45 protein-coding genes (1 of these 45 running past the window's edge) are annotated in these 57671 nt (G+C 72.8%); 10 read left to right on the forward strand and 35 right to left on the reverse strand.

Annotated features, from left to right (window positions below):
* The 4 genes in view from ACFXGN_RS13345 to ACFXGN_RS13360 are tightly spaced (each overlapping or abutting the next) and all read left to right on the forward strand, a layout consistent with a single transcriptional unit that may run on beyond the window.
* A protein-coding gene (locus tag ACFXGN_RS13345) for a transketolase (RefSeq protein WP_384857571.1) crosses the window boundary here: on the forward strand, positions 1-353 show its 3' portion. The gene continues 583 nt to the left of window position 1, outside the view; only the last 353 of its 936 coding nucleotides appear in the window; its start codon lies beyond the left edge, outside the window; it ends in the stop codon at positions 351-353.
* Positions 350-1318: a transketolase family protein gene (locus ACFXGN_RS13350; RefSeq protein ID WP_384857574.1), complete on the forward strand. Its 969-nt coding sequence runs from the start codon at positions 350-352 to the stop codon at positions 1316-1318. Before ACFXGN_RS13345 ends, ACFXGN_RS13350 begins: the two co-directional genes overlap by 4 nt.
* Positions 1315-2949, forward strand: a complete 1635-nt coding sequence (locus ACFXGN_RS13355) for an AMP-binding protein (protein WP_384857577.1) — start codon at positions 1315-1317, stop codon at positions 2947-2949. Before ACFXGN_RS13350 ends, ACFXGN_RS13355 begins: the two co-directional genes overlap by 4 nt.
* Positions 2946-4091 (forward strand): acyl-CoA dehydrogenase family protein, encoded by a 1146-nt coding sequence (locus ACFXGN_RS13360; RefSeq protein ID WP_384857580.1) that lies wholly within the window; start codon positions 2946-2948, stop codon positions 4089-4091. Before ACFXGN_RS13355 ends, ACFXGN_RS13360 begins: the two co-directional genes overlap by 4 nt.
* Before the next feature lie 74 nt (positions 4092-4165).
* Here ACFXGN_RS13360 and ACFXGN_RS13365 read toward each other — a convergent pair whose 3' ends face one another.
* On the reverse strand, positions 4166-4756 hold the full coding sequence (locus ACFXGN_RS13365; protein ID WP_384857583.1) for a CGNR zinc finger domain-containing protein: 591 nt from the start codon (positions 4754-4756) through the stop codon (positions 4166-4168).
* A gap of 74 nt (positions 4757-4830) precedes the next feature.
* On the opposite strand from ACFXGN_RS13365, the gene ACFXGN_RS13370 reads away from it, so the two are divergent.
* Positions 4831-6282 (forward strand): MFS transporter, encoded by a 1452-nt coding sequence (locus ACFXGN_RS13370; RefSeq protein WP_384857585.1) that lies wholly within the window; start codon positions 4831-4833, stop codon positions 6280-6282.
* Positions 6283-6516: 234 nt separating this feature from the next.
* Positions 6517-7728 carry an FAD-dependent monooxygenase gene (locus ACFXGN_RS13375; protein WP_384857588.1) on the forward strand — a complete coding sequence of 404 codons (1212 nt, stop codon included), beginning with the start codon at positions 6517-6519 and terminating at the stop codon, positions 7726-7728.
* Between the two features lie 158 nt (positions 7729-7886).
* Here the strand turns inward: ACFXGN_RS13375 and ACFXGN_RS13380 are convergent, their stop codons facing one another.
* The gene (locus tag ACFXGN_RS13380; protein ID WP_384857591.1) at positions 7887-8840 is read right to left on the reverse strand and encodes a helix-turn-helix transcriptional regulator; all 954 of its coding nucleotides are present in this window, start codon (positions 8838-8840) and stop codon (positions 7887-7889) included.
* Positions 8841-8933: 93 nt separating this feature from the next.
* On the opposite strand from ACFXGN_RS13380, the gene ACFXGN_RS13385 reads away from it, so the two are divergent.
* Positions 8934-9344 (forward strand): VOC family protein, encoded by a 411-nt coding sequence (locus ACFXGN_RS13385; RefSeq protein WP_384857594.1) that lies wholly within the window; start codon positions 8934-8936, stop codon positions 9342-9344.
* Positions 9345-9410: 66 nt separating this feature from the next.
* On the opposite strand, the gene ACFXGN_RS13390 is transcribed toward ACFXGN_RS13385, so the two are convergent.
* From ACFXGN_RS13390 to ACFXGN_RS13440, 11 genes are all read right to left on the reverse strand, one after another.
* Entirely contained in the window at positions 9411-11765 is a 2355-nt protein-coding gene (locus ACFXGN_RS13390; protein WP_384857596.1) for an amino acid adenylation domain-containing protein, read from the reverse strand.
* A gap of 94 nt (positions 11766-11859) precedes the next feature.
* The gene (locus ACFXGN_RS13395; RefSeq protein WP_384857599.1) at positions 11860-12951 is read right to left on the reverse strand and encodes a 3-deoxy-7-phosphoheptulonate synthase; all 1092 of its coding nucleotides are present in this window, start codon (positions 12949-12951) and stop codon (positions 11860-11862) included.
* A gap of 623 nt (positions 12952-13574) precedes the next feature.
* Positions 13575-14597 carry a ketoacyl-ACP synthase III family protein gene (locus tag ACFXGN_RS13400; RefSeq protein ID WP_384857602.1) on the reverse strand — a complete coding sequence of 341 codons (1023 nt, stop codon included), beginning with the start codon at positions 14595-14597 and terminating at the stop codon, positions 13575-13577.
* Between the two features lie 86 nt (positions 14598-14683).
* Positions 14684-16639 carry an anthranilate synthase family protein gene (locus ACFXGN_RS13405; protein WP_384857605.1) on the reverse strand — a complete coding sequence of 652 codons (1956 nt, stop codon included), beginning with the start codon at positions 16637-16639 and terminating at the stop codon, positions 14684-14686.
* Entirely contained in the window at positions 16636-17298 is a 663-nt protein-coding gene (locus tag ACFXGN_RS13410) for an isochorismatase family protein (RefSeq protein ID WP_351781287.1), read from the reverse strand. The genes ACFXGN_RS13405 and ACFXGN_RS13410 overlap by 4 nt, the downstream gene beginning before the upstream one ends.
* 105 nt (positions 17299-17403) lie before the next feature.
* Positions 17404-18174 (reverse strand): 2,3-dihydro-2,3-dihydroxybenzoate dehydrogenase, encoded by a 771-nt coding sequence (locus ACFXGN_RS13415; RefSeq protein ID WP_384857608.1) that lies wholly within the window; start codon positions 18172-18174, stop codon positions 17404-17406.
* Positions 18171-19715: an amidohydrolase family protein gene (locus tag ACFXGN_RS13420; protein ID WP_384857611.1), complete on the reverse strand. Its 1545-nt coding sequence runs from the start codon at positions 19713-19715 to the stop codon at positions 18171-18173. The genes ACFXGN_RS13415 and ACFXGN_RS13420 overlap by 4 nt, the downstream gene beginning before the upstream one ends.
* Positions 19715-20005, reverse strand: coding sequence for a phosphopantetheine-binding protein (locus tag ACFXGN_RS13425; protein WP_384857614.1), 291 nt, complete (start codon positions 20003-20005; stop codon positions 19715-19717). The genes ACFXGN_RS13420 and ACFXGN_RS13425 overlap by 1 nt, the downstream gene beginning before the upstream one ends.
* Positions 20006-20011: 6 nt before the next feature.
* Positions 20012-22006 (reverse strand): (2,3-dihydroxybenzoyl)adenylate synthase, encoded by a 1995-nt coding sequence (locus tag ACFXGN_RS13430; protein ID WP_384857617.1) that lies wholly within the window; start codon positions 22004-22006, stop codon positions 20012-20014.
* Positions 22006-23076, reverse strand: coding sequence for a ketoacyl-ACP synthase III family protein (locus ACFXGN_RS13435; protein ID WP_384857620.1), 1071 nt, complete (start codon positions 23074-23076; stop codon positions 22006-22008). Before ACFXGN_RS13435 ends, ACFXGN_RS13430 begins: the two co-directional genes overlap by 1 nt.
* Positions 23073-24413 (reverse strand): salicylate synthase, encoded by a 1341-nt coding sequence (locus tag ACFXGN_RS13440; protein WP_384857623.1) that lies wholly within the window; start codon positions 24411-24413, stop codon positions 23073-23075. The genes ACFXGN_RS13435 and ACFXGN_RS13440 overlap by 4 nt, the downstream gene beginning before the upstream one ends.
* 190 nt (positions 24414-24603) lie before the next feature.
* On the opposite strand from ACFXGN_RS13440, the gene ACFXGN_RS13445 reads away from it, so the two are divergent.
* Positions 24604-24780 carry a hypothetical protein gene (locus ACFXGN_RS13445; RefSeq protein WP_384857626.1) on the forward strand — a complete coding sequence of 59 codons (177 nt, stop codon included), beginning with the start codon at positions 24604-24606 and terminating at the stop codon, positions 24778-24780.
* A gap of 173 nt (positions 24781-24953) precedes the next feature.
* On the opposite strand, the gene ACFXGN_RS13450 is transcribed toward ACFXGN_RS13445, so the two are convergent.
* The gene (locus ACFXGN_RS13450) at positions 24954-25910 is read right to left on the reverse strand and encodes an ArsR/SmtB family transcription factor (RefSeq protein WP_384857629.1); all 957 of its coding nucleotides are present in this window, start codon (positions 25908-25910) and stop codon (positions 24954-24956) included.
* An 85-nt stretch (positions 25911-25995) separates the two neighbouring features.
* On the opposite strand from ACFXGN_RS13450, the gene ACFXGN_RS13455 reads away from it, so the two are divergent.
* Positions 25996-27075 (forward strand): alpha/beta hydrolase family protein, encoded by a 1080-nt coding sequence (locus ACFXGN_RS13455; RefSeq protein WP_384857632.1) that lies wholly within the window; start codon positions 25996-25998, stop codon positions 27073-27075.
* Between the two features lie 173 nt (positions 27076-27248).
* On the opposite strand, the gene ACFXGN_RS13460 is transcribed toward ACFXGN_RS13455, so the two are convergent.
* The 20 genes from ACFXGN_RS13460 to ACFXGN_RS13555 form a co-directional block, all read right to left on the reverse strand.
* The gene (locus tag ACFXGN_RS13460) at positions 27249-29993 is read right to left on the reverse strand and encodes an FAD/NAD(P)-binding protein (protein WP_384857634.1); all 2745 of its coding nucleotides are present in this window, start codon (positions 29991-29993) and stop codon (positions 27249-27251) included.
* A gap of 273 nt (positions 29994-30266) precedes the next feature.
* The gene (locus ACFXGN_RS13465; protein WP_384857636.1) at positions 30267-31061 is read right to left on the reverse strand and encodes an ABC transporter permease; all 795 of its coding nucleotides are present in this window, start codon (positions 31059-31061) and stop codon (positions 30267-30269) included.
* Complete coding sequence (locus ACFXGN_RS13470; protein WP_384857639.1) at positions 31058-32053, reverse strand: ATP-binding cassette domain-containing protein; 996 nt, start codon at positions 32051-32053, stop codon at positions 31058-31060. Before ACFXGN_RS13470 ends, ACFXGN_RS13465 begins: the two co-directional genes overlap by 4 nt.
* 17 nt (positions 32054-32070) lie before the next feature.
* Complete coding sequence (locus ACFXGN_RS13475) at positions 32071-32316, reverse strand: acyl carrier protein (RefSeq protein WP_384857642.1); 246 nt, start codon at positions 32314-32316, stop codon at positions 32071-32073.
* A complete protein-coding gene (locus tag ACFXGN_RS13480) occupies positions 32313-33365 on the reverse strand; it encodes a beta-ketoacyl-ACP synthase III (RefSeq protein WP_384857645.1) in 1053 nt (350 codons plus the stop codon). Before ACFXGN_RS13480 ends, ACFXGN_RS13475 begins: the two co-directional genes overlap by 4 nt.
* A gap of 126 nt (positions 33366-33491) precedes the next feature.
* Positions 33492-34199: a GAP family protein gene (locus ACFXGN_RS13485; RefSeq protein WP_384857648.1), complete on the reverse strand. Its 708-nt coding sequence runs from the start codon at positions 34197-34199 to the stop codon at positions 33492-33494.
* On the reverse strand, positions 34199-36796 hold the full coding sequence (gene lanKC / locus ACFXGN_RS13490; protein WP_384857651.1) for a class III lanthionine synthetase LanKC: 2598 nt from the start codon (positions 36794-36796) through the stop codon (positions 34199-34201). Before lanKC ends, ACFXGN_RS13485 begins: the two co-directional genes overlap by 1 nt.
* 11 nt (positions 36797-36807) lie before the next feature.
* Positions 36808-37461 (reverse strand): flavoprotein, encoded by a 654-nt coding sequence (locus ACFXGN_RS13495; protein WP_384857757.1) that lies wholly within the window; start codon positions 37459-37461, stop codon positions 36808-36810.
* A gap of 36 nt (positions 37462-37497) precedes the next feature.
* Positions 37498-37977 carry a hypothetical protein gene (locus tag ACFXGN_RS13500; RefSeq protein ID WP_384857654.1) on the reverse strand — a complete coding sequence of 160 codons (480 nt, stop codon included), beginning with the start codon at positions 37975-37977 and terminating at the stop codon, positions 37498-37500.
* 66 nt (positions 37978-38043) lie between these two features.
* The gene (locus tag ACFXGN_RS13505) at positions 38044-38766 is read right to left on the reverse strand and encodes a thioesterase II family protein (RefSeq protein ID WP_384857657.1); all 723 of its coding nucleotides are present in this window, start codon (positions 38764-38766) and stop codon (positions 38044-38046) included.
* A complete protein-coding gene (locus ACFXGN_RS13510) occupies positions 38763-45965 on the reverse strand; it encodes an amino acid adenylation domain-containing protein (RefSeq protein ID WP_384857660.1) in 7203 nt (2400 codons plus the stop codon). The genes ACFXGN_RS13505 and ACFXGN_RS13510 overlap by 4 nt, the downstream gene beginning before the upstream one ends.
* A 50-nt stretch (positions 45966-46015) precedes the next feature.
* Positions 46016-47161 carry a glycine amidinotransferase gene (locus ACFXGN_RS13515; RefSeq protein ID WP_384857663.1) on the reverse strand — a complete coding sequence of 382 codons (1146 nt, stop codon included), beginning with the start codon at positions 47159-47161 and terminating at the stop codon, positions 46016-46018.
* Positions 47145-48083 (reverse strand): hypothetical protein, encoded by a 939-nt coding sequence (locus tag ACFXGN_RS13520; RefSeq protein ID WP_384857666.1) that lies wholly within the window; start codon positions 48081-48083, stop codon positions 47145-47147. Before ACFXGN_RS13520 ends, ACFXGN_RS13515 begins: the two co-directional genes overlap by 17 nt.
* Entirely contained in the window at positions 48073-48984 is a 912-nt protein-coding gene (locus tag ACFXGN_RS13525) for an ACP S-malonyltransferase (RefSeq protein WP_384857668.1), read from the reverse strand. The genes ACFXGN_RS13520 and ACFXGN_RS13525 overlap by 11 nt, the downstream gene beginning before the upstream one ends.
* Positions 48981-49739 carry an SDR family NAD(P)-dependent oxidoreductase gene (locus ACFXGN_RS13530; RefSeq protein ID WP_384857670.1) on the reverse strand — a complete coding sequence of 253 codons (759 nt, stop codon included), beginning with the start codon at positions 49737-49739 and terminating at the stop codon, positions 48981-48983. The genes ACFXGN_RS13525 and ACFXGN_RS13530 overlap by 4 nt, the downstream gene beginning before the upstream one ends.
* The gene (locus ACFXGN_RS13535; RefSeq protein WP_384857673.1) at positions 49739-50368 is read right to left on the reverse strand and encodes a GNAT family N-acetyltransferase; all 630 of its coding nucleotides are present in this window, start codon (positions 50366-50368) and stop codon (positions 49739-49741) included. The genes ACFXGN_RS13530 and ACFXGN_RS13535 overlap by 1 nt, the downstream gene beginning before the upstream one ends.
* A gap of 9 nt (positions 50369-50377) precedes the next feature.
* A complete protein-coding gene (locus ACFXGN_RS13540) occupies positions 50378-50617 on the reverse strand; it encodes a hypothetical protein (protein ID WP_384857676.1) in 240 nt (79 codons plus the stop codon).
* A complete protein-coding gene (locus ACFXGN_RS13545) occupies positions 50614-51633 on the reverse strand; it encodes a 3-oxoacyl-ACP synthase III family protein (RefSeq protein WP_384857679.1) in 1020 nt (339 codons plus the stop codon). The genes ACFXGN_RS13540 and ACFXGN_RS13545 overlap by 4 nt, the downstream gene beginning before the upstream one ends.
* Positions 51634-51914: 281 nt before the next feature.
* A complete protein-coding gene (locus tag ACFXGN_RS13550) occupies positions 51915-52535 on the reverse strand; it encodes a hypothetical protein (protein WP_384857681.1) in 621 nt (206 codons plus the stop codon).
* Between the two features lie 98 nt (positions 52536-52633).
* Positions 52634-53644: a ParB N-terminal domain-containing protein gene (locus ACFXGN_RS13555; RefSeq protein ID WP_384857684.1), complete on the reverse strand. Its 1011-nt coding sequence runs from the start codon at positions 53642-53644 to the stop codon at positions 52634-52636.
* Positions 53645-53849: 205 nt separating this feature from the next.
* Between ACFXGN_RS13555 and ACFXGN_RS13560 the strand changes: the two genes are divergently transcribed.
* The gene (locus tag ACFXGN_RS13560) at positions 53850-54047 is read left to right on the forward strand and encodes a hypothetical protein (RefSeq protein ID WP_384857687.1); all 198 of its coding nucleotides are present in this window, start codon (positions 53850-53852) and stop codon (positions 54045-54047) included.
* A gap of 41 nt (positions 54048-54088) precedes the next feature.
* Here the strand turns inward: ACFXGN_RS13560 and ACFXGN_RS13565 are convergent, their stop codons facing one another.
* Positions 54089-57124, reverse strand: a complete 3036-nt coding sequence (locus ACFXGN_RS13565) for a BTAD domain-containing putative transcriptional regulator (RefSeq protein ID WP_384857690.1) — start codon at positions 57122-57124, stop codon at positions 54089-54091.
* Positions 57125-57671: the final 547 nt, after the last annotated feature.

A 57671-nucleotide genomic window follows, 5' to 3' on the forward strand; every position in this document is an offset into this window, starting at 1 on the left:
TGGCCTCCGCGCACCGCCTCGCCGGACTCACCGCGATCGTGGACCGCAACGGCCTCCAGATCACCGGCGGGACCGAGACCGTCAACTCCCTGGAACCGCTGGCCGACCGCTGGCGGGCCTTCGGCTGGCGGGTCCTGGAGGCCGACGGCCACGACGCAGAGGCGCTCACCGAGGCCCTGACCCGGCCCGCCGACCCCCGGCGCCCCACCGTGCTCATCGCCCACACCGTCAAGGGCAAGGGAGTGCCCTTCATCGAGGGCCAGGCCCGCAGCCACTACGCCCGGCTGAGCGGACGCCAGCACCTGCGGGCGCTCAACGCGGTCCGCGCCTCGGCGGGCGGTGACCCCCGATGAGCACGGCCCTGGCCCCCGCCCCCGACCGGTCCGCCCGCGAGGTGTACCGCGACACCGTGGCCGGACTGCTGCCCGGCGAGCCCCGGCTCGTCGTCCTGGACAGCGACACCGGACTCTTCGGCGGGGTGGACTTCGGTTCCGCCGCCGACCGCTACCTCAACCTGGGCATCGCCGAGCACACCCTGATGGGCGCGGCGGCCGGACTGGCCCGGGAGGGCCGCATCCCGCTGGTCAACACGATGGGGGCGTTCGCCTCCTCCCGTGCCGTGGAGGCCGTGAAGATCGACATCGCGATGGGCAACCTGCCGGTGCTGATCGCCGCCACCCACTGCGGGGTCTCGGCCGGGCACCTCGGACCGACCCACCACGCCCTGGAGGACATCGCGGTCATGCGGGCCCTGCCCCACATGACCGTGGTCGTCCCGGGCGACGCCGCGGGCACCGAGGAACTCCTGCGCCAGGCGCTCGCCCTGGGCGGCCCCGTGTACTTCCGGCTCGGCCGGGGCGCCACCCCCGACCTGCCCGCCGGTCCGCCGCTGCGGCTCGGCAAGGCCCAGCAGCTCCGGCACGGCTCGGACATCACCCTGGCGGCCTGCGGACCCTATCCGGTCCTCGCCGCCCTGGAGGCGGCCGACCTCCTGAAGTGCGAGGGCATCACGGCGAACGTGCTCCATCTGCACACCGTCAAGCCGCTGGACACCCCGGCCCTGCTGAGCTCGCTCGGCGTCCGGGACACCGTCATCACCGTGGAGGAGCACTGGCGGTCCGGCGGGTTCGGCTCCGCCGTCACCGAGGCGCTCAGCGCCGTACGCCCGGTACGGGTGCACCGGATGGCCCTGCCGGACGAGTTCGTCCCGGTCGCCGGCAGCCAGCGCTATCTGCTCGAACGGGGCGGGGTCAGCGCCCGGCAGATCGCCGAGCGCGCCCGGACAGCCGTCGAGACCGGCCGGGGAGGCCCGAGTTGACCACCGCCGACACCTACCGCGCCGCGGGCTGGTGGCGCGACGGGACCGTGCTGCACGATCTGCGCCGCTGGGCCCGCGAGCAGCCCGACAAGCCCGCCCTGGTCTGCTACCAGGGGGACACCTACGAGACCGTCGGCTACGCCGAACTCGCCCGCCGGGTCGACCGGCTGGCGGTCGGCCTGCTGCGCCTCGGGGTGCGCCGGGGCGACGTCGTGACCCTGCAACTGCCCAACTCCTGGGTGCTCGTGGCGCTCTGCCTGGCCGCCGCCCGGATCGGCGCGGTCGCGGGACCGGTGGTCCCGGTGATGCGCCGCCGCGAGGTGGAGTTCATGACCCGGCTCACCGAGAGCCCGGTCTACATCGCCGCCGCCGAGTTCCGGGGCTTCTCCTACGCGGAGATGAGCGCCGAGGTCGCCTCGGCCGTACCGACCCTGCGCCACCGGGTGCTCCTCGGCGGCGGCGCGGACGAGGACGGCGCGCTGGACTTCGTACGGGACCTCTACGGGCCGGAGCCCGACCCCGGGCTGCTGGCCTCCCTGGACGCGCTGGAGGCGGGACCGGACGACGCCGCCCAGATCATGTTCACCTCCGGCACCACCGGAGAGCCCAAGGGCGTGCTGCACAGCCACAACACCCTGTACTCGATGAACCGGGCCCAGGCCGACGTCCTCGGCGTGACCGGCTCCGACGTCACCGCGATGGGCTCCCCCACGACCCATCAGGCGGGCTTCACCTGGAACTTCGTGATGCCGCTGCTGCTCGGCGCGACCGCCGTACAGGTGGACCGCTGGGAGCCCCGGCAGATGCTGCGCACGCTCCAGGAACAGCGGGTGACCTTCTTCATGGGGGCCCCGACCTTCCTCTCCGACCTGATCGACGGCCAGCGCGAGACCCCCCACGACCTGTCGGCGCTGCGCACCTTCGCCACCGGCAGCGCGCCGATAGCGCCGCTGCTCGTGGAGGACGCCCGCGAGGTGCTCGGCTGCCGGCTGTACGCGCTGTGGGGCATGACGGAGAACGGCTGCGTCACCGTCACCCGCCCCGAACAGCCCGCGCTGCGCGCCGCCGAGAGCGACGGCACCCCGGTGCCGGGCATGGAGGTCCGGATCGTCGGCGAGGACGGCGCGGCGGTGGCACCGGGGGCTCCCGGGCTGCTGCAGGTGCGCGGTTCCGCCCAGTGCCTGGGCTACTTCCGGCGCCAGGAGGTCTACGACGCCTCGGTGACCGCCGACGGCTGGTTCGACACCGGCGACCTGGCCCGTTCCGACGGCCACGGCGGGATACGGATCACCGGGCGCGTCAAGGACGTGATCATGCGGGGCGCCGAGAACATCCCGGTCCTGGAGATCGAGGCGGCGCTGCTGCGGCACCGCGCGGTCAAGGACGTGGCCGTGGTCGGGTACCCGGACCGGCGGCTCGGGGAGCGCGCCTGCGCGTTCCTGGTCACCTCCGGTGACGCGCCCGGTCTGGAGGACGTGCGCACCCATCTGGCGGGGCTCGGCATGGCCCGTACGTACTGGCCCGAGCGGCTGGAACTGGTGCCCGCGCTGCCGAGGACCCCGTCCGGAAAGATCCAGAAATTCGCGCTGCGGGACCGGCTCCGGGCCCGGGAAGGAGAGACGGTCTCATGAACTTCGGCTTCACCGCGGAGCAGGAGGAACTGGGCAAGCGCGTCGCCGCGTTCGCCGAGGAGCGGGTGGCTCCGCACCGGCAGGAGAACGACCGGCGCGGCGCCTACCACCCGGGGCTGATCGAGGACATGGCGGAGGCGGGACTGTTCGCGCTGCGGGTCCCCGAGCAGTACGGCGGGCTCGGTCTGGACGCCGTCAGCTCCGGCGTCGCGCTGGAGAAGCTGGCCGCCGCCGATCTGTCGGTGTGCTTCCCGGTCCTCAACGCGGCGCTCATCGGCGGGGTCCTGGCCTCCAGCGGCACCCCGGAGCAGCTGGAGCGCTGGCTGCCGCCGATCGCGCGGGGCGAGGCGCTGGTGGCGCTGGCGCTGACCGAGCCGGGTCACGGTACGGACGCCGCGGGCATCGGGATGCGTGCCGAGCCCGACGGTGACGGCTGGCTGCTGTCCGGCGAGAAGACCTCGATCATGGTGACCGCGTACGCCACCCACGCGCTGGTGTTCGCCAGGACCGGCGGCGAGGGCGCGCACGGCATCAGCGCCTTCTACGCGCGGATCGACGGCGACGGGGTCCACAAGGAGCGGCTGACCGACCTGGGCTGCCGCTCCGGCGGTCGCGGGCGGCTGCTCTTCGACGGGCTGCGGGTCGGCCCCGAGGACCTGGTCGGGGTGCCCGGCGGCGGGTTCACCGCGGTGATGCGCGGCTTCGGGGTGTCGCGGGCGCTGATCGCGCTCATGGCGATCGGCGTCGGTGACGCCGCCCTCGCGGAGGCGTACGCCCACGCGTCGGGGCGGACCGCCTTCGGGCAGCCCATCAGCCGCTTCCAGTCGGTGGTGTTCCCGCTGGTGGAGCACACCACGCTGCTGCACGCGGCCCGGCTGGTGTGTCACGAGGCGCTGTGGCGGGCGGACCGGGGCGAGGACCCCCGCATCCCGTCGAACATGGCCAAGTGGTGGGCCCCCAAGGCGGCGGTGGAGGCCGTGCACCAGTCCCTGCTGACCATGGGTCACCAGGGGTGGAGCGAGGACGGACCGGTGGCCCAGCGGCTGCGGGACGTCATCGGCCTCCAGCTCGCGGACGGCACCGCGGCGGCCACCAAGCTGACGGTGGCCCGGCTGCTGCTCGGGAAGGAGTTCGCGCCGTGAGCGCCCCGGTCGCCGAGGGCCCGGCGGGTGCCTTACGGTCGCCGGACGCCGTACGGTCCGTGGCCGTCCTGCTGTCAGCGGCCTGCGGTCGCGGTGCGCAGCCCCTGGCGGTAGACCTGCATCTTGGAGCGCGTCCCGCACACGGCCATCGAGCACCAGCGTCCGCTGCGGTTGCGGGCCCGGTCGTAGAAGGCCCATTCGCAGCGGTGTTCGCGGCAGGCCTTGAGACGGTGCCAGGCGCCTTCGACGGTGGACTCGACGACGATCGCCAGGATCTGGGCGATCATGCCGCGGGTACCGGTGCCGCCGGGGCGCAGTCCGGGCGCGCCGGTCCCGTCGAAGGCCAGGACCAGCGGGCAGTGCGCGGCGACGCGTTCGATCAGGGCGCGGGCCGCCGGGTCGGCTCCGGCGCCGTTGTTCTCCCGCATCAGGGCGCGGAGCGCCTCCCGTACCGCGACCGCTTCCAGGCGGTCGGACTCGGAGGGGGCCGCGGTGCCCGCGGGGAAGCCGTTCCCCTCCATCCACCGGACGAGACCCGTCCCGGACGCGAACTCGTCCGGTCCGAACTCGACATTGACGCTGTTCACGAAGGACTGCACCAGTGCGAGCCGGCCGGGGGCCACCTCACGGTCACCCGGCTGACGCACGCGCTTGGGTTCGGTCATCTCCCAGACCCTACCGGCCAAGCGGATTCGCCGGTATCCCCCGCTCCTGTCCCTCTCCCCGTGAAAGGAAAATCATGACCAGCACCAACGCCGCGGCCGGCGCCCGGCCGCCGCTCCTCCTGCTGTGCGCCGCACAGTTCATGCTCGTCCTCGACTTCGCCATCGTGAACGTCGCCCTGGGCGCCATGCAGCGTGACCTCCACTTCTCCGCCAGCGGACTGCAGTGGGTCGTCGGCGCGTACGCCCTCTTCTACGGCGGCTTCCTGCTCCTGGGCGGCCGTGCCGGTGACGTCTTCGGCCGCAAGCGGATGTTCGTGGTCGGTCTGGCCGTCTTCACCCTGGCCTCGCTCGTCGGCGGCATCGCCACCGACTCGTGGGTGCTCGTCCTGGCCCGCGCGGTCCAGGGCCTGTCGGCGGCGGCGGTCTCCCCCGCGGTCCTGGCGATGATCGCCGGTGGCTTCCCGGAGGGTGCGGAGCGCGTGAAGGCCATGGGCGTCTTCGGCGCGGTCTCCTCGGCCGGTTTCACCGGCGGTGTCGTGGCCGGTGGCGTGCTCACCGAGTACCTCACCTGGCGTGCCGTCATGCTCGTCAACGTCCCGGTCGGCATCGTGCTCGTGGCGCTGGCCGCCAAGCGGCTGCTCGCCGACCACCACGCCACCCGCTCCTCCCGCCTCGACCTGCCCGGCGCGATCCTGGTCACCTCGGCGATGTGCGCCCTCACCTACGGGCTGACCGCGGCGTCCGACAAGGGCTGGGACGCCACCCCGGTGCTGGCCTCGCTGGCCGCGGGCGCCGTCCTGCTGATCACCTTCCTCGTCGTGCAGACCAAGGTCTCCCAGCCGCTCGTCCCGCTCTCCATCTTCCGCAACCGCGCGCTGTCGGCGGGCAACGGCATCGCGTTCCTGTCCGGTGGGGTGATGTCGGTCTCGACCTTCTTCATCACCATGTACATGCAGCAGATCCTCGGGTACTCCGCGCTCAGGGCGAGCATGGGCTTCTTCCCGCAGGCGTTCGTGGTCTTCCTGTTCAGCCTGCCGGTCGTCAAGCTGACCCACAAGCTCGGCGCCCGGAACGTGCTGATCGCCGGTGGTGTGCTGTTGACGATCGGTTCGGGGCTGCTGGCGCAGGTGACGGCGGACAGCTCCTACCTGCTCGGGGTGCTGCCCGGCGGTGTGCTGCTCGGCCTCGGTGTGACGGTCATGATGATCGCCACCGCCATCGCGGGCACCAGCGGTGTCTCCGGACCGCAGATGGGTCTGGCCTCCGGTCTGTTCAACTCCAGCCGTCAGCTCGGTGTCGGTCTCTGCCTGGCGCTGGGCGTGGCCCTGGCCGGTGTGGTGCACGGCACCGCCGCGGCCATCCCGGTGGGCGGCTTCCAGACCGCCTTCTGGTTCACCACGGCCATCTCCGCCGCCATCGTCGTCGTGTCGGTCCTCGGTCTGCGGCGCACCGCCGTGGCCTCGGCCGCCGGTGAGCGGAAGGCTCCCGCCGCCGCCGCTCCGACGGCGGTTCCCGCCGCGAAGTAGGCACCGGCTCGGATTCCGGCGGCCGGCCCCGAGCCACGGGGCCGGCCGCCGCAGCGCTTCCCCCCTGACCACCCGCGACCACCCGCGACCGTCCCGCGCGGACCCGCGCGGGACGACGGGACACGGGACGACAGGGCGACGGGACGGCGCAGGACCACCACGACGACGCAGGACGACGCAGGACGACGTACGACCACGCAGGACGACGCAGGACCACGAGACAAGGAGCAGGCGATGACACACGTACTCGTCGCGGGCGGCGGCATCGGCGGACTCGCCACCGCTCTGGCCCAGGCGCGTGCCGGACACCGGGCGACGGTCCTGGAGGGCCGGCCGGAGTTCTCCGAGATAGGCGCGGGAATCCAGCTCGCGCCCAACGCCTTCCGCGCGCTGGACGCGCTCGGCGTGCGCGACCGGGTGGCACTGCGGGCCGACTTCATCGACGAACTCCGCTTCCTGGACGGCACGTCGGGGCGGCGGATCGCCACGATGGAGCTGACCGGCGCCTACCGGACCAGGTTCGGCGGCCCCTACGCCGTGGTCCACCGCGGCGATCTGCACCGGGCGCTCCTGGAGGGCTGCCGCGAGGCGGGCGTGGAGCTGCTCGCGGGAGAGCGGGTGACCGGCTACCGGCAGAGCGAGGACCGGGCGACGGCGCTCACCGCCGGGGGCGGGCGGTTCTCCGCGGACGTCCTCGTCGGCGCGGACGGGCTGCGGTCGGCGGTACGGGCCCAGCTCGTCGGTGACGGCGGTCCGCGCGTCTCGGGCCACACCATCTACCGCTCGGTGATCCCGATGGCGGAGGTGCCGCCGGAGCTGCGGGAGAAGGCCGTCGCCCTGTGGGCGGGTCCCGGCTGGCACTTCGTGCACTACCCGATCGGCGGCGGGGCCTTCCTCAACCTCGCGGCCACCCGCGACGACGGCGCGCGCGAGGAGATCACCGGGGCGGCGGCGAGCCGTTCCCGGGTGCTGGGCGAGTTCCCCGGGCTGTGCGCCGAGGCCCGGCGGCTCCTCGAACTGGGGCGGGACTGGCGGATCTGGGTGCTCTGCGACCGCGACCCGGTCGAGGGCTGGGTGGACGGCCGGGTGGCCCTGCTCGGTGACGCCGCGCACCCGATGCTCCAGTACGCCGCCCAGGGCGCCTGCATGGCGCTGGAGGACGCGGTGGTGCTGGGCGGGCTGCTGACGGGCGAGCCGTGGGACGTCCCGGGCCGTCTGGCGCGGTACAACGCCCTGCGGCGGGACCGGACGGCCCGGACCACGCTGACGGCCCGGGAGATGGGCGAGCGGCTCTACCACGCGGCCGGGCCGGACGTGCCCGCCCGCAACGCGCTGCTCGCCGGGCTCTCCCCCGCCGGGCTGCGGGACGCGGTGGCGTGGCTGCACGGCCGTACGCCGTCCGCCGGGTCCCGGGAGCCCGCGCTCGCGGCGGCCGAGGCCGGGTGACCCGCTGCCCCGCACTCCCGGAGCTTCCGGCGCTCCCACCGCTTCCGGAGCTCCGCGCACAAGACTCACGAGCCGCACGAGACCCACAAGACTCACGAGCCGCACAGGGCTCACGAGGCGGCCCCGTCACCCCCGCGAGGCGGGGGGCGGGGCCGTCCTCATGTCCGCGCGGCGGCGTAGCGCTCGGCGAGTTCGGCCCCGATGCGCCCCAGTTCGGCCTGGACCGAGGCGGGTTCGAGGACCTCGACCAGGCCGCCCCAGCCCGCCAGGTTCCGGGCCAGGTCCAGCGGGGTGGGCGCGGCGACGCGCACCCGGGCCCGGCCGTCGCCCGCCGTGCCCTCGGGGTGGCAGTGCCGTCCGAACCGGTCGCACAGGACGTCCAGGTACCTCGTCTCGACCAGCACCGTCGCCCAGGTCCGCGAACGGCGCCGCTCGACGTCGCCGACGACCTCCCGCCAGGCCTCGGCCAGGGTGAAGCCGTCCGGGCGTCCGGCGCTCTCCCCGCTCTCCTCGGCCTCGCCGATGCGGTCGACGCGGAAGGTCCTGCGGCCCCGCTCGGTCCCGGCGATCAGGTACCAGGCGTCGTCCTTGTCGACCAGGCCCCAGGGGTCCACGAGCCGTTCGGTCCGCTCCCGGGCTCCGTCGGTGTACGTCAGCCGGACCCGGCGGCGGCGGACCACCGCCGCCTGGAGCCGGTCGACCATCTCGGGCCGGTGCCGTTCCCGCTCGCCCCACGGGGTGGGGTCGACCACCGTGGCGCCCGCCGCGGCCTCGGCGTCCGCCCGGAAGGTCTGCGGCAGCGCGCGCAGCAGCTTGCGCAGCGCGGCCTTGGCCTGTCCCGAGACCGCCGCGGCCGGACCGACGAGCAGGAAGAGCGCCTGCGCCTCGGTGGCCGAAAGCCCGCTGAGATCGGTACGGGCTCCGCCGACCAGCGCCCAGCCGCCGCCGCGGCCGGGCCGGGGGTAGACCGGGATGCCCGCGGCGGACATCGCCTCCAGGTCACGCCGGGCGGTGGCCACGGACACCTCCAGCTCCCCGGCCAGTTCGGTGGCGGTCATCCGGCCGCGGGTCTGGAGCAGCATGAGGGCGGCAACGAGTCGGTCAGCACGCATGTTTCCAGTCTTCTCCCGGAAAGTGCTCATGGGGTGAGCGGTTTGAAGCGGAAGATGGATTGTGTTCATGGAACGCACGAGAGGAACCACCCCATGCTGCGAGGACTCGCCACCGTCAACTTCTACGCGGACGATGTGGAAGCGGCTAAGGACTGGTACGCACAACTGCTCGGCGTGGAGCCGTACTTCGAGAGCCCCGGCGAGGGAGGCTCCGCCGCCTACTACGAGTTCCGGGTCGGTGACCACCAGACCGAACTGGGGCTGATCGACCGCCGGTACGCTCCCCCGGGCCTGCCCGCCTCTCCGGGCGGCGCGATCGGCCACTGGCACGTCGACGACGTGCGGGGCACCCTCGACCAGCTGCTCGCGATGGGGGCGGAGCCGTACACGCCGCTGACCGAGTACGGTCCCGGCTTCGTCACCGCCTCGGTGACCGACCCCTTCGGCAACGTCCTGGGCATCATGTACAACGAGCACTATCTGGAGATGCTGGACAACCGCTGACCCTACGGCAGTGGCCCCCACGGGTGTGGGGGCCACTGCCGTGCGCGGTCCGTCGGGACGGGCGGCTCAGCCCGCGGCGACCGTACGGGCGACGAGTTCGGCCATCTTCTGGACGGTGGGCTCGTCGAAGAGGTCGACCAGTTCCAGCTCCACCCCGTGCCGCTCGCGGACCAGTTCGGTGAGCCGGGCGGCCCGCAGCGAGTCGCCGCCCAGGTCGAAGAAGTTGTCGAGCACCCCGACGCCGTCCAGTTCCAGGGTCTTGGTCCACAGGTCGTGCAGCGACTCCTCCAGGGGCCCGGCGGGGGCCTGGTAGGCGGTGTCGACCTCCGGGCGGGACCTGGGCGGCTCGGGCAGCGCGGTGCGGTCGATCTTGCCGTTGGTGGTGGTCGGCAGGCCGCCGACGACATAGGCGGCCGGGACCATGAAGGCCGGGAGCCGTCGGCCGAGACCGCGCCGGATGTCCCGTACCGAGGGCGAGGCACCGGCGTCGGGCTCGATGTAGGCGGTCAGCTGGACGTCGCCCTGCCCGTCCTGGCGGGCCAGGACGGCGGCCTGCTGGACGCCCTTCAGGGTGGTGAGCACGACCTCGATCTCTCCGAGGTGGACCCGGTTGCCGCGCACCTTGACCTGGTTGTCGGTGCGGCCGACGATCTCGATGCTGCCGTCCGGCCAGTACCGGGCGAGGTCGCCCGTGCGGTACATGACCGGGTGCCGGGCCGGGTCGATCGGGTTGGTGATCCACTTCTCGGCGGTGGCCTCCGGGCGGCCCAGGTATCCGGCCGAGAGGCTGACCCCGGCGATGCACAGCTCGCCGACGAGCCCCGGCGGCAGCGGGCGGAAGTCCTCGTCGAGGACGTAGATGGTGACGTTGGTGGTGGGCCGGCCGATCGGCGGCAGCCTGCGCTCCCGTCCCTCCGCGCCGAGCTTCTCGCCCAGCTCTGTGATGTCGCAGGCGGCGACGACGGTCGCCTCGGCGGAGCCGTACAGGTTGATCAGCCGGAACGGCAGTCCGGCGGGCGGCCAGGACTGGATGCGCTCGCCGCAGACCCGGATGTTCTCCAGCGGGGTGTCCTCCGGCCACTCCAGCCGCCACAGCCGCTCGGCCATCGGCTTCATCAGCAGGGTGGTGGTGATGCCCTCGCGCAGGAACCACTCCTGGAGGCGGTACTCGGAGGCGACGACGGAGACGTCCGGGATGTGCACGGTGCCGCCGACGGCGAGCACCGGGAAGCACTCCACCTCGATCATCCCGTAGCCGGGGGCGGCCAGCCAGGTGCCCTGGGAGGTGCTGTCCATGCCGCACAGCTCGCTCATGCTGTGGATCAGGTTGCGGGCCGCGCCGAAGCGGACCATGACGGCCTTGGGCGCGCCGGTGGAGCCGGAGGTGTAGCAGATGTGGATCAGGTCGTCGGGTCCGACGGGCTCGCTGACGGCGGTGACCGGTTCGGTGCGCCAGTCGTCGGTGTCCAGGGCGAGGACCGGGGCCAGGCCCTCGACCTTCGGGACATGGGCCTCCAGGGTCAGGACGATCGCCGCCGAGGCGTCCTCGATCATGAAGCGGACGCGCTCCACCGGGAAGTCGCTGTCGAGCAGGATCGCGGCACACGCCAGCTTGAAGCAGGCGAGCTGGGCGATCAGGCTCTCGGCGCCGCGCGGGAAGCAGACGCCGACCCGGTCCCCGGGGCGCACCTCGCGGGCGGCCAGCCGGTGGGCGAGCTGGTTGGCCCGCTCGTCCAGCTCGCGGTACGTCAGCCGGACGCCGGGGAGGATGACGGCGAGGGCGTCGGGGGTGCGCCGGGCGTGCTCGGCGACCCGCTCGTGGAAGAAGGGCTCCGGGACCGGCCCCTCGGTGTCGTTCCATTCCACCAGGGTGCGGTGGGTCTCCTCGTCGGTGAGCAGGGCGATGTCCCGTACGGTGCCGGCGGGGGCGGCGGCCAGGGCGCCGAGGACCCGCTCCAGGTGCCGGGCGTACTGGACGGCGGCCTGCGCGTCGAACTCCTCGCTGTCCATGAGGAGTTCGTAGGTGCCCTCGCCGGGCGAGAAGGACAGGGTCAGGGCGACCGGGGGCTGGTCGGGGTGGCCCCCGGTGGTCACGGCGGCGTGCGGCGGGCGGCCCGAGACGGCGGAGGGGTGGGCGGGCTCGGCCCGGGCGACCGCTTCCAGGAGCTGCTCGGCGGTGGTGTCCCCGGCGACGCGTATGCCGATCGTCTCGGCCGGGGCGGTGGGCCGGAGCCGTCCGACCAGCAGTTCGGTCTCGCCCGTGTAGCGGTGGACGAGGGCGGCGAGGGCGGCGGTGGCGTACTCCTCGGGGCGGGAGGCGGCCGACGCGGGGACGATGAGGGTGTGCCGGTGCGGCGCGGCGGTCCGCGCGCCGTCGAGGACCCGGGCCAGGGGCAGGGTGGAACTCGTGTTGACTGCCACGGTGTTCATTCCTCTCGGAGGTGCTCTGAGTCGATGGGGGGGTCCGGCCTGGGGGTCCGGAGGCCGGGGCCGGGACGGCGGCGGGGCCGGGGGCCTACGGGCGGGCGCGGCGGGCGTCCACGGCGGCGGCCAGCACCTCGATCATGCGGGCGGTCTCCTGCCAGTCCACGCAGGCGTCGGTGACGCTCTGTCCGTAGGTGAGCAGGTCCGTGCGGCCGATCTTGAGGTCCTGTCGGCCCGCCGTGAGGAAGCTCTCGATCATGACTCCGGCGACGCCTTCCTCACCGGCGGCGATCCGCCGGGCGATGTCGTCGATGACGAGCGACTGACGCTCGTGGTCCTTGTTGCTGTTGCCGTGGCTGGCGTCGACGACGAGCTGGCGCGGGAGTCCGGCGGCGGCCAGCTGCGCGAGGGCCTCGGCGACCGGGCCCGCCTCGTAGTTGGGGCCGCTGCTGCCGCCGCGCAGGACCACGTGGCCGTCGGGGTTGCCCTCGGTGCTGACCACGGCGGCCCGGCCGTCGTCCCCGATGCCGGGGTACACGTGCGGGTGCGAGGCCGAGACGATGGCGTCGACCGCGTCCTCGACGCCGCCGCCGGTGGCGTTCTTGAAGCCGATCGGCATCCCGAGGCCGCTGGTGACCTGCCGGTGCACCTGGCTCTGCACGGTACGGGCGCCGATCGCGCCCCAGGAGACCGCGTCGGCGAGGTAGTGCGGGACCATCGGGTCGAGGAACTCGCAGGCGACGGGCAGTCCGCTGCCCGCGATCTGGGCCATCAGGCCGCGGGCCAGCCGCAGTCCGCTGGGCAGGTCCTGGGAGCCGTCGAGCCGTGGGTCGCTGAGCAGGCCCTTCCAGCCGGTCCGGGTGCGGGGCTTCTCGACGTAGACCCGCATGACCACCAGGAGCCGGTCGCGGTGCTCGGCGGCGAGCGAGGAGAGCCGCTCGGCGTAGGTGAGGGCCGCGTCCGGGTCGTGCACGGAGCAGGGACCGGCGATGACCACCAGACGGTCGTCGAGGCCGTCGAGCACCCGGGAGATCTCGCGGCGGCCCCGCTGGGCGGTCTTGCGGGCGAGCGGCGGGAGCGGGATCTCCTCGCGGAGCTCGGCGGGCGTGGGCAGCCGGGCGGCGGCCCGTGCGCCGGAGAAGGTGGCGAGGGGGGAGCTGACGGGGATGCTGATGAGGCTCATCTGGGATGTCCCTTCATGGACGAGGTGACGGGTGACGCGGAGCGAGTGGAGTGGTGCGGGAGCGAGCGGGCGGCGGTCGGGCGATCAGGTGGTGACGGGTGCGGGAAGCGGGGGGCGGCGGTCGACTTTCGGTTTTCGGCTTTTCGGCGGTGAGGGAGTGGGTCGGCTCGGGTGCCGTCGGGCGTGGGGTGCGCGGCGGACCGGAATCCTTCGGCGGTACGGGAAGCGGTACGGGAAGCGGTACGGGGCCGGGCGCCGTCGGCGGTGCGGGAGCGCGGGCCGGTCGGGCGGGCCGGTCGGGCGGCCTCGGTGGTGGGGAGGTCGAGCGGCCGGGCGGCCGGGCGGCCTCGGCGCCGCGAAGGAGCGGAGGGCGACGCGGGTGCGGGTGCGTGGCGGCACGGGGCCGTCGCGGGTGCGGAGGCCTTCACGGGTGGCGGGAGGCCGTCGCGGGTACGGGTCCGTCGCGGATGGGCGCAGGCTCGGAAGGTCTCGCGGGTGCGCGTGGGCCTCTTGGTGTGTGAGCCTCTTGGTGCGTATGAGCCGCGCTGAGGTAGACGAGCGGCGTCGTCGTGGATGCCGATGGGCGGAGGCCCGGGCGCCGTCCCCCGTACGGGGTTCGGCGGTCAGATGCCGTCGGCGGTGAGGACCGCGGCGGAGAAGGTGAAGCCCATGCCCGTACCGATCACCAGGACGCTGTCTCCGGGGTTCAGCAGGTCGTTCCTGAGCAGGTGGTCGATCCCGTAGAGCTGGTCGCAGGGGCCGAGGTGACCGATCGTCAGGCCCAGTTCGTGCAGGGAGGCCCGGGGGGCGATGTCCAGGTGCCGGACGAAGCTCTCCCGGTGCAGGGTGCGTCCCACGAAGGGGGTCACCAGCCAGTCGATGCCGTCCGGGGCGACCCCGGCCTCTTCGAGGGCGCGACCGACGACGCTGCGGGTGCGCTCGACCGACCTGGTCTGCACCTCGCGCAGGGAGATCTCCCCGGTGGCGAGGAACTCGCGGGTCCTGCGCCGCATGTCCGGGCGCTCGCCGGGCGCGGTGCGGAACGGCTCGTCGCCCCGGGACAGCCCCTCCAGGACGGTGTCGGTCTCGCTCACCAGGGAGCGCAGCCGCAGCCGCCCGGTGTCGCGGGTGACCACGGCGGCGGCGGCGCCGTCGCCGAAGACCATGCCGGGCGAGGTGTACCAGCGGTCGCTGGGCGGGGCGAAACGATCCGCCAGGGTGATCAGGGCGGAGGGCACGTCGGGGCGGGCCATCAGGGTGGAGGCGGCCACGTCGACGGAGGCGAGCGAACCGTTGGACCAGGCGGCGACGGTCATCGGCATACTGTTGAGGGTGGGGCCGAGGAGTTCCCGGGCGATCCAGCAGGCCGCGGGCCACATGTCGATGCCCTGGAAGTGGCCGTGGCTGTGCAGGACCAGGGAGTCGGTGTCGACCCGCGCGCCCTTCTCCGCGGCCTCCTTGACGGCCTGCCGGCCGACGGTGACGGCCATCTCCGGCGGTGCGGCGGCCGAGCGGGAGTAGCTGATCATGCCGGTGCTCGCGGCGGCATCGGCCGAGTAGGAGCCTTCGGCCACCGCCTCGGCCACCGGCACGAGTTCACCGAGGGTGCCTCCGGTGCCGGCGATCCATATGTTGTCGAAGCGCATCGGACAGGTCCTTTCCAGGGTGGGCGCGGTGGGAGGGGCGGGGCGGCCGGTGGTGCGGGTCCGGACTTCCGTTACCGGTTATTAAGCTATGCAGGTATCGGAGTCGCGGCAACGGGCTCCCGATAAAGCTCCGTTACCTCTCCGAGCAGCTCGGAGACGAGGTGGGCGAGGAGTTCGCCGCCGCGCAGGGTCAGCACCGAGGCCGGGTGGAACTGCACCGAGGCGAAGCCGGGGCCGCGCAGCGCGTGCACCTCACCGGTCTCCTCGCGGAACACCCGGACGTACCCCGGCCTGCCCCGGCTGTCGATCAGGTCCCGCTCGGAACGGGCGGCGAAGGTGTTGTAGAAGCCGACCGGTTCCCTGCGGCCGAAGCAGTCGATGTGCCGCTGGAGGCCCTGGGTGGGCAGGGGGTGCCGGAGGATCGGGAGCCCGAGGAGCGTGCTCAGGACCTGGTGGCCGAGGCAGACGGAGAGGAACGGGACGCCGTTCCTGAGCAGTTCGGCGGTCACCTGCCGCATCCGGGCGATCTTGGGGTCGTGCACGTCCCTGGGGTCCCCCGGCCCGGGGCCGACGATCACCAGGTCGTGCGCCTCCGGGCGGAACTCCTCGTCGAACCGCCTCACCTCGATCCGCAGCCCCTGCGCCTCCAGCAGATGGCGGGCCATCGCCGTGAACGTGTCCTCGGCGTCGATCACCAGGACCCGCCGTCCGGCCAGGCCCGGCACCGCGCGGTCCCGGTCCTCGGGCGGCCTGAACCAGAAGTCGGCCAGCGGCTCGTTGCGGGCCGCCAGCGCCTTCAGCACCTCCGGCCGGGACACCAGGGACGCCAGCGGGGCGGGGCCCGCCGGGGAGCCCGCCGGGGAGCGCAGCGCCTCGATCAGACCGGCCGCCTTGGCGCGGGTCTCGGCCGCCTCGCCCGCCGGGTCGGAGTCCCGCACGAGGGTGGCGCCGACCGGGATGCGGACCCGCCCGGCCGGGTCGATCTCGGCCGTGCGGATGAGGATGGCCGAGTCCATCCGGCGGGCGCCGGACTCGTCCCGGCCGATCAGCGCGGCGACCCCGGCGTAGTAGCCCCGGCCCTCCGGTTCATGACGGCTGATCACCTCGCAGGCGCTCTCCAGCGGGCCGCCGGTGACGGTGGGCGCGAACAGGGTCTCCCGGAGGATGTCCCGTACGTCCAGGGAGCTCCGGCCCTCGATGTGGTACTCGGTGTGGGCGAGCCGGGCCATCTGCTTGAGGGCGGGGCCGGTGACCTGGCCGCCCAGGTCGCAGACCCGGCCCATCATCTTGAGCTCCTCGTCGAGCACCATGTACAGCTCGTTGGCCTCCTTGGGGTCGGCGAGGAAGGCGAGCACCCCGTCCAGGTCGGGGCCGTCGGCCGGATAGCGGTACGTGCCGCTGATCGGGTTCATCACGACCTGACCGGCGTCCAGGCTGATGTGCCGCTCCGGGGAGGCCCCGACGAAGGTGCGGTCACCGGTGTGGATGACGAAGGTCCAGTAGCCGCCGGGGTCACGGCCCGCGAGACGGCGGAAGAAGGACAGGGCGGTGGCCGGGGACCAGTCGTCGATCCGTGCGGTGAAGGAGCGTTTGATGACGAAGTTGGCCCCGGCGCCCCGGCCTATCTCCTCGGTGAGCACCCGGCGCACCCGGGCCGCGTACTCCTCGTCGTCGGCGTCGAAGCATCCCTCGTCCATGTGGATCGGCAGGTCGGGCAGGACGGCCAGCACCTCGTCGAGCGGCAGCACGGCCTGGTCCTCGACGGCCATGGTGAGCAGCGGCGCCCCGTCGTCGGGGCAGGCGTACCCGCGTTCGCGGATCTGCCGGTAGGGCAGCAGGGCGAGGACCTCGTGCCGGGCGCCGCCGCCCCCGTCGTGCGGCGGCAGCGGGATGTCGGCGATCAGCTCGCGCGCGGCGGTGGCGCCGACGAGCAGGTCGATCCGGTCGGGCCCGGTGGCCCCGGGCCGGTGCAGCAGGGCGAACGGCGGCGGGTCGGCGCCGAGCACCCGGCCGAGCAGCGGGTGGGGGCTCGTCCCGTTCATCGCGCGCCTCCGTCCAGTGCCGCGAGGACCGCGCGGGTGGAGACGGTGACGGAGCAGCGGGTGGAGACGTACTCCAGGGTCTCGCGGTGCCGTTCGGCGGAGAAGTCGGCGACCGCGTCCCCGACCACGAAGGTCTGGATGTCGTGGGAGAAGCCCTCGTGGGCGGTCATCAGGATGCCGACGTGGGCGTACACCCCGCAGATCACCAGCTGGTCGCGGCCGGTGCGGCGCAGCAGGCCGAGCAGGTCGGTACGGCAGAAGGCGCTGGGCCGCCACTTGGTGAACACCTCGTCGCCGGGGGCCGGGGCGATCCGCTCGGGGATGGCCCGGTGGTCCGGGTCGGCGCTCATCCCGGCTCCCCAGAAGTCCTTGAGCAGGCCCCGCTGTTCGTCCGTCATGCCGCCGGGCTGGGCGGTGTAGACGACCGGTGCGCCCACCTCGGCGAAGGCGGAGCGCAGTGCCTCGGTGTGGTCCATCAGATCGGTCAGCGGCTGACGGCCGGTGTCCGGGCCGCCGTGGCCGAAGGGGCTCAGGAAGTAGTTCTGGAGGTCGTGGACGAGCAGGACCGCCCGGTCGGGGTCGACGGTCCAGGGCGCCGTGTTGCGCGGCAGCTCGTCCTCGGCCGGCATGGGATAGGAATCGATCAGCGGGATCGCCATCGCGGGCTCCAGTGGGCAGGAGGAGGAAAGGGACAGGGATGGGGGTGGGGGGAGGGACGGGTGCCTGTGTGTGTGGGGGGGGTGGTGGTGGACAAGGAGCGCTGTTCAGACGCCGAGCGCGGCGCCGCCGTCCACCGTCAGACCGTGCAGGGTGATGTGCGCGGCCCGGTCGGAGAGCAGGAAGAGGACCGCGTGCGCGATGTCCTCGGGCTGGGCCAGCCGGCCGAGCGGGATGCCCAGCCGGTACGTGCCGGGCGAGCCCTCCACGGACGGCCGGGCCGCGTCGCCGTCCCCGTACATCGAGGTGAGCATCGGCGTCTCGGTGGAGCCGGGCGCGACCACGTTGCAGCGGATGCCGAACCTGGCCAGTTCGAGCCCCAGCGTCTTGGTGAAGCTGGTGGCGGCGGCCTTCGAGGCCGCGTAGGCCGCCATGTTCCAGCGCGGGATGCCCGCCGCGTTCGAGGCGACCGTGACGATCGCCCCGGACCGGCGCGGCACCATCCGGTTGGCGACCGCCCGGCTGACGTGGAAGACCCCGGTGGCGTTGACCGCGAAGGTGAAGTCCCAGTCCTCGTCGCTGAAGCCCGCGACCTCACCGGTGCGCAGCACCCCGGCGGCGTTCACCAGGTGGTCGAGCGGCCCCAGTTCGCGTTCCGTGCGGTCGACCGCCGCGTCCACCTCCCCGCTGGAGCGCACGTCCACGCCCAGGGCGAGGACCACCGCGCCCGCCGTCCGCAATTCCTTCACCAGCGGTTCCAGGGCGATCGGGTCGGCGTCGAGCAGCGCGACCCGGGCGCCCTCGGCCGCCAGGGCCCGTGCGACCGCCGCCCCGATCCCGCCCGCGGCGCCGGTGACCAGGGCCGTTTTCCTACTCATCGCCGTTCCTTCCGGTCGGTGGAGAGGGATGCCGTACGGGCTCGGGCCAGCCTGCGGTCCGCGAGCGTCTCGGTGCGCAGCCGCAGCCGCGCGGCCACCGCGTCGGCGTCCACGCCGAGGCAGCGGACGGTGAAGGAGCCGAGGGCCTCCAGGTACTCGGCCTCCAGGGCCTCTTCGTCCAGCCGGGTGGACCGGCCGTCGTCGATCAGGACCCGGCCCGCGACGACCACGGTGTCCACGTCCATGGAGCCGCCCAGGGAGAGGAAGCCCTCCAGCGGGCGCGGGTTGAGGAGGTAGCGCCAGTCGTCGGCCCTGACCAGCAGCAGATCGCCCTGCTTGCCCGGCTCCAGACTGCCGATCCGGTCGCCCTGGTCGAGCCCTCGGGCCGGGATGCGGGTCGCCATCGCCAGCGCGTCGGTGGGCAGCACCTCGGTCGGGTCGGCGTACATCTCGTTGTAGACCTGCCACACCGAGCGCATCGCCTCGGCCATCCCGCCGATCGGCATGGCGGCGCCGTCGGTGGAGAGCGAGACGTCGAGCCCGGCGCGCCGGAACTCCGGGAAGAGCCGGGTCTCCGTCAGGGACGCCTCTCCCGCCGGGCCGTACTTGGCGGGCGAGTGGCTGATGTGCGCGCCCGCGCCGATCAGCAGGGCCCGCTCGCCCGCGTCGGCGAAGGCGCAGTGCACCGCCATGAACCGCTCGGACAGCAGACCGAGGTCGGCGAACCGGCGGACCGGGGTCGATCCGTGGTAGGCGAGCATCACCTCGGCCTCGTTGCGCAGCGCACCGACGTGCGCGGCGAACGGGACGTCGAAGCGGGCCACCAACTCGGCGAACCCGTAGCCGAGTTCGTCGGTCATGTTGGTTCCGTACACGGCGGTCGGCCAGGCCCGGACCAGGCCCTGGGGGTCGGCCGCGCAGTCGATCAGCAGCTTCTCGATCCGCTGGAGTTCGTCGTCCGCGTCGCGGGTGCGGCGGAAGCGGGTGTCCCCGGGGGCGCACACGGCGTCCGAGGCCCAGGTGCTCACGGTGAGGCGCATCCCGAGGTCGCGGGCGGCGCGGGCGAGGGCCTCCGGTTTGTTGAGGGAGCCGACGTCGCCGAGGGCGGTGACGCCCGAGCGCAGTTGGGTCCACATCGAGTAGCGGGCGATGGCGAGGGCCTCGTCGGGGGTGAGCCGGTCGACCTGGCCGTGGAAGGAGTCGAAGATCACGGAGATCTGCGGGACGTCGCCGCCGAGGGCCATGAACACCGGTTTGTCGTCGCGGTCCGAGGCCTCGCGCAGCGCGCCCTTGAAGGGGAAGCGCATCGCGAACATCTCGTGCCAGTGCGGGTTGACGAAGCCGGGCAGGATCATCCGGCCCCGGGCGTCGATCGTCCGCAGGTCGTCGAGCTGTCCCGGTGCGATGCCGGCCTCGACCTCGCCGGTCGGGCCGATGGCCGTCACCACGCCGTCCTGGATGAGGACGGCGCCGTCGGGGACGACCCGGTCGGTGGCGTCGGCGGGGTAGAGGCAGCCGCCCTTGACCAGCAGGGCGTCCATCAGGCCACCTCCTCGGTACGGGCGTTCCAGGCGGCGGTGAGGTGGCGGTGCCAGTCGTCGAGGGTGGGGGCGGCGGCGAGCTCGGCGAACTCGGCGGGCAGGCCCTGCCGACGCCAGCGGGTGACCAGGCGCATCATCTCCAGCGACCCCAGGCCCAGATGGACGAGATGGGCGTCACCGGGAAGGGCGCCGGGGTCGGCGCCGAGCACGGTGGCAACCTCCTGGCGGAGTTCGGCAGCGGAGAGCGGCGCGGTGCGCGGTGCGGTACGGGCGGCACGTGTGGCGGCCATGATGGTTCACCTCTTCGGTGAGGACGAGACGGAGATGGAAGGGAGGGAAGTGGAAGAGAGGGAGGTGGAAGGAAGGGGGGTGGAAGGGACGGAGGCGGAAGGGACGGGGGCGGACTGCGCGGAGTGGAGGGAGACGGACGGGACGGTGGAGCCGGACAGGAGGGAGGGAGCGGACGGGGCGGAGGGAGCGGACGGGACAAGGGCAGGCTCGCCCGGAGCGGTTGCGGCGGGAGTGGACGGGGTGGCGGCGGGCGCGGCACCGGGCGGCGCGGTCCGCGGTGACCCGGCGGGTGCCCCGGTGGACGGCCCGGCGGACGGCTCGGCGGACTGTTCGGTGGACGACCCGGTGGGCTTCCAGTCGCGCGGCAGCGCGGGGTCCGCGGCGGCCGCCGCGAGGACCTTCTTGTCGATCTTCCCGAGCGGGGTCAGCGGCAGGTCCGGTACGAACTCGGCGCGGTCCGGCAGTTTGTAGTCGGCGAGCCCCCGGGCGTGCAGCGCGGCCTTGAGTTCCGGCAGGGAGGGCCGCTCCGCGCCCGTTCCGGTCTCCTCGCGGTCCGCGCGGGCGACCAGGAAGGCGTAGATCCGCTCGCCGAGGAACTCGTCCGGCACCGGTACCACCGCCGCCGCCGCGATCCCCGGGCAGGTGAGCAGATGGGCCTCCACCTCACCGGCCGCGATCTTGTCGCCGCCCCGGATGACGACGTCCTTGAGCCTCCCCCGGACCACGAGGCGGCCGTCCTCGGTGAGACTGGCCAGGTCGCCGGTGCGGTAGAAGCCGTCCTCGGTGAAGGCCCTGGCGTTGTGCTCGGGGGCCCGGTAGTAGCCGCGCAGGGTGTACGGCCCCCGGGTGAGCAGCTCTCCGGTGGTCCCGGGCGGGACCTCCGCGCCGCGCTCGTCGACGATCTTCAGCTCGTCGGCGGGCGAGACCGGCCACCCCTGGGTGTGCAGGACGCTGTCCGGGTCGTCGTCGGGGCGGGACATCGTGAGGAGTCCCTCGGCCATGCCGAACACCTGCTGGAGGCGGCAGCCCAGTTCGGGTCCGACGCGGGCCGCGAGTTCCGGTTCGAGCCGTGCCCCGCCGATCTGGAGCACCCTCAGGCTGGACAGGTCGGCGTCGGACCACTCCCGTTCGTCGAGCCAGAGCCGTGCCACGGTGGGCACCACCGAGGTCAGGGTGACGCGTTCGCGCTCGATCAGCCGGAAGCAGTCGTCGGCGGTGGGGTCGGGGGCGAGGACGACGGTCCCTCCGGCGGAGAGCGTGCCGACCACTCCGGGGCAGCCCCAGGTGAAGTTGAACTCCACCGGCAGCGCGGCCAGATAGACGTCCTCGGTGGTCAGTCCGGCGAGCGCGGCGACCGTACGGGTCTGGTAGGCGTAGTCGTCGTGGGTGCGCGGGATGAGTTTGGGCAGTGCGGTCGTGCCGCCGGAGAGCAGGAAGAAGGCCACGTCGGAGGGGTCGTTGGCGGGCAGTTCCACCGGTTCCGCGTCGACGGCCTCCAGCGGGACCACGGCGGGTGAGCCGGTCTCGCCCTGGGCGAATATCCTGCGCAGGGCGGGCAGTTCGGCGGCCGTCTCCAGGGCCAGGGCGGTGTGGTCGAAGCCCCGGAAGACTCCGGGGACGACATAGCCGGAGGCGCCCGACAGCGCGCACAGGTGCCGGATCTCGTTCGCCCGGTGCGAGGTCAGCGAGAACACCGGCTTCGCTCCGGCCCGGAAGAGGGCGAAGGCCACCTCCACGAACTCGGGGACGTTGGGCAGCTGGAGGACGAGCCGGTCCCCCGGCAGCACCCCCTGCCGGACGAAACCGGCGGCCCTGCGGTCGACCCTGTCGGCGAACTCGGCGTAGGAGATGCGTTCCTCGCCCGCCACGAGCGCGGTGGAGTCGCCGTACCGCCCGGCCCAGGCGCGCGGCAGCGAGCCCAGGTCGGTGCCGTTCCACAGCCCCTCCCGGCGGTAGCGCTCGGCCGTCCCGGCCGGCCAGGGGGTGCATCCTTCGAGCATCACAGGTCTTCCTCCGGTCGTGCGGTGGCGGGCAGATAGGGCTCGGTGATCTCCACGACGGCGCAGGCGACCTCCATGCCGGGGCCCGCCGCGAGCAGCAGCACGCGGTCCCCGGGTCCGACCTCGCCCCGGGTCCAGAGCCGTTCGAGGCCGATGAACGGGTCGGCGGCCCCGATGTGTCCGATGCTCCGGGTGAACTCCCAGGTCCCGTCGGCCGCGTCGATGTCCAGCGGGTCGAGGTAGATGGTGTGGAGGGCGCCTTCGGAGTAGCCGGTGTGGCAGATCCGGGCCACCTTCTCCAGGCCGGTGTCCGCCTCCGCGAGGACCCGGTCGACGGCGTCGGCGACCACGTCGCCCAGGTGCACCTTCGGCGGCGCCGCGCCCTGCGCCCACCGGCCGCGCCAGTAGTCGCTGCGCTCCTCGAAGTTGAGCGACCGGCCGACGGTGATGCCGGGCGGGAAGAGTTCCTCCCCGCCCCGGTGGAGTTCCTCCATCACGGGGGCGGAGACCGATCCGACGGACAGCAGCCGGGCGAAGCCGCCCCGCCGGGAGACCACGGCGGCGGCGCCGCCGTCGGCGAGGAGGAACAGCCGGGAGGAGTTCCAGCGGTCCACCAGGGAGGGGGAGAAGTTGTCCGCCGCGGTGAGCAGGACGGCGTCCTTGCCGTCGTCGGCGGCGAGCCGGTGGGCGGCCATCTCCAGGGCCGTCAGCATCCCCAGGCAGCCCGGTCCCACCTGGGCCGCCCCGATGGGCCGGTCCAGGGTGCGGTGCAGGACGTAGTGGGGCGCGGACCAGCCGTCGGGCCCCTGGTGGTAGGTGGCGCAGTGCAGCAGCGCCCCGAAGTCGTCGGCGGTGAGCCCGGTGCGGGCGGCCCGTCGCAGCGCGGTCCGGGCGGCCCGTACCGCCATGTCGGGGGCGGGGAGGTCCTCGGCCACCCGGACCGCCAGCATCCCGGAGGCCTTCCGGTCCGCCTCCCCGTACCGGCCGTCGGCGACGGCGTCGGCGGTGGTGACCTCGGCGGGCAGCCAGCTTCCCAGCCCGGCGAGGTGCACCTCGCCGGTGACCCTCATCGGGTGCCGCCCGCGGGCACGAGGAACCGGGCGACGCTGTCGAGCTTCTCGCAGGTCTCCTCGAACTCGCGCTCGGGGGTGGAGTGTCCGACGATTCCGGCCCCGGCCCGCAGCCAGGTGCGGCCGTCCTTGCGGTAGGCGCTGCGCAGGACCAGGGCCGCGTCCATGGAGCCGACGTGGTCGACGGTGAGGACCGCGCCGCTGTAGAGGCCGCGGGACTCGGGCTCGTGGCGGAGTATGGAGTCGTACGCCGCCGACTTCGGCACTCCGGAGGCGGTGACGGCGGGGAAGACCGCTCCGAAGGCGTCCCACGCCTCACGGCCCGGGGCGAGCCGTCCGGCCACCCGGGAGGCGAGGTGCTGCACGCTGCCGCGCTCGCGGATCGCCATGAACTCGGGGACCTCGACCGATCCCTCGACGCAGACGTCGACCAGTTCGTCCGCTCCGACCTTGACGGAGATGGCGTGCTCGTAGACCTCCTTGGGGGAGCCGAACAGGTCGGCGCGCAGGCTCTCGTCGGTGAGCAGGTCGCCGGTGAGGGCGCGGGTGCCGGCCAGCGGCTGGCTGACGACGCGGCCGTCCTCGGAGACCTGGACGACGATCTCCGGGCTGAAGCCGATGGCCTCGGTGCCGCCCAGGTTGAGCATGAAGGAGCGGGCCGGGTTGTTGCCCCGGCGCCCGGCGACGTAGGTGCCGGTCAGATCGACCTCGTCGTCGACCTCGACGACCCGGGACAGGATGACCTTGTGCAGTTCGCCCGCGTTGATCTCGGCGACGGCCTGCCGTACCGCCTCGCGGTACTGGTTGCCGCCGGTGGCGTGCACGTCCAGCGGGCGGGGCTGCCCGGCGGCGGTCGGCGCGGTGCTGGCGACGGTGGTGAGGAGGGCGTCGAGGGTGGCCTGGTCGGCGGCGCGCAGCAGGGCGTGCCCGGCCTCGAAGCGGACCTCGGCGCGCGGCACGATGAGGTGCATGAGGCGGCCGTCGCCGATCCGGTCGAGGTCGCCGCTCTTGGCGTAGGACAGTTCGAAGGTCGCCCAGCCGTAGGCCCGCCAGTACGGCACGGCGACGGTGCCGAGGAGGTCGGAGACCAGGCGCAGGGGCTGCCCGTCCCAGGGGCGGAAGGCGTCCGCGCCGTCCTCCTGGGTCAGCCGGGCACCGGTGCGGTCGAGCGTCAGTTCGGCGCGCACGCCGCCCGCGTAGGACCAGCTGCCGCCGTTCTCGTAGACGACGTAGGACTCGTGCAGCCCGGAGTCCGCGAGACGGGCCGCGACCAGCAGCGGGTCCTCGGTGAGCTGGAGCTGGGTCTCGAAGTAGTGGCGCGGGGCGATGGAGCTCATCTGGGGTTTCCTCCTCCGTAGCGGTTACCTTCAAAAACGATACGGAGGTAACCGCCGTTGCCCCAGGGGCCCTTGATTAGCACTCCTGATCGGAGTGCGAACAAGCCGAAGGAGCGGGCGGGGACGGTCCTTCGGGGGGCGCCGTCCGGCGAGGGGGAGGGAGCCGGGTGGGCCGGGCGACCGCCGTCAGATGAACCGGCGGCCCACCGTGCGGGAGTCCCGCCACGACGCCGCCGTCGCCCGGCTCCGGGCCGAGATCCGCGAGATCCGCGAGGGCCGTGAGGGCCGTGAGGGCCGTGAGGGCCGTGAGGGCCGTGAGGAGGGCATCGCCCGGTTCCCTCTCCCCCGCTCGAACACCGCGACCTGAACCTGCTCGGCCGCTACGGCTTCACCGCACAGGTCCCGGATGCCGACGCCCGCGCCCGCCGCGCGACCCGCCGCACCCGAGCCGGACGACGACGGCGACGGCGACGGCGACGGGATCGGACAGGGCCGAGGGGGTGGCCGACCAGCGTGGCGGACTACGGCGGACTACGGCGGTCAGGCTCCCGCGACCAGGGTGCCGAGGGCCGTGCGCCGGTGGGTGACCGAGCGGCCCGCGCGGGTCGTCGTCGCCATGCCCGCCGACCTCAGCGCGGCGGCGTGGGACGAGGCCGTCGCGTTGCTGACGTGGAGGGCGCGGGCCAGCGACGTCGTGGTGTGGGGTTCGGCGAGGAGCCGCAGGGCGTCCAGCCGTGTGCGGCCCAGGACGGCGGCAAGGACCCCGGCGAAGGCCGCCGGGCCCCCGGCGGTGGGCGGGACCCCCGGACCGGCCGGGTACGTCAGGACCGAGGGACGGCCCGGGGCGTCGTGGAGGAGCGGGCCCGCCGGGTGATGGAAGGTAGGCAGCAGGACCAGGCCGCGCCCGTCGAGGCGGACGTCGCGGTCCGGTGCCGCGCCGGGCCATTCCCACCCGCCCTCGTGGAGCCGGCTGCCCGGGGCCAGACCGGTCAAGGCGGCGGCCACGCCGTGCTCGGCGACCGTCAGGGCGTAGCGGGTGAACTCCTCGCGGTGCAGGTCCTGCACGACGGGCCAGACCGGGGCGAGGACCGTCTCGTACGCGGCCCGCTGGGCGCGGCGCAGGGCGCGCCAGGCCGTCTCGTCGCCCGCGTGCAGGTCACGGATCCGGCGGGGCGCGGGCATCGTCCCGTAGACCCGTTCCAGCTCGGAGCGGACGAGACCGGGGCTGGTGGCGCGGATCCGCTCGAAGCCGTCGGCCGTGGTGTCGCCGAGGACGTCGAGGAAGGAGGGCGGGCGGCCCGCCGGAACCAGTTCGGCGAGCGGGTCGGTCACGGCCGGGAGGGAACGCAGGACGCGTCCGCGCCACGGTGCGAACAGCGGCCCGCCACGCCGGGCCACGGCTGTCGTCAGGGCGGCGTGCAGCTCGTGGAGCGGCGCCGGGCGGGGTGCGAAGCGGGTCCGGGCGAAGTCCCGCGCGGTGAAGTGGATCCGCAGCACCCTCACGACTCCTCGTCCTGGTCCAGCCTTTCGGCCAGGACCTGAACCTTCGCACGGTGACGGCCCCCGCCCCAAGGATGTTCGTATGACTTCTCGACGCACTCTTCTGAGAGGCACCCTGTTCGGGAGTGCCGCCGCCCTGCTGCCCACGGCCGCGTCCGCGTCCGCCCCCGGTGGCCGCTCGGTCCTCCGGCTGCCCGCGCCCGGCGGCCCGTACCCCGTGGGCATCCGGACGGTCCATCTGACGGACCCGTCCCGGACCGACCCGTGGGCGGGCGGCGTACGGGAGTTGATGCTGACCGTCCTGTACCCGGCCCGATCGGTACACGGCTTCCCCCGGGCCCCGCAGCTCACCCCGGCCGAGGCCGGGGAGTTCGCCGAGTACGCGCCGCGCGTCCGTCCGGGGCTGCCGGAGCCGGGAGCGGTGGACTGGGGCGCGGTCCTCACCCACGGGTACGCGGGCGCGCCGCCGCTGCCCGGGCGGCGGCCGGTGCTGGTGTACTCACCCGGCGGTGGCGACTCCCGCACGCTCGGCACCACCCTCGCCGAGGACCTGGCGAGCAACGGCCGGGTGGTCGTCCTCGTCGACCACCCCGGTGACGCCTCCCAGGTGGAGCTGCCCACCGGAATGCGGACGACCGTCCTGACCGGGCCGCCGGACCCGGCGACCTTCCGCACGATGGTGGACACCCGGATCGCGGACCTCCGCCTGGTCCTGGACCGGCTCGGCGACCTGCCGCTCGCACCGGTCATGGACTCCTGCCGGATCGGGATGTACGGGCACTCCGCGGGCGGTACGGCGGTGGTGTACGCGGCCCGTGACGACCACCGGGTCGGCGCGGTGGTGAACCTGGAGGGCTTTCTCGACCTGTACCCGACGCCGACCGGCCCCGACCGGGCGCTGCTGCTGTTCCGCACCGACGGATTCGACGGCGCCGCCCGTATCGAGTCGTCCTGGGCGGGCCTTCCCGGCCACCGGCGGCTGCTCCGCGACGCGAACCACTGGGCGTTCACCGACTACGGCCCGCTCGTCCCCCGACTCCAGGCTTCCGGCCTCGTGACGACGGCGGCGCGGACCGCGCTCGTCGGCACCGGCGACCCCTCGGTGACACTCGCCGAGCTACGGCGCCGGGTGGGCGCCTTCTTCGCCCGCCACCTCTCATGACGGAACCACGAGGAGGCGGCGGGCGGCCTGCTCCGACCCCCAGAGAGCACCGGTCGCCGGTCGCCGAACGATCGTTGACGACCGGCGGGCGAGGCGTCCGACGCGCCGTGCGATCCGGGGGTCCGACGCGGTGCGCACCGCGTACCCGGAAGGCCGCGGGCGCACCGGCCGCGTCAGGGATTCCCCCGCTCCCCGCGCGGCAGCGCGTTCGCGCGGGTGCGGTCGTGCGGGGAGGGTCTCCGGCCCAGGCGTTCCTCCAGGCGGGTCCTGGCTTCCTCGGGGCGGCCCGCCGCGACCAGCGCGTACAGCAGGGCCTCCTCCGCCACCTCCCGCTGGGCCGCGCTGCCACCCGCCCGGACCAGCGAGGGAAGGACCCGGCCGAGACCGGTCGCCGCCTCCCCCCACCGCTCATCGGCGAAGTGTTCCAGGGCCTCGCACAACGGTGCCACCACCTCCCGCCGCACCCGGTCCGCGCGCAGCGCGTGGGCCCGCAGCCGCCGCAGCCCCGCCGGATCGACGGCGGCGGCCAGGGCGAACGCGGCGTGCATCGCGGTGAAGGCGCTGTCCGGGCGCTCCAGCAGGTTCCGGTCGATCACGTCCAGGACCTCGTGGACCTCCGTACCGCCGTACCGGCCACCGGTGAGCCCGACCCGCCACAGCAGCGTGCAGGAGTCCACCAGGGCCCGGGGCCCCCGCACCTCGGCGGGCGACAGCTCGGCCTCCCACCGGCGCCGGGCCGAGGCCCCGTCGCCGAGGGCCAGTTCGTGCAGGGCCGCGTGCCAGGCGAGGTGGGCGCGATGGGCGTCGGCGTGCCCCTGGCGTTCGGTCAGCCACCGGTCGAGCCGCTCCAGACCCGCCCGGTGACGGCCGCGCTCGTAGTCGACGTGGGCGAGCGCGTGGACGGCGTGCCCCGACGCGGGCTCCGCCGCCAGGGCCTCCCCGGCCAGCGCCTCCGCCTCCTCGTACCGGCCTTCGTCCTGCCGTACGAGGGCCAGCACCGAGGCCGGGAACCAGTGCCCCGGACGGGCCGCGTACGCCCGTTCCGCCAGTCGGCGGGCGGTCGGACCGTCGACACCGGACAGGCCGGAGGAGGTGACGCCGGGCACGGCGGTGGCGAGCGCCGTCAGGTCCCCGGGGTGGGCGTCCAGATGGCGCACCAGGGCCTGGCCGGTGCCGGTGCCCCGCACATGGTGCGCGACCGCCTCGACCCAGGACCGTTCGTGCGCGCTCCCCCGTTCCGCCACCGCCCGCCGGGCGTCGGCGAGGGCGCGGGCGACGTCCACACCGGCCCCGGGCCCGGCCTCGTGGCCGGTCAGGGCGAGCGCGGCATGGGCGAGGGCGAACCCGGGGTCGAGCGCGGCGGCCCGGCGGAACGCGTGCACCGCCCCCGACCGGGGCGTCAGCAGCCGCTCCGTCCCCGAGCGGTAGACCGCGGCGGCGGCGTCATGGGTGCTGAGCGCGAACCCGGAGGTGTCGCGGGGCGGTCGCCGTACGGGCGCCGCCGCCGGGGCGGTTCCGGCGAGGTGGCCGAGGACCGCGTCGGCGACGGCCGCCGCCTGCCCCCGGATCTCCGGGACGGCCGTCGTCTCCCACAGTTCGCCGCGGCGCGGCGCGCCGAGCGTCCACACCGGCCGCCCGGCCCGTCCGTCCGCGCCCCGCAGCCGCCCCCGGTCGGTGTCCACGCCCATGCCGAGCGGACCGGGCACGGCCCCGCCGTCGTCGAGCAGCCCGCGCCACAGCGGATCGGCGGTGTCCTTCACCGGCGCGTGCGCACCCGTGCAGTTGACGACCCAGCCGACCGTCAGCTCCCGGGTCTCCCGGCCCTCGGGCGGGGCGAGGGTGACGGTCAGCGTTCCCTCCGGGCCGGGACGGGCGTCGACGACCCTTCCGGCGCGGGGCCGCAGCCGCCGGGTCCGGCGCATCCGCGACACGGCCTCCGCCGTCGCCGGGGGCATCCGGTGCCGGTGCACGTTCCACAGCGCGCTGTCCCGCTCCACGAACGCGGCCCGGTCCTCCTCCGACAGGGCTCCCCACAGGCGCGCGGTGAGCGGGCGCAGCCCGTCCACCGCGGGGCGCCAGTCCCCCTGGGCGGCGAGGACCCGGCCGACGTGCCGACGGATCGCGGCCTTCAGTCCCACCAGCGGGAGTCCGTCCAGATGGTCCTCGCAGGCCGTGGCGGGAAGCGGGGTCAGGGCGTGCGACTGCGGCAGCCGTCCGCCGCGCGAGACGGCGTGCACGGTACGGCCGGGGCGGTCCAGGGAGAGGGCGATGTCCACCGAGGTCAGTCCGGTGCCGACCAGGAGCACGTCCCGCGCGCCGCCCTCGGCGAGGACCGCGTCCAGCGCACCCGGCGCCCAGGGGTCGGTGACGAACCGGCCGCTGCGGCGCAGTGCGGCCGGTGCCCAGTGCGGGTCGGCGACCGGGCCGGGCCCGGTGGCCAGCACCACGCAGTCCGCGTCCACCGCGCCGCCGTCGGCCAGTTCGACGCGCGCGGTACGGCCCTGCCACCGGCAGCCGGTGGCCCGGGTGCGGAGCCTGCGGACGGCGACGGTGCCGTGCGCGGCGATGACGGCCCGGCCGAGCGTGTCGGCGAGGTACGCCCCGTACCGCTGGCGTTCGACGAAGTCCGAGGCCGAGACCTCGGGCGAACCGTGACGGCACAGCCACCGCACGAAGTGCCCCGGGTCGTCGGGGTAGCAACTCATGTTCCCGGCGGGCACGTTCAGCCGGTGCCGGGGGTCGCCCGTCGCGTACGCCGCTCCCCGCCCGGCCTCGGGCCCCGGGTCGATCAGCAGCAGTTCCAGCGGGCTCCCCCGCCGCGCCGCGGCCTCACAGAGCTGCACCGCGACCATGGCCCCGGCCGCCCCCGCCCCGACCACCGCGACTGCCCGACGTCCCGCCGAAGACCGCTGCACCACGACACCGCACCCCCTGTCGACCCCGACCGCCCACCACCCGGACCGGCCGCCTCCATCCTTTCGAAGTACGGCCGCTTTTCCAGGCGTTCGCCGCAGTTCGACCGCCGAGCAGGGGTACTTTCAGATGATCTCGTCGCGCCGGACGCCCGGGCGCGCGGCTCGGCGCCGACGCGGCTGAGCAGCCGCCGGGCCTCCTCGACGTACGGCGGGTCCGGGTCGACGGCCTTGTCCGCGACGACGGCAGGGAAGCCCGGCGGACGGCGGGGAAGCCCGTCAGCGCTGTGCTGCCGCCTTCCGGTAGGCGCGTCGGGTCAGCGGGACGACCACGGCCAGCAGGAGCGCCAGGACCAGCAGGGCCGTGGGAAGGGGGTGCTCGGCGGGGAACGCCCCGCTGGTCGGGCCGCGCTCGTTCCCGAACAGGTCCCGGCCGGCCGAGACGATCGCGCTGACCGGGTTCCACTCGGCGAGGACCCGCACCCAGCCCGGCAGCCCGTCCAACGGCACGAACGCGTTGGACAGGAACACGAGGGGCATCATGACGACACCGGAGACCGCGCTGACCGTCTCCACGTTGCGCAGCACGAGTCCCAGCAGTGCGCCGAGCCAGGACATCGCGAAGCCGAGCAGGAGCAGCAGTCCGAATCCGGCCAGTGTCTGGAGCGGGCCATTGTGGGCGCGCCAGCCGATGGCGTATCCGACGAGGGTCATCACCGTACAGCTCCAGGCGACCAGCAGCCCGTCCGCGACAGTCCGTCCCACCAGGACGGAGGAGCCGGAGATGGGGAGGACACGGAACCGGTCCACCAGACCGTTGTCGAGGTCGCTGACGATGCCGACGCCGGTCGTGGTGATGTTGGTGAGCATCACCTGCGCGAAGATGCCGACCATGATGTATTCCTGGTAGCCGCCCTGGCCGGGTGCCCGCATCGCGCTGCCGAAGAGGCAGCCGAGGACGAGGACGGACGCCACCGGCATCACGGTGACGCCGAGGAGGTGTTCCGGCATCCGGCGGATGTGCCGGACCCTGCGTCCGACGAGGGCGAACGATTCGCTGACCGCCCCGATCATGCCGGCCGCCTTCCGCCGGGAACGGCGACCGCCGCCATCCGCTCCCCCTCGGGTTCGTCCTGCCGTCCGGTCAGGGCGAGGAACACGTCGTCGAGCGTGGACCTGCGTACGGCGAAGTCCCGCGGTTCGATCCCGAGCGCTTCGAGACCGCTCGCGGCTGCGGCGATCGTCCGCACACCGCCGGTCAGCGGTACGGACACGGTCCGGTTCACGGGGTCCGTCACGGGCTTCCCGGGGGTGAGACCGGCCAGCGTGCGGGCCACGGGCGCGAGGTCGGCGAGGGAGGTCACCGAGACTTCGAGGCGCTCGCCGCCGACCTCCCGCTTGAGCTGGTCCGGGCTTCCCTCGGCGATGACCGTGCCCCGGTCGATGACCGCGACCCGGTCGGCCAGTTGATCGGCCTCCTCCAGGTACTGGGTGGTCAGCAGGACGGTCACCCCCTCGGCCACCTGGTCCCGGACCATCTGCCAGAGCGTCCGCCGTCCGCTGAGGTCGAGACCGGTCGTCGGCTCGTCGAGAAAGAGCACCGACGGCCGCCCGACCAGACTCGCGGCGAGGTCGAGACGGCGGCGCATCCCGCCCGAGTACGTCCGCGCCGGCCGGTCGGCGGCCTCCACCAGCCCGAACCGCTCCAGCAGTTCGTCGGCCCTGCCCTTCGCACCGCGCCGCCCGAGGTGCAGCAGCACCCCGATCAGCCGGAGGTTCTCGCGTCCGGTGAGCCGTTCGTCGACGGACGCGTACTGACCGGCCAGGCCGATGCTGCGGCGCACTTCGCGGGCCTGGGTGGCCACGTCGTGACCCGCCACGGTGGCGCGTCCGCCGTCCGGCTCCAGCAGGGTGCTGAGGATCCGCACGGTGGTGGTCTTGCCCGCGCCGTTGGGGCCGAGCACGGCGAACACGGTGCCCGTGGGCACGGCGAGGTCGATCCGGCTCAGCGCCTGGTGGTCACCGTAGCGCTTGCGGAGACCCTCCGCGGAAATGGCCGTCTCCATGGCGGCGCCTCCGATTCTCAGTTGCCGGAACCCTGCCGCGCGAGGATCAGGGTGGCGACACCGGCGATGTCCCCGGCGTCGAGGAGGTCCCCCTCGGGTATGTCGACACCACAGTGCTGTTCGAGGATCGCCGAGAACTCGAGCATCACGAGGGAGTCCAGTTCGAGCTCCGTGAACGGGGTCAGGGCGGTGACGTCCCCCTTGACGTCGAGCCGGTCGGTGAAGAGGGTGACGAGCTGTTCCGTGAGTGCGTCGGCGGTCATGCTGTGGTGCCCTTCTCGTCGGAGTGCGCGGCGGGTTCGGCATGGAGGACCTCGGACACCTGGAGAGAGGGCCAGGTCAGGGCGGCGGAGCCCCAGCTGAGGCCGCCGCCGAAGGACGTCATGAGGACGCGGTGCCCCGGGGCGAGACGCCCGTGGACCGTCGCGTCGGTGAGGGCGAGAGGGATGGAGGCGGCGGAGGTGTTGCCCACCCGGTCGAGATGGATGAGCATCCGGTCCCGGTCCACCCCGAGGACATCGGCGACGGTGTGGAGGATCCGGCTGTTGGCCTGGTGCCCCGCGACCCGGTCGACCTCGGCGGCGGACCAGCCGATCTTCTCCAGCAGCTGGGCCGAGGACTCCCCCATGCGGCGCACCGCGTGGGTGAAGGTCTCCTTGCCCCGCATGGTCAGGTGGTCGTCCGCCTCGCTGGTGCCCTCCGGGGCGGACCGTTGCCGGGAACCTCCGCCGGGGACCAGCGCCAGGTCCTTGAGCGCACCGTCGCCGCCGAGGTCGAAGCCGAGGAGCGCACCGGGTTCGGAGGGGTCACCGGCCCGTAGGACGGCCGCGCCCGCTCCGTCGCCGAAGATGATCGCGGTGCTACGGTCCTTCAGGTCGAGCCGGGTGGACCAGATGTCGGCACCGACGACCAGGACGCGCTCGGCGATGCCCGCCGCGATGGCACCGGCGGCCGAGGCGAGGCCGTAGACGAAACCGGCACAGGCGACCGACACGTCGAAGGCGGCGACGGTCCCGAGGCCGAGGCGCGCGGCGACGTACGGAGCCGTGGCCGGCATCGGGTGGTCGGGAGTGCTGGTGGCGAGGACGAGCATGTCGGCGCCGCCTCCGGCGGAGTCCAGGGCCCTCCGGGCCGCGTCCACCGCGAGATCGCCCGTGGCGGTGCCGGGGTCGGCCCAGTGCCGCCGGTCGATTCCCGTCCGGGAGCGGATCCAGTGGTCGTCGAGGCCGAGGTGTCGCTCCAGCTCGGCGTTGTCCACCGCGCGCGGGGGCACGGCGGCGCCGAGGCCGATCAGGACGGCGGAGCGGCTCATGACGGCCCCCGGCTGATGGTGTGTCGCGGCTTGCGCAAGGTCGCTCTTCCTTCCCTGATACCCGGGTGGTCGCTGCGTACGGAAGCACCCGGTCACGTGTGCGGAGAATGGGGCGGGACGGGTCGTCTACCCGGTGAGGAAGTCCATGGCCTTCTCGTAGGCGCTGGTGCCCGACAGGAGCAGAAAGCCCACCAGCGCGAACAGCCAGGCGGTGTTCTCCCGGGCGTTGACCCTGAGCCAGTGGTCGATCCTGCGCAGGGTGGGCTGCACCGCCCTGCGGGAGACGGCCCGGCCGATCGCCATCAGCACCGCGGGGGCGATCATGACCAGGCAGTACAGCGCCAGCATCGCGGCCTGGACGGCCCAGGGGAGGCCGGACCCTCCGAGGGCGTCGATCGCCGCCAGGTACGGGAACATCGTGACGACTTCCAGCGCGACGGCCGTCAGCGCCACGACGATCAGGCCGCGGGGCGTGGCCGAGGAGCCGACCGCCGCCTCCCTCCAGGCCGTGAGGCGTCCCTGGCCCTCCTTCTCCCGGCGCAGCAGGCCGTACCAGGCGCCGATGAGGATCAGCACCACACCGCAGACCGCCGTCGCCATGTCCCCGGCGGGCGAGTCGAGCGCTGACCGCAGGGGCTCGCGTACGGCGGAGAGCGCGCTCAGCATCGCCAGCCCCAGCAGCAGATAGCCGACGGCGACGCTCAGCAGGTAGCCGAAGACGTTCGCCATGCGCAGCCCACGGGGAGTGAGCAGGAACCAGACCGGGATGGCCAGGGTGGACACGCTCAGGGTGTCCATCAGGGCCAGCGGAACGATACGGCCGAGTACCTCCACTAGAAGACCCCGGGAAGCCAGTTGTCCCGGCGGCCGGAGGCGAACGCGATGCCGGTGAGGACGCCCGCGCTGCCCGTCCGCAGGTCGCTCGACAGCTTGAAGTTGCGCGATCCGGGGAAGTGCAGCTCGCCTTCGCGCGGCCGGATCTCGTGCACGCCCAGCTGCTGGGTGTGCCGGTGGACGAGCGCGCGGGCGCGCTCTTCGGCGACCCCGTCCCGGGCGAGCGTGGCCAGGGCCGCGACGAAACCGGCACGGCCACGGAACAGGCCGCTCTGCACCATGAGTTCGGGCCCGGTCGCCCGGACCAGGTCCTCGATCGAGGCCCGTGCGGAGACCCATCCCCCGTGGCGGGTGAGCTCGGAGAGGACGAGAGCGGCACCGCAGGAGCCGACCTCCAGATACCCGAGGCTACGGCGCCCGGCCTCGTTGAACTGCAGGGAGCCGTCCGCGCACCGCACGTATCCGGAGAGCTCGAACTCCAGCAGGTCCCGCGCGAGGTCGACGGCGGCGGTGTCCCCGGCGCGCAGGCCGTGGCGGTGGACGGCGAGGGCGATCCCGGCGACACCGTGCATCAGGCCGTAGTGCGACACGTCGGGCTCGTCGGTACCGGCAAGGCGGTCGAGGTAGGTCTTCGCGCGCTCGGTGAGTTCGGCGCCGAGCTCTTCCGCGAGGTCTTCGGGCACCAGCGGATCGACGCCCGACGCCATCTCGGAGGCGGCCAGATGGATTCCGGCGAGGCCGCTGAAGACGCTCAGTCCGATGCCGTCACGGTCCTTCGCCAGGGCGGAGTCCACCAGGGAGCGGGCGTGGTCGTGCTGTCCGGCCTTCCACAGGGCGTACCCGGCGCCCAGTTCGCTGTCGTACAGGCCGCATTCGAGTCGGGTCGCCGACGCCCTGCCCCGGGCGGCGGTCCAGTCGGCCACCTCCTCGACGAGGTCGGGCGCGTCGAGGCCACGGGTTCCGAGGAGCGACCACAGCACTCCGGCGGCACCGGTGGCGAGGGAGACCGGGGAGAGGGAGAACCCCGTGAAGTCGCTCCGGAAGAGGCGGTCGGCGCGGTCGTGGCTGCTGGTGGCCCGGAGGCCGGTCACGATCTGCGACGCCCAGGTCTCGAAGCCGAGGGCGTCGTCGAGATGGCTGGAGGCGACCGTCAGCGGGCCGTCGGTGACGGTGTCCGGGCGGCGCGCGGCGCGCAGCAGCCGGTCGGCCCACTCCCGCGGCAGGCCGTACCAGGTCCGGCAGGTCTCCAGCAGCTGGCGCAGCTTGGTGCCGTCCATGCGGATCAGGTGGGTGAGGGGCATGTAGCAGGAGAGTTCCAGCATCGCCAGGGCGTATTCGTCCGCGGCTCGCCCGGTCCTGGCCGGGTCGGTGAAGCCGGGGGCGCCGGGGAAGGGCCGGGGGGCGTCCTCCGGCAGGCACGTCTCCAGGTCGATGAGCTTGACGTCGAGGCCGGGCGTGACCATCACGTTGCCGGAGTGCAGGTCCCCGAAGACGTGGCCACGGTCCCAGATCGCCTCCATCGCGCGGCGGACCTTCGTCAGGATCTCCTCGACGTCGCGGTGGTAGGCGCCGATGTCCTCGGGCGTCGGCGGTTCGAAGGGCTCGGGACGGACGAGGAAGGGGACCCGGGCGGCGCACCATTCCTGGAGGGTGGTCCCGTCGACGTACTCCATCGCGGTGAAGAGGTGCGACTGCCAGCTGAACTGGTCGTACGCCTCGGGGATCCCGGGCAGTCCGGCGAGGGTCCGCATCGCCTGGTACTCCTTGGCGGCCCGGACGACCGAGTCGCCTCCCACCAGGTCGTAGCCGGCGAACGGCCGGGCCTCCTTGAGCACCAGCTGCCGACCGGTGCCGAGGTCGGTGGCGAGGTAGACACCACCGCCGTTGGAGAAGTGCAGCGTCTTGTCGATGCGGTACGGCGGGACCGGGCCGTCGGCGACGGGCGGCGCCGGTCTGAACGCGTCCGGAATCCGTACGAACGAGGGTGCCTTGAACGGCACGGACCTGCGGTCGGGGACCCGGCGCCCGTCGGGGTCCTCCAGGGCGAGGACCGGCTTGCCCGCGTCGCCGCGGCAGTACTGGCGGGTGTAGGCGCCGTACCGGACGTGGACGACGCTCCGGTCGACCTGGAGGTCGGACAGGATGCGGGGGCCCTCCGCGTCGGCGAGCAGGCCGACCAGTTCACCGGCGAGGACGAGGGACTGCTCCTCGTCGGCCGGGTAGAGGACGAAGCCCTTGCCGGAGACCTGCCGGGGCGCGTACTTGGCGTTGATCAGCCACGCGTACTCGTACCGCGCCAGGAACTTGAAGGAGACGCCACGTGCCGTGCAGAAGGCCGAGACCTTCTCCCGCAGCGCCTCGAAGGAGTCGGGCGTGACCGCGATGTGGATCTTCCAGCCCTGGCCGGTGACGGGTTCGCCGCCGGGTCGGCAGACGGTCCAGATGCCGTGCTGGGAGTACTGCCAGCCCTCGGCGTGGACGACCGGCACCAGCCCTCGCCGCGTCGAGCGGAACCTGTCGTCGGCGGGGTCGGCCCTCCAGCGGGCGATGTCGTCGTAGGAGTCGGGATCGGCGAAGGTGTAGAAGAAGTGCTCCATGCCCGGCCTCCTCAGGCGTCGACAGGTACGGCCGCGGCGGTCCGCGCGGTCTCGGTGTCCGGCGCCCCGGTGGCGGACGGCTCGGTGGTGGCCGCTTCGAAGGCGGCGATCGCGTCCCAGAGGGGGGCGGTCACATCGGTCTCGGCGCCGGTGGAACGGCTGGTGCCCTTGCGGGGTTCGACGAGGTGGTAGTGGGGGACGGCGTCGAGGCGGCCCAGCACGTCGGTGATGATCGGATTCCGTGCGACCCCCGGCGGGAAGGTCGGGGCGATGACGACGGGGGCGCTGGTGCCGAGCGCGGCGAGGAAGAAGGGAGAGGTCCCGGCGCCCGATGCCAGGCCCGACAGGAAGGCGACGCTGGCGGGGTAGACCAGGATGCCGTCGTAGTCGGCCGCGATCCGGGTGTGCACCGGCTCCCGCAGGCCGTCCGCGGTGTCCCAGGTGTTGCGGACGACGGGTGTCCCGGTCATCGCGGTGAGGGCCGACGCGCTGACGAAGTGCTCCGCCGAGTCGGTCAGCCCCACCGTCACCTTGTAGTGGGGGCGGTTCACCGACAGCCAGTTCAGCCAGAACGGCAGGTGCGCGGTGGAGAGGGTGCCGGTGGCGACCAGGAACAGATGGGCCTGCCGGGCCTTCGCCGCGGCGCTCTGGTCGAGCCGGGACATCGATGTCACGTGTGCTCCCTTGCTGCGTTGCTGTGGTCAGTCGTCGGGCGAGTCCCAGCGCCGTTTGGCGTCCTTGTCCCACCGCCGGTCGTCCTCGCGTCGGCGGTCGTCCTCGCGCCGCCGGTCCTCGTCGTCCCGTCGGCGGTCGTCACGTCGCCGGTCCTCGTCGTCCCGTCGGTAGTCGTCGCGCCGCCGGTCCTCGTCGTCACGCCGGTAGTCGTCACGGCGCCGGTAGTCGTCGTCACGCCGGTAGTCGTCCCTCCGGCGGTGGTCGTCGTCACGCCGACGCTCCTCCGAGGACTTCAGACCGAAGTCTCCACGCAATTCATCGACGAACCGCCGGGGCTTTCCGCGCCGATAACTCTCCGCGAATTCAAGACCTCCGAAGAGGACCAGCGCAATACCGAACGGCCTTCCTTCGAACCAGATGAATTTCGTGTCCGGGAAAGCGGCGATGAGCACCACACCCGCCACAGCCAAGGCGATCCCGAGAACCCTTTTCAGATTTGTCGACACGATCTTTCACACCTTCCTCTGCCCGCCGCAACCCATCAGCCGAGTTCAACCGCGTTGCGCATCCTGTCAGTTGACGGCCGAAACTTTACATGCCGGAGATGGATCATGCAGAGCAAGGCTGAAAACCGCCTGCCGAAGCAGGCCAAAATCTTGCGACACCAGGTAATGCCCGCCCGGAAGAAAAGACACTTCCACGTCGTCGCCGAGTTCTCTCCAGCCTTCGAACGCCTCCCTCGGCACCAGCGGGTCGCCGTCACCGGCGAAGATCCTGACGGGCACGGACAGCGGGCGTTCCTGCGGCCGGTGCTCGTACGTGGCGCACAGGCGCGTGTCGTCCTGCAGCAGGCCCAGGAAGGGCCGGACCCAGGCGGGATGGGCGACCAGCCAGTCGGGGATGCCTCCGATGGCCCGCAGCCGGGCGAGCAGCGCGTCCTCGTCGTCCTCCGCCGTGAAGGTGCCCCACGACAGGTGCGGCGCTCCGAACGCGGCGACCGCCAGGGCTTTGGGGAGCCGCCCGCCGTGCCGTCGCACATGCCGGGTGAGCAGATAGGCGAGGAGGCCGCCCATGCTCTTTCCGAACAGCACGTAGTCGTCGTCCATGTGCGGTTCGAGTGCGGCGGCGAGCGCCGGTACAAGGCCGTCGGTGGTGCGATGGGTCCTGCGTCCCGAATCCGGCCGGACCGGAATGCCCACCGGCACCACTTCGAGTCCGGCCGGGGCGTACTGGGCCCAGGGGCGGAACACGGAGGCGTTGCCGCCCGCATGATGGAGGCACAGCAGCTTCGTCACCGCGCTCCTCCCCCACTGCCCATCATGTCGAACAGTCGTTCAGACAGGGCGGTGACGGTCGGATGGTCGAAAATCATCGAGGGCGGCACCTTGCACTCCAGACCGCGCTGCAGATGGCTTCTCAGCTCGATGGCCCGGAGCGAATCGAGACCGTGGGCGAAGAGGTCCTGGTCGTCCGTCAGGGCGCCGCCGCCCCGGGCGCCCTCCCCGAGCACCCGCCGCACCAGTTCCCGTACGTGGTCGGCCAGCAGCTCCCGGCGGGCTTCCGGCCCTGCCCCGTCGAGCGCGGCCCGTACGCCCTCCTGACGGGCCTCGGCGCGTCTGCCTCCCGGCATGTCGGCCAGGAGGCCGCGCAGAGCGGGGTCGTCGCGGTCCTCGAACCGGGTCCAGTCGGCCGGCAGTACGGCGACGACGGGATCGGGGCCCTCCGTGGACAGCAGACGCTCCAGGACGGCCAGACCGTCGGCCGTCGGAATGACGTGTTCGCCCTTGCCCACGAGGACGGTGTTGAGCCCCGCCCGTGCGCTCATGCCCGTCTCGCCCCATGAACCCCACTGAATGGCGAGTCCGGGCAGTCCCAGGCCGCGCCGGTGGGACGCCAGCCCGTCGAGGAACGCGTTGGCCGCCGCGTACGGAGCCTGGCCCGGGGTGCCGAGCAGCGACGAGGCGGAGGAGAACATGACGAAGAAGTCCAGCGGCCGGCCGTCCGTCAGCAGGTGCAGGTTCCACGCCCCCCGCGCCTTGGGGGCCATGACCCCCGCCAGGCGTTCGGGCGACTGCAGCAGCAGCACCCCGTCGTCCAGGACACCGGCCAGGTGCAGCACCCCGGCGAGCGCGGGAAGGGCCGGGTCGGCGTCGATCCGGCCGAGTACGTCCGCCAGCGCCTCGCGGTCCGCGACGTCCACGGCGTACATCACCACCGTGGCGCCATCGGCGCGCAGTCGCTCGATCCGCTCGCGCGCGGCCTCCTCCGGCGGGGTACGGCCGAGCAGCACGAGGTGGCGCGCTCCGGCGTCGCACAGCATCCGCGCCGCCTCCAGACCGAGCCCGCCGAGCCCACCGGTGACCAGGTAGGTGGCGTCGGGCCGCGGCCCCGCACCGGCCCACGGCCCGGTCCCCGGCGGACCGGCCTGTTCCCCCCGGAGGAGGACCTCCAGGTGCCTGCGGTGGCCGTCGTAACCGACCCGGTGCCGCTCGGGCTGCTCCGTCGTGACGCTCAGCAGGGCGAGCTCGGCGTACAGCAGGGCGGCGCGGCTGCGGAGGTCGGTGCGGGGGTCGAGGTCGATCTGGGTGATGCGGAGCTCGGGGAGTTCCGCCGCGGTGACCCGTCCGAGGCCCCACAGCGCCGCGTCGGCGGGGCGGGTGACGGGGCGGCCGGCCACGGCCTGGGCACCGGCGGTCACCAGGCACAGACGGGGCGCGGCCACGTCGAGCACGGCGAGCCGTTGGGTGAGCCGCAGCATACGGCCGCCGTCCGCCACGGCATCGGCGCCCGCGTCGCCGGTGCCGTCCCGGTCACCTCGGCAGACGGCGACCAGGTCGTACGGACCGAGGTCCGCGTCCTCCGCCCAGCCGTCGAGGACGTCACAGCCGACCCCGTGGGTCCGGGCGAAGGCGGCGACCTCCCGGCCCAGCCCGATGTCGCCGGTCACCAGCCACCGCTGCTCGGGCACGGCGGACGGCTGCGGCGGCGCGACCGGGTTCCACCGCGTCGTGTAGAGCCACTCCCGCCAGGTCTCGCGCCGTGCCGGGATCATCGTCTCCCGCGCGGCCCGCTTGAGCAGGACGCCTTCCAGGGCCATGACGAGGGTGCCGTCGGGCGCGACCAGGTCGATGTCGGCGCGCAGGACCTCCGGGTCCTCCTCGTGGGTGGGGCGCAGCCGGGCGTGGCACCACGCCTCGGTCCCCGCGGAGGCGCTCTCGACGCGCACCCGGTCGGCGCCCAGGGGCACGTACGTCCGTCGGCCCAGTTTCTCCGGGTAGGTCACCGTCAGCGCGAGGAAACACGCCTCGATGAGCACCGGGTGGGCCCGGTGGAGGGAAGCACCGGCGCGCAGCTCGGGACCGAGGCGCACCTTCGACAAGGCGTTCGGGCCGTGCTGCCAGAGCCGTTCGGTGACCTGGAACAGCGGCCCCAGGTCGATCTGCCGTTCGCGCTCACGCTGGTAGATCTCGTCCGGCCGCAGCTCGTGGCCCTCCAGCGCCTTCCGCTCCGTCTCCAGCCGTGCGGGGGTGTACGGCGGGGCGTCGCCCGCGGCGGCGGCGAGGTTGCCGGAGGCGTGCAGGGTCCAGCCTCCGGGGCGCCGGGTCCGGTCGCCGGTGGCCAGGGGACGGGAGTGGACCTCGAAGGCGTGGCTGCCGTCCTCCTCCGGGGTGAGGGCGATCTGGGTCTGGCGCGGGGCGTCCCCGTCGGGGAAGGCCATGGCGTGGTGGATGTGGAAGTCCCGCAGCTCCGCGGGCACCGGTCCGAGGACCTCGCGGGCCGCGGCGAACGCCATCTCCAGGTAGGCGACGCCGGGGAGGACCAGGGAGCCGAAGACCCGGTGGTCGCTCAGCCACGGCAGGGTCTCCACCCCGGCGACCGCGTCGAAGCGCACGCCCCCTTCGGCGTCCGCGAGGTCGAGGCGGCGGCCCAGGAGGGGGGCCGTGTGCGGGTCGGCGACCGGCGCCCCGGTGCCGGGGGCGTCGATCCAGTGGCGTTCCCGCTGCCACGGATAGGTGGGGAGCGGGACGCGGTGCCGGTCCGGTCCCCCGGTGACCGCGTGCCAGTCGAGGTCGACGCCGTTCTCGTACACCCGGCCGACCGCGTCCAGGAGGCGGCTCCACGGCCGGTCCGGCCAGATGCTGGAGACGAGCGCCGTACCCGGTTCGTCGAAGAGCTCCTCGACGAGTTGCGGCAGGGTCGGGCGGGGGGCGATCTCCAGCAGGGTGCGGACACCGAGCCCGCGCAGGGACGTGGCCGCGTCGTGGAACCGGACGGGCAGGACCGTCTGCTCGACCCAGTAGCGCCAGTCGGCGAGTTCGGCTCCGATGTCCTTGCCCGTCACCGAGGAGACGACCGGTGTGCGGGGCGGGTGGTAGGTGACGGTCCGGGCGACGGCCTCGAACTCGGCCAGGACCGGTCGCATCAGGGGCGAGTGGCAGGCGACGGAGATCTCCAGCCTCCGGTGCCGGACGCCCATGGCGGTCAGCCGCGCGCAGATCTTCTCGATCTCGCCGGTGCGGCCCGAGATCACCGTGGAGGTGGGGCTGTTGGCGGCGGCCACGGAGGTGTCCGGGCGGAGCAGCGGGCGGACGGTCGCCTCGTCGGCGGCCACCGTGACCATCGTCCCCGGTTCGGTGCGGTCCCGCATGAGGCGGCTGCGGGTGCACACCAGCGTCAGCGCGTCCTCCAGGGAGAACACCCCGGCGAGGCAGGCCGCGACGTACTCACCGAGGCTGTGTCCGACCATGACGTCGGGGCGCACGCCCCACGACTCCCAGAGCTTCGCCAGGGCGTACTCGAAGGCGAACAGCGCGGGCTGGGCCTGGCTGGTCTCGTCGATGGGGGACGGCTCGCCCGGCTCCGGGAAGAGCACGGACAGCAGCGGCGTGTCCGAACGGTCACCGAGCAGTTCGGCACACCGGTCCACGGCATCCCGGAACACGGGCTGCCGCCGGTACAGCTCCCGGCCCATGCCCGCGTACTGCGAGCCCTGCCCGGCGAAGAGGAACGCCACTCCGCCGGGCAGGGCGGGCCCGCCTCCGGCCGTCGTGTCGTGCCGCGCCGCCAGGAGTTCCTCCCGGGCCTCCCGCGCGCTCGCGGCGACCACCGCGCGCCGGTACGGGAAGTGCCGTCGGCCGGTACCGGCCGTGAAGCAGGCATCGGCGAAGCGGGCCGGATCCTCGATCGTGCCGAGGACGTCGGCGTAGCGACGGATCAGCTCGTCCAGGGCCCGTCCGTCGCGGGCGCTGAGCGCGAGGACCCGGGGCTCGGAGGTCCCGGTGGCCGGCTGGGGGGTGGGCGCCGCCCGTCGGGGAGCTTCCTGGAGCACCACGTGGGCGTTGGTCCCGCCCACGCCGAGCGAGGTGACTCCAGCGGTACGCGGACGTCCGCCGGTGGTCCACGGCGCGGTGCGGGTGCCGACGCGGAAGGAGGAACGGCCGAAGTCGATCTCCGGGTTGGGAGCGGAGAAGTGCAGGCTGGGTACGAGCGTGCCGCGCTCGACGCAGAGTGCCGCCTTGATGAGCCCGGCGATTCCGGCCGCCTCGTCCAGGTGTCCTATGTTGGTCTTCACCGAGCCGATGACACGGTCGCCCGCCTCGGGCCCGGTCCCGAACACCTCGGTGAGGGCGGCCAGTTCGATCGGGTCGCCCAGGGCCGTGCCGGTGCCGTGCGCTTCGACGTAGCCGACGTCCCGGGGGGCGACCCCGGCGACGGCCAGTGCCTCACGGACGACATCGGCCTGTCGCGCCGGGCTCGGGGCGGTGAAACCGGCCTTCGCGGCGCCGTCGTTGTTGACGGCGGAGCCCTTGACGACGGCGATGATCCGGTCGTTGTCCTCGACCGCCTCGTCGAGCCGCTTCAGGACGACGACCCCGCAGCCGTCGCCGAACAGGGTCCCCGCGGCACCGGCGTCGAAGGTCCTCGTACGGCCGTCGGGGGACAGGATCATGCCCTCTTCGTGGAGGTGTCCGGCACCCTGCGGCACGACGATGTGCACACCTCCGGCGAGGGCGAGGTCGCTCTCCCCCTCCAGGAGGCTCCGGCAGGCCAGGTGGACGGCGACCAGCGATGTCGAGCACGCCGTCTGCACCCCCAGGCTCGGGCCGCGCAGGTCCAGTGCGTACGACACCCTGGTGGCGAGGTATCCGCCGTCGTTGCCCAGTTGGAGCTGGAACTGCTCCATGTCCGACTCGGTCAGCGCCTTGGAACGCCCGTAACCGAAGTGCGGCAGCAGGTTGTTGAGCAGGTACGTGCTCATGCCGCCACCGGCGAAGACCCCGACCTGTCCGTCCCGGGTGTCGCCCGGGGCGTGCCCGGCATCCTCCAGCGACTCCCAGGCGCACTCCAGGAACAGCCGCTGCTGCGGGTCGAGGAGTTCGGCCTCCCGGGCCCCGATGCCGAAGAAGGACGCGTCGAACCGCTCGATGTCCGGCAGGACCGCACCGGCCGCCACGAAGGCGGGGTGCCCGGCGATGTCCGGGTCGCGCTGTCCTTCGCCCGCCGTGGGCGGCCCGCCCACGGACTCCACGCCCCGGAGGAGGTTGTTCCAGAAGGTCTCGATGTCGGGGGCGCCGGGGAAGCGTCCGGACATCCCGATGATCGCGATGTCTCCGGTGCCGCCGTGCGGACGGCCGCGCCGGGTGGCGGGGGGCGTCACCGGGCCCGGTGCGTCGTCGCCGTTCCGGTCGAGGTGGGCCGCGAAGGCGCTGATCGTCGGGTGGCTCAGCAGGTCCGTCATCGACACGTCCCGGCCCAGGGCGCGCACGAGGGCCGCCCGCACCTCGACGAGCATCAGGGACGTACCGCCGAGGTCGAAGAACCGGTCGCCGACGGACACGTCGTCGAGCCGCAGCACGGTGCGCCACACGTCGACGAGGAGCCGCTCGGTCCCGGTACGGGCCTTGACGGCGGCCCCGGCCGTCAGCCGTTCGAAGACGGCCGGCGGGCGCAGCAGGGCCCTGTCGGTCTTGCCGCTCGTGGTGAGGGGCAGCTCCGGCAGCAGGACGTACGCCTCCGGGAGCATGAGCGGGGGCAGTTCGGGGACCAGGAAGCCGTGCAGCTCACGGGCCGCGGTGGCGGGTTCGAGCGACGAGCCGGGTACCACGTGGGCGACGAGACGGCGGTGGCCGTCGATCTCGTGGGCGACGACCACCACCGCCTCGACGCCGGGATGCCCGAGGAGCAGCGTCTCGATCTCACCCGCCTCGACGCGTACGCCGTGGACCTTGAGCTGGGTGTCGATCCGGCCGAGGTGCTCGACGGTGCCGTCCGGCAGGCGACGGCCGAGGTCACCGGTCCGGTAGAGCCTGCCGCCGCCGTACGGATCGCCCACGAACTTCAGGGCGTTGAGCTCCGGTCGGCCGAGATAGCCCGGCGAGACCCCCGCCCCGGCGACGCAGAGTTCTCCCTCCGCGCCGTCGGGCACCTTCCGGAGGTCCTGGTCGAGGATGTGGACCTGCACTCCGTCGATGGGCCGCCCGATCGGGGCGATCGCGGGCCAGTCTCGGGGATCGCCGTCCAGGGTGTGGGAGGTGGCGTCCTGGAACTCGGTCGCGCCGTAGTGGTTGTGCAGGCGCGCGCCCGTGCGGGAGAAGAATCCCCGGATGTGGGGGCCGATCCGCAGTTGTTCGCCGGTCGTGACGACCTCGCGCAGATGCGGCCAGTCCGTTTGCTCCGCCGCCGCCCGCGCCAGGTGTTCCAGGAGCGTGACCGGCAGGAAGAGGCGCTCGACGCGCTCCTCGCGGAGGAAGTCGACGAGTGCGTACGGGTTGCGCCGCACCTCGTCGTCGGCGACGACGAGCGTGCCGCCGAAGCAGAGGGTGGAGAAGATCTCGTGGAAGGCGAAGTCGAAGCTCAGGGAGCACAGTTGGGCGGTGCGTCGGCCGCAGCTGTCCGGCCGGGCGCGGTGGTGCCAGTGCAGGAGGTTGAGCAGGGCCGCGTGGGTCATCACGGCGCCCTTGGGCACACCGGTCGAGCCGGAGGTGAAGACGGCGTACGCGGCGGCCTCGGCGTCGTCCCCGTCCTCCCGGGGCGTCTCGGCGGCCCCGTCGGTGTCCGGGAGCTGCCCGTCGGTGTCCGGGACCGGCCCGTAGGCGTCGTCGAGGACGAGGACGTCGACCGGCAGTCCGGACGGCGGGGGTGTGCCGTCGGTGACGAGCAGGGTGATGCCGGCCGTCTCCACCACCTGCCGGACCCGCCCCGCGGGATCGGCCGGATCGATCGGAACGTAGGCCGCGCCCGCCCGCATGATGCCCAGCATCGCCGCCACGGTCCCGGGACCCCGGGCCATGCGCACACCGACGAAGTCGCCCCGCCGCACACCGGCGCGGCGCACCGCGGCGGCCACGTGCCCCGTCATCGCGTCGAGCAGGCGGTAGCTGACCTCGCGGGTGCCGTGGACCAGGGCGGTCTCGTCGGCCCGCGGTCCCCGGCCGCGCCGTGCGACCAGCTGGTGCACTCCGGTCACCGGTTCCTCGGGAAGGTGGTTCGGCATCGTTCCTCTTCGCTCTCGTCTCGCGTCCTGGCCCCTTGCCGCCGCCCTCCTCAGCCCAGCGGCCGGTACGGGACGGAGGGGAAGTAGTCCTCCCTGGTTCCGTCCCGGTGGATGTCCCAGGTGGCGCAGTGCAGGGACCCGCCGTACTCGAAGACGTTGCGGAAGGGGAGTGTGAGGACCTCGAAGCCCTGGTCGCTGAGCAGGTCCTGCAGGGGCTTCTCCTGCTCCTCGCAGATGACCTTGTCCGGGGAGAGGCTCAGCACGTTCATGGAGAGCCACTTGGACGACTGGCAGTAGTCGGGCATCTCGTCGTTGGACAGCACGGGCTCGGGCGCCTCGATCAGCTTCCAGCCGTTCTCGGTGAACATCGGCAGCTCGTCGTGGCGCAGGGGCCGGTCCGGGTTGGTGAGGATCAGGCCGGGCCGCAGCGGGACGAAGGTGCAGTCGATGTGGGAGGGGAAGTAGTCCAGGGGGAAGTGGACGGGGTGGACCCGGAAGCCCTTGGGTTCCAGGGTCCGCTTCAGCCAGCGGATCCCGGCGCGGTTGGTGGTCATGGACTCCTGGACCAGGATGTCCCGCCCCAGTCGGCTCATGTCGGCGGCGTCGAAGACGATCTCGTCCTGGGTGATGCAGAACTCCGAGGCGTGCATCCGGGCGTGCCGTTCCTCGACCGGCCACTCCCAGAAGTCCTGCCGGTACATGCTGTCGGCCATGGTCGGCTTGGGGGCGACGGTCCACGACACCCTGGGGTCGGCCTCCCAGTACTCGTACACGAGCTCGCGGTACGGCTCGTACTCGAAGTAGCGGGCCCGGCGGGACATGGTGGCCTCGACGATCTCGTTCCCGATCGTGATCATCACGTCACGCGGGCAGACCGCGCAGTACTGGTTGGCGACCTCGAAATGGGGGGTCCGTACCGGCCGGGAGTAGTCGTGCACGGCCGGGCGGCGGACCTTCACCCCCTGGCTCCGCAGGAGAGCGGCCAGTCCTTCGAGCTCCTCCTCGGCGCGTGCCACCGCCTCGGCCGACTTGGGTCCGGTCGGGAAGGGCGCTCCGGTCCCGCCGCGGACCTGCGGACGGTTGCCGGGCTCGGTCGGTTCGAAGGCGGCGCCCACCGCGGTGCCCACGACCATCTCGCGCAGTGGGTCCCACTCGTTCCAGGCGTTCACCACGGGGGTGTCAGCGAGAGTCCGCATGAATGTTCCTTCCGTTTCTGTCCACGGGGTTCGGGGCGGCCAGGTGCCGGTGGCCGACGCGGCCGGCCACCAGGTCGCGCACACGGGTCACCACGAACGATCTGGCGGGGCCGACCAGATCCACGGCGGTGACCCCGGGGACGGAACGCAGGCCGTCGATCAGCAGCGGCAGGTTCGCCGTGTCGAACCACTGCTCCGTCACCATCTCCCGGTACGCCTCGGGGGTGTCGTCCACGCGTTCGCCGGTGGACGGGGAGATGACGGCCGCGGTCGTCGGCAGGAACTCCACCCCGGCCAGCAGCTCCGCGAAGGCCGCCCGGCCGGGGGCCGCGTACGGGCAGTGCTCGGCCCGTTCGAGCACATCGAGAACGGAGACGCCGAGCCTGGTCAGGACCCGCCTGATCGCCTCGGTGTCGGTGCCGGTGATGCTGATGGCGATCACACCGGCTCCCAGGTCGACGGAGAGCCAGGGCTGCGGGTCGTGGGCGCGCAGCGCGTCGACGAGCCGGTAGGCGTCCCCCTCCGACGAGGGCAGGACGGCGAGGAAAGTGCCGCTGCGGCGGGCCGCGTTGGCCTCGATCTGCCGGGTGTTGGTCTCCCGGATCAGGGTGAAGCAGGTCTCCTCGCTGATCGCACCGGCGAAGAGCAGGGCCGTCAGACAACCGGCGCTGAGACCGCCGAACGCCTTCCATCCGGTGGGTTCCTCGGCCAGCCGCCTGATGAGCGCGACGGCCAGCAGTGCCTCGTGCACCGTGGAGGAGAGTCCGTCGCTGCCCTTCGCCGGGTCGACCTCGGCCGGGTCGAAGCGGCAGATCCGCGCGGCGCGCCGGAGGTGCTCGTCCGGCACCCGGAGGATCGTCGCCAGCTCGTCCTCGGCCAGCGGGAGCAGTCCGGGGACGACGAGGGCCCGGTCAGAGGTCACCGGTGATGCCGCCCGTGACGGGAGCGAGGCCGCACTCCGGGTCGAGGGCCATCGACTTGACCACGAAGGCCGAAGGCTCCAGGACGACATAGGTGTCCAGCCGGAGGTCCTCCAGATAGCGGATGATCCCGCGCCAGTCGAGGACGGTGGTGAACTGGTCGATCATGTGCTGTCGGACGATCTCACCGCTGGTGTGCGGGCGGCCGTCGTTGATGCTGATCAGGGGCAGTGAGGTGTTGCCGTGAGGGGCGTGGAACTCCCATTCCTCGGCGTAGCGGCGACGCACGGTCTCCATCAGGCCGCAGTGCCCGGGGAAGCTGTGGGGGATCGGCCGGTAGAGGGCCCCGGCCTTCATCAGCGCGGGCTTCATGGCTTCCAGGTCCGACAGCCGGCAGGCGCCCAGGAACTGGTTGCTCGACACCGTGGCGGCCAGGTGGAGCAGCGGGTCCAGTCCTTGGGCGCGCAGTTCGTCGAAGACCTTGTCGGAGTCGCAGTTGTAGAAGAAGACGCTGACGTAGTCGGTCCCGGCGAAGACCTCGGTCTCGATGGTCGCCATCGTGTGCGACATGCGCACCATGTCCTCCAGCGAGACCCAGCCGACGGCGGCGGCGGCCGTGAGGTAGCCCAGGCTCATCCCGGCCACCACGACCGGCTGGACGTCCCGGACGCGCAGGTCCTGCTGCCAGCCGGCGATGCCCATGATGTTGATCAGCGGGCGCCGGAAGCGGGGGTCGTTGGCCTCCTCCTCGGTGCCGTTCTTCAGGATGGCCCTGAAGTCCATCGCCAGGGTGTCGCTCGCCAGGTCCAGGAGGACGTCCATCCGCTTCGACAGACCGCGCCGCCGAATCTCGTCGTCCACGTGCACCTGGGAGGGGAAGATGTATGCGCCGGTCCTGCTCACAGCGAGAAACCTCCGTCGACCACGACCACTTCACCGTTCACGGCCTCGAACCCGGCACCGGTGACGAGCCGGATCACCGAGGCCACCTTCTGCGCCGGCACCGCGGGATCCTCGGAGCCCGATGCCGTCATGCCGTCCATCACCTGCGCGGGCACCATGCTCAGCAGCTGCGTGTCCCGGATCGGACCGGGCGAGACGGTGTTGAAGCGCACTCCCACCGCGCCCCATTCGCGGGCGAAGCCGCGAGTCATGGCCTCGACGGCCGCCTTGCCCGCCGCGTATCCGACCGCGCCGACGATGTAGCGCCGGGTGATGACCGAGGACACGTTCACGACGCTGCCGCCGCCGGTGCCCGCCATGGCCTGCGCGCTGATCGCGTTGACCTGGTAGGCCCCGAAGACATTGGCGTCGATGACCGATCGGAACGCGAGGGCGTTGGACACGGTCGCCACGGCCGGGTCACCGGTCACGGCGCAGTTCACCACGACGTCGCACGGCGCGACCCGAGCGAGCAGCGCGCGGATCGTCGGCCCCCTGGGGTCGGGGTCGGGCAGGGTGAGCTGGTGGATCTCGGCCGTCCCGCCTCGTTCGGCGATCGTCGCGGCCGTCTCCTCCGCCGCGGCCCTACGGCCGTGGTAGGTCAGGTGCACCGTTTTCGCGTGGGGGGCGAACTCGGCCGCCACCGCCTGGCCCAGGCCGCCGGTGCCGCCGATGACCAGGACGTTCCGGTAGGTCTTCGTGTGGGTTCCGCTCATCACTGCTCTCCGCCCAGGCGATCCGTGATCGCACGCGTGTCGATGCGCCGGGCCAGGTTCTTGTGGAGCACCGCCAGCCGTTCCCGGTCGGCGCGCCGCCCCACGCGGGGCTGGTAATGGGGATAGGGCCGGTAGAACTCGGCCCGGGTGATCGACGACATGAGCGCCGGGACGGTGCCTTCGGGTGTCTGGAGGTAGTCGCGGCACACCGCTTCGAAGGACATGTCGTCCGCAAGACCCAGTCTGACGGTGGCCTCGTTGTGGACCCCCGTCGTGAGCTGGACCCGCTGGCAGTCGCGCACGTCGAAGAGGTAGTCGATCAGGAGCATCGCCGCCTCCAGACCGATGCCGGTGCGCCACAGCTTCGCGTCGCCGACGGCGCCCCCGAGCTCGTAGACCCGCTCGCCCAGTCGCCAGAAGTGGGCCAGGCCGATGACCTTGCCGTGGTTGTCCGCGATCAGGGCCGCGCGGTTGTGGTCGTTCTCCAGCGAGGCGTACTGGGACTCACGGACCAGTCGGCTCGACGTGCCGCGCAGCAGGGCTTCGCACTCGGTCGCGCTCAGCCATTGCGCGACGTCCCCGAGGGCTTCCTCCGAGACGGGCAGGATGTGGCACATCAGGCCTTTCACGGGAGGCCGCTATCCGTTCTGCAGCTGCTCGTGGATGCCGCGCAGCGTGGTGAAGTTCTCGATCTTGAGGTCGTACACCTTGTCCCCGAAGGTCTGCAGGAGGGCCGAGGCGAACCGCATGGTGTCCAGCGATTCCAGTCCGTAGGTGTTGCCCGAGCCGAAGACGACGTCCTCGTCGCCCGGTGCTTCGCCGCCGAACCGGTCCGCGAACAGGTCCATGAACACTTTGCGCAGTTCTTCCACGGTCATTCCTCCGTACTGATGTCGTGCGGCAGCCGGAAGCACATCGAGCCCCACATGAATCCGGCTCCGATGGCTCCGAGGACGATCAGGTCGCCGGTCTTGGCCTTGCCGTCCGCGGCGAGGCGCCACAGCGCGGTCAACGCCGATGCCGCACCGGTGTTGCCGAGGACGTCGGCCGTGACGGGCACCTTCGCGGCGTCGACGCCCATGGTGCGGGCGATGTAGCGCAGCAGGCGGACGTTGGCCTGGTGGAAGGCGAACCCGTCGACCTCGGACGCCTCGACGCCGGCGGCCGACAGCGTCTCGGCGACGGACTTGGGGACGCGGGTGGTGGCCTCCTGCCACACCATGCGGCCGTCCATCGTCAGATAGGGGTTCACCGGTGCCCGGCCGGGTGTGTTCCGCGCGTGGTTCAACATGCTCGGTCCGGCCAGCGCGACGGCGGGCGAGTAGGCGTTGCCCAGGTCGTAGGCGAGGAGACCGCCCGGACCTTCGGTCCTGGACAGCACGGTGGCGCCCGCCGCGTCGCCGAAGAAGATGCGTACGGTGCGGTCGTCCGGGTCGGGGAGCCGGGAGGCGCCCTCCGCGCACACCACCAGGGCGTTGCGCATCCCCGGCTCCTGCAACATGCAGGAGGCGGTGTGCAGGGCGTAGACGACCGAGGCGCAGGCGTGCTGGGCGAGGTCCAGGATGCGGGGTGTCGTGATGCCGAGCCGCTCCGCGACGATGACGCCCAGGGACGGCACGATCCATTCCGGGGAACTGCTCGTGACGATGAGGACGTCGACGTCGCGCGCTTCGATGCCGGCGCTCCGCACCGCCCGCTCCGCGGCCTGGACGGCGAGGTCGGTCACGGTCTCGTCGGCGCCGAGGAAACGGCGCTCGCGGATTCCGGTCTTCTCCTCGATCCACTCCGGAGTGGTGTCCAGCGTCTCGCAGAGCTCGGCGTTGGTGACCACCCTGTCCGGCAGGGCGAGACCGCAGCTCCGCAGGCTGACCGGGGCGAGATCCCACGTGGGCACAGTGGTCCCCTCTCAGGTTGGCTGACCGATGGAAATGAGGAAAGGAGGCCGGCGGGCCGGCTGCCCAGGACGAGATCCGGGGCAACCGACCCGCACTACCGATTCAGCAACCGTCGCTGTTGGTGCTGACGGGCATCTCGACGCCGTCGGCGACGATCTCGGTGCCCTGCAGGTCGATCACGTTGGTGAGGTCCATGGTTTTTCCTCCTCTCCGGGTGAGACTCGGGTGGGAACACCGCCGTTACCGGCGGTGGGCTCAGGGGTGACGCGAGGACCGTGGTTCACGCACTCCACGACGTGCCGTCGTGGGCGGTCGTCAGGTCCTTGAGCGTCTTCTTCCGCAGCGCGGCGAGCAGTTCCGCACGGTCGCCCGGGTGCCTCCGGTCCGAGGCGGGGAACGCCGCGAGGTTCGCACAGCAGATCGCTGCCGGCCAGTACTCGCCATCGATGAAGAAACGATTCCTTAGAACACCTTCGACTTCGAAGAAATCGTGTTCCGTGAGGTATTCGAGCAGCACGTCGCTGTAGGTCGGCACCAGCAGTTCGACACGGTTCACCTCGGACGAACGGGTCAGCAGGGCGACCGCCTCCCGCAGGACCTCCTCCACCAGCCCGGCCGTCCAGGCCCGGTCGTCGGCGGAGGAGACGCTCAGCTGGAAGAAACCGGGGGTCTGACCGGGCCACCAGCTCACCGCGCCTACCGTACGGCCGGAACGGCGGACCACGAGATGCGATTTCCGCTCGTCCCTGACAATACGCTGGCGTTGCGCCACCGTACGCCACACAGGACCGTCCGTCGAAACGTAGGAGAACACCTGGGAAAGCGCTTCGTCAAGAAGTCGCTCATCCCTTTCCGTGAGCACCGGAATGAACTCCGATTCATTTTCCTGCTGGTTACTCACTTCGCCTCCAGACGTTTCTTCCGGCGCTTTTTCTGCGCTGCTCTCGAATTCGTCATGAACGTATGCCAGTTCGGATGGGCAGTCAACGTCCGGCGAACTCAACTCGCACGCAGCGCACCCGGGGAATCGCTGACGGAATCCGCCCGCCGCTGAAGGACCTCGGCGCACTCGGACCACATGGTGAGGTTCGCCCGGATCAGCGCCGCCACCACCGAGGCGCAGTGCGCGGGGACGCGCTCGGCGATCCCGCCCGGGTCGGCGGACTGGTCGGGATGCTGGCTGAGCCAGCGCAGCAGGCTGCGCCCGGTCTCGTTGGACCGGAGCGAGGGGTCGTTGCGCAGCCGCTGCAGCAGCACCGCCCGCTCGTGCGGCGGCGGATGTGCCGCGGAAGCGGGGGCGGCGGCGCGGACGTCGGAGGTGCCGCGGGGCGCGGCGCTCCGCTGGCGGGGCGGCAGCGGATCGTCGCCCGCCTTGAGCCGGGCCTTCACGTCGGCCGCGGTCGACGGCGAGATGCCCGCCGCCCGCGCGACCTCCCGCAAAGACAGGTCCGGCCTTTCGATCAGCAGTTCACGCGCTTGGAGCCGCCCCTCGACACCACTGACGGGCCGGGCCCGGCCATCGGCGCCGACCCGGGTGTCCAACTGTTCGTTCCGGACGGTCGAACGGCGCCGGAGAGCCGCGACGGTGGTGGGGGACAGACCGGCGAGGCGGGCGATCCGCCGGTCGGACCAGCCGGGAGAGCCAGTCATGATCCGTTTCGCCGCCGCCCTGCGGTCGGCGGCCGTGAGGGGCAGCCCGTGCCGCGAGTTCAGCAGCACGGCCAGGACGAAGGCCTCCTCGCCGGCGGCCTCGTAGAGACGGGCGCGGATCTCCCGCAGTCCGCGCAGGGCCGCGGCGCGCACCCGGTGCGCCCCGTCTATCACCCGCATCGTGGCAGCGTCCACGACGATCGGCGGGAACTCCTCGCCCGATTCGGCGAGCGCCTGAATATGAACCTCGACCTCACCGACGACTCGCGGTGAATCGACGAGCTTCAGAGCGTCGATGGGAACGTCTTCTATCGGACACTTTTCAAGTCTCTGCTCCAGCACGGTCAGGTCGTCCTGCACGGCTCCCCCAGGTGACAGAGACGTCTGCCGCCCGAGGCGGATCAGTCGGCAGACGTCCTAGACGGCTATCTGCGGGCAGAGTAACGACCGACGCTTCTCGCTCCTTTTTTCGCCGGATGCGGCACCGAAACAACTCCAGAACCTCGGATACATCGCACTCCGCCTAGTATCGGAGTCAGTTGTGCGAATACCTGAGGAGAGTTACGTGCGGATGCCCGTAGGACTGACCGTCGGATTCCTTGTCGCAGGCGCGGCTCTCGCGGTGGGCTGGGGATACATCACCCCGCACGCGCCCGGGGCCCCGACCAGCCTGGCCTCCCCGGCCCCGACGGCCGCCTCCTGGGGGCTCGCCGTGGTGGCCGACGACCACCACGGCGTCGGCGACCTGCCCTGGACCAGGTGACCGTCCTCCCCCCATCGCCCCCCGCCCGGTGCGCCGTGCCGCTACTCCACGGCACCGTCGGGCAGGACGCGTCGGTCGAGCAGCCGTACCAGCTCGGCCGGCCCGACGGGCACGCCGGGTTTCATCCACGCGAGGAAGCGGTACAGCCGCTCGGCCCGCTCCTCCCAGTGCGGACCGGACAGGCCCCGCAGCAGGAGGAGCGCCGACTCGGCGTTCAGCCGCGCCTCCCCCCGATCCCCCCGCACCGCCGCCGCGCAGGCCAGGTCCAGCCGGATACGGGCCTGCACGAACGCGTCCCCCACCTCGGTCGCCGCCTCCAGGGCCTGCTCCAAGGACATGACGGCCTCACCCGGTCGCCGCTGCCGCCACTGCGCTTCCCCGCACACGCGCAGCCCATGGGCCTCCCCCAGCCGGTCGGCCTCCGCCCGGGACAGCAGGACGACCTCGTGGCCGAGCTGACCGGCCTCCTGCGCCTCGCCCTCGCCCAGCAGTGCCTCCGCCAGCCGGTAGAGGTTCTGGGCCTCCACGCGCGGCGAACTGCTGCTCTCGCCCGCCGCGATGGCCTCCCTGATGAGTGCGATCCCCAGCCGGTTCTCTCCGCGCTCCAGTTCGATCTGTGCCAGCAGGCCGAGCGCATGGGACCGCCCCGTGTCGTCCTCAGCCTGCTTGAAACAGTCGACCGCCTGCCGACACAGCACCCCGGCCTCGTCGAGATCGCCGGAGAAGCGGGCGCACAGGGCGAGATTCCGCAGAACGGTGGCCTGCGTACGGGCGTCGCCCCCCGACTCCAGCACGAACACCGCCTCCAGCAGAAGCGCCCGCGCCTGCGGAAAATTCCGCTGGTAGATCTCCACCGTGCCGAGGGAACTCAGCATCGCCCCCACGCCCTCGTTGTCGCCGCTCGCCCGCGCGGCGGCCAAGGCGGTGCCCGCGACGCCACGCCACGCGTCGAGGTGGCTGTGCGTCTCGAACAACGGGACCAGCCTCACCACCAGCTCCCAGGGCCGCCCCTCGTGGCCCACTTCCCGCCAGTGCCCGATCAGGTCCGTCACGGCCTGTCGCTCGGACTCCAGCCACGCCATCGGATCGGACCAGGGCTCCTGGACCGGCAGCCACCGGGGCGAGCGGTACCTCGTCTCCTCCTGGAGGGCCGCGGCATGTCCCCGGCCGCGCAGCTGCTCGTGCGCCCGGTCCGCCAGAACGAGCCACGCCCTGAACGCCCTGCCCAGCGCGGCCCGTCGGTCCTCCGGCCCCTCCTCGGCCGCACTGCGTTCCCAGGCGAACAGACGCAGCAGGCTGTGCAGGGCGAAGCGCGGCGGCGTCCCGGGTTCGCCCGGTCTCACATCCAGCAGTTGCGCCTCGACAAGCCGCTCCAGCAGGTCCTCGGCGTGCTCCGGACAGACGTCCAGGAGAGCGGCGCCCGCCCACACCGCGAAGTCCTCCATGGGCAGCAGACCCAGCAGCCGGAACAACCGTGCCGTCTCCGAGGAGAGTTCCCGGTAGCTGTTCCACATGCCGCCGCGCACCCCGCCCTCGTGCGGGCTGAGCACGTCCAGCCGACGGCGCCTGTCCTCCAGCCTGCTGACCACCCTCTCGACGGAGCCATACGGTCTGGCGATCAGCGAAGCCCCGACGATGCGCAGCGCCAACGGCAGCCCACCGCACAGCTCCACCAGTTTCACGGCTTGTTCGGGCGGGGCCTCGGTGTAGACGTGCCCCGCGACCGCGGCCAGCATCCGGCCGGACTGTTCGGCACCGAGCGGCTGCAGGGCGAGCTTCATCGCGGCGTAGTCGCCCGCGAGGAGCTCGAAGGAATCGCGGCCGGTCAGCACGACACAGGACCGGCCCTCGCCCGGAATGAGCGGGAGGGCCTGTGCCACGGACCGGACGTCGTCCAGCAGCACCAGCATTCTCTTCCCGTCGAGCACGCTGCGGTACAGCGCCGAACGCCCGTCCAGGTCGTCGGGGATGTCCTCGCTGCGTACGCCCAGGGCCCGCAGGCACCGGTCGAGGGCCCGCATCGGCGTGACCGGGGACTCGTGCCCGTCGTGCCCGCGCATGTCGACGAAGAGCTGTCCGTCGGGGAAGTGCCTGGCCACCCGGTTGCCCCAGAAGACCGCCAGCGCCGTCTTGCCCACACCGCTGGTGCCGGAGATGGCCGCTACGGCCAGGGGCACGTCACCCCGGGCCGCGTCGAGCAGTCGGTCGAGCGCCGCCATCTCCTCGTCCCGACCGGTGAAGGCCGCCGCGGGCGCGGGAAGTTGGGCGGGCGGGGCGGGCGGGGTGGGCGGGGCCGTGGGGGCGCCGCTCCGGGGCTGCTCGGCCGCGGCCAGTTCGGCCAGTATGGACTGGTGCAGTTCCTGCAGCGCGGGGCCGGGCTCGGCGCCGATCTCCTCGATGAAGACCTTTCGTCCGGCGCGGTAGATCTCCAGCGCGCTCGCTCTGCGACCGGATCTGCGCAGGGCCGTCATCAAGTGGAGTCGTGCCTGCTCCCTGAGCGGCCACTCCTCCACCAGGGGCGCCATCTGGGATGCCACCGACCGGTGCTGACCCAGGCGAAGCAGGAGATCGGCGTTCTCCTCGCTCACATCGAGCCAGAGGTCCGTGAGCCGGGCCCGCTCGATCTCCAGCACACCGCCCGACAGCCCCTCGAAGGCCGTGCCGTTCCACAGGGCCAGGGCCTGCCGGAAGCACTCCGCCCCCTCCCCGTACTCCTCGTCGGCGACGAACTTCCGCGCCCGGGAGACCAGTCGGCCGAGCGCGTCGAGGTCGACGCCGTGCCTCCCTAAGACGAGGGCGTAGCTCCGGTGGCCGGTCACGATGAGCCGTTCGTCACCGGCTACGTCACGGAAGATGCGGCGCAGCGCGTTGATGCACACCGCGATCTGGTTGCGGGCGGTGACCGGCCGCCTGCCACCCCAGACGGTGTCGATCAGGACATCCACGGGCACGGGTGCTCCCGCGAACAGCAGCAAGGTCGCGAGGACGGTGCGCTGCCGGGGGCCACCGAGTGGAAGGGGATCGCCGTCCACTTCGACCGTGAGCGGCCCCAACAGCTTGAACGACAAAGTTCGCAAGGCTCAATCCTCTGTCAGGGTAGACAGGACTCTCGGGCGCGGAGCCGCGCGGATCCGCGCGGCGACCGGTCTCGGGAAAACGCTCGATGAAGCCGTGCCTTCCGGAACCGGCGAACCGGCCCGGCGGCGACGTCATCGGGCCCTGTCAGACCCGGGCGGGCATCAGAGCTCCGAAGTCACCGGGTACGGGGCACGCCGGACCGGCCATGACCGCGGTGCGTCCCTCGCCGGTCACCCGCCACCGCATCGGCCCCCGAGCCCGCCGAACGACCTTCCGCATGGTCCCCCCATGTTGCACGGCGATGCCCCTTCGCAAACGCACTCTCGGCCCAAACCCCTTAGTCAGACGGTCGCTCGCGCCACCGCCTGATCACACACACCTCACCATCCTCACCCACACCACGCCAGGGCGGCACCGCATTTTCCCCCAGGAAGTAACAGGGAAGGCTTCTCATCGAGCGGGCCGAGTGGTCCGCATGGCGTGGTGACACGATCAAGTGGGTGGCGTAGGAGGAGAGGTGGAGTCTTCCAGCGGGCGGTCCGCCTG

It is taken from the genome of Streptomyces sp. NPDC059247, from assembly GCF_042754005.1.
Lineage (GTDB): Bacteria > Actinomycetota > Actinomycetes > Streptomycetales > Streptomycetaceae > Streptomyces.

Coding starts and splice junctions, on each gene's coding strand:
- ACFXGN_RS13350 (WP_384857574.1), top strand. CDS start 350: ATGAGCACGGCCCTGGCCCCCGCCCCCGACCGGTCCGCCCGCGAGGTG.
- ACFXGN_RS13360 (WP_384857580.1), top strand. CDS start 2,946: ATGAACTTCGGCTTCACCGCGGAGCAGGAGGAACTGGGCAAGCGCGTC.
- ACFXGN_RS13365 (WP_384857583.1), bottom strand. CDS start 4,756: ATGACCGAACCCAAGCGCGTGCGTCAGCCGGGTGACCGTGAGGTGGCC.
- ACFXGN_RS13370 (WP_384857585.1), top strand. CDS start 4,831: ATGACCAGCACCAACGCCGCGGCCGGCGCCCGGCCGCCGCTCCTCCTG.
- ACFXGN_RS13375 (WP_384857588.1), top strand. CDS start 6,517: ATGACACACGTACTCGTCGCGGGCGGCGGCATCGGCGGACTCGCCACC.
- ACFXGN_RS13380 (WP_384857591.1), bottom strand. CDS start 8,840: ATGCGTGCTGACCGACTCGTTGCCGCCCTCATGCTGCTCCAGACCCGC.
- ACFXGN_RS13385 (WP_384857594.1), top strand. CDS start 8,934: ATGCTGCGAGGACTCGCCACCGTCAACTTCTACGCGGACGATGTGGAA.
- ACFXGN_RS13395 (WP_384857599.1), bottom strand. CDS start 12,951: ATGAGCCTCATCAGCATCCCCGTCAGCTCCCCCCTCGCCACCTTCTCC.
- ACFXGN_RS13400 (WP_384857602.1), bottom strand. CDS start 14,597: ATGCGCTTCGACAACATATGGATCGCCGGCACCGGAGGCACCCTCGGT.
- ACFXGN_RS13405 (WP_384857605.1), bottom strand. CDS start 16,639: ATGAACGGGACGAGCCCCCACCCGCTGCTCGGCCGGGTGCTCGGCGCC.
- ACFXGN_RS13410 (WP_351781287.1), bottom strand. CDS start 17,298: ATGGCGATCCCGCTGATCGATTCCTATCCCATGCCGGCCGAGGACGAG.
- ACFXGN_RS13415 (WP_384857608.1), bottom strand. CDS start 18,174: ATGAGTAGGAAAACGGCCCTGGTCACCGGCGCCGCGGGCGGGATCGGG.
- ACFXGN_RS13420 (WP_384857611.1), bottom strand. CDS start 19,715: ATGGACGCCCTGCTGGTCAAGGGCGGCTGCCTCTACCCCGCCGACGCC.
- ACFXGN_RS13425 (WP_384857614.1), bottom strand. CDS start 20,005: ATGGCCGCCACACGTGCCGCCCGTACCGCACCGCGCACCGCGCCGCTC.
- ACFXGN_RS13430 (WP_384857617.1), bottom strand. CDS start 22,006: ATGCTCGAAGGATGCACCCCCTGGCCGGCCGGGACGGCCGAGCGCTAC.
- ACFXGN_RS13435 (WP_384857620.1), bottom strand. CDS start 23,076: ATGAGGGTCACCGGCGAGGTGCACCTCGCCGGGCTGGGAAGCTGGCTG.
- ACFXGN_RS13440 (WP_384857623.1), bottom strand. CDS start 24,413: ATGAGCTCCATCGCCCCGCGCCACTACTTCGAGACCCAGCTCCAGCTC.
- ACFXGN_RS13445 (WP_384857626.1), top strand. CDS start 24,604: ATGAACCGGCGGCCCACCGTGCGGGAGTCCCGCCACGACGCCGCCGTC.
- ACFXGN_RS13455 (WP_384857632.1), top strand. CDS start 25,996: ATGACTTCTCGACGCACTCTTCTGAGAGGCACCCTGTTCGGGAGTGCC.
- ACFXGN_RS13465 (WP_384857636.1), bottom strand. CDS start 31,061: ATGATCGGGGCGGTCAGCGAATCGTTCGCCCTCGTCGGACGCAGGGTC.
- ACFXGN_RS13470 (WP_384857639.1), bottom strand. CDS start 32,053: ATGGAGACGGCCATTTCCGCGGAGGGTCTCCGCAAGCGCTACGGTGAC.
- ACFXGN_RS13475 (WP_384857642.1), bottom strand. CDS start 32,316: ATGACCGCCGACGCACTCACGGAACAGCTCGTCACCCTCTTCACCGAC.
- ACFXGN_RS13480 (WP_384857645.1), bottom strand. CDS start 33,365: ATGAGCCGCTCCGCCGTCCTGATCGGCCTCGGCGCCGCCGTGCCCCCG.
- lanKC (WP_384857651.1), bottom strand. CDS start 36,796: ATGGAGCACTTCTTCTACACCTTCGCCGATCCCGACTCCTACGACGAC.
- ACFXGN_RS13495 (WP_384857757.1), bottom strand. CDS start 37,461: ATGTCCCGGCTCGACCAGAGCGCCGCGGCGAAGGCCCGGCAGGCCCAT.
- ACFXGN_RS13510 (WP_384857660.1), bottom strand. CDS start 45,965: ATGCCGAACCACCTTCCCGAGGAACCGGTGACCGGAGTGCACCAGCTG.
- ACFXGN_RS13515 (WP_384857663.1), bottom strand. CDS start 47,161: ATGCGGACTCTCGCTGACACCCCCGTGGTGAACGCCTGGAACGAGTGG.
- ACFXGN_RS13530 (WP_384857670.1), bottom strand. CDS start 49,739: ATGAGCGGAACCCACACGAAGACCTACCGGAACGTCCTGGTCATCGGC.
- ACFXGN_RS13540 (WP_384857676.1), bottom strand. CDS start 50,617: ATGACCGTGGAAGAACTGCGCAAAGTGTTCATGGACCTGTTCGCGGAC.